Source organism: Kiloniella sp. (genome assembly GCF_048259265.1).
Lineage (GTDB): Bacteria > Pseudomonadota > Alphaproteobacteria > Kiloniellales > Kiloniellaceae > Kiloniella.
Genome location: NZ_JBLXHT010000004.1, coordinates 115,018 through 172,688 on the forward strand (window position 1 = coordinate 115,018; position 57,671 = coordinate 172,688).

Sequence of the window (57,671 nt, forward strand, 5' to 3'; positions counted from 1 at the left end):
AAGGCATGAGATAAGGCAGAATATTCTGAACAATCAAATCCACCCCTGCACGATTAGGATGGATGCCATCAGCTTGATTCAATGCAGGGTCAAGCGCCACGCCTTCCAGAAAGAAAGGATAAAAAGCAACATCATGTTGCTCTGCCAATTCTGGGTAAATCTTATCAAATTCAGTTACATATTCAGTACCCAGATTTCTGGGAGCCTGCATTCCTGTTAAAAGTACTTTTGCCCCTGAATCTTTAAACCCCGCAATAATCTGGCTGAGATTTTCACGGGTTTGCGACGGTTCCAAACCACGCAAACCGTCATTCGCGCCAAGCTCGACAATAACAACCTGCGCTTCATCCAGCAAAGCCCAGTCTAGACGGGATCGTCCCGAAGCCGAGGTGTCACCAGAATTCCCACCGTTAATAACAGTGATATTATACCCAGACTCTTTCAAAGCTACCTGTAACCGTTCAGGGAAAGTATCCCCAGCTTCCAGGCCATAACCATGGGTAAGACTATCCCCAAAAGCCAACAGCTTAACGGGCGTTTCTGCATAGGATAAATTTGCGGTAAGAAGAGTAAATAGAAAGTACGGAACGAGACGGAATACACGTCTGCAAAGAAATTTAATCATCATCTATAGGATCAATCATTTCCCAAAAAAGCAATAACCATTACGTAGTATACCCTGAAATATGTTCGATACCTTAAAGGAACAAGCCCTGTTCACGATCTCCTGACCATTCTTGTATGAATTTGTTTTTTAATTCTGCAGATACTTTTCAACATTACTGTTTTAGAACAAATATTTAATCGATATAACGAGAGTACACTTAATCTCAATGATTGAAATCCTCACATCCACCACCATATAGGTTTTTGATCAAAGCTTTATGACAGTGCAGAGAAAGTCTTTCTTACCATGACCACGGGCTCAAAAAATCTTGTTTGTCTTTCCGACGTCAACCTGACCTTGAGCTCATTGGCCGGAAAGGTTGATATCCTTAAAAATATCAACCTTCATATCGATAGGGGCGAAACTGTTTCTGTCGTCGGGCCATCCGGTGCCGGTAAATCATCCATGATGATGCTGATGGCAGGACTTGAAGCAGCAACGTCCGGAAGCGTTGAAATAGACGGACACGATCTGGGCAAAATGGACGAAGACGCCCTCGCCCGTTTTCGCAGAGACTCTGTCGGTATTGTTTTTCAGGATTTTCATCTCATACCCACCATGACAGCCCTTGAAAACGTTGCCGTTCCCCTAGAGTTTGCGCGCAAACCAGATGCATTAAAGCGGGCACAAGAAAGACTAGAATCTGTCGAATTAGGACACAGGCTTGATCACTTCCCCGGACAGCTTTCTGGTGGTGAACAGCAAAGGGTCGCTCTTGCCCGGGCCTTTGCCGCAGAGCCAAAAATCCTCTTGGCAGATGAACCGACCGGGAACCTTGACAGTACAACAGGGGAAATGGTTATCGAGCTTCTTTTCAGGTTGCAAAAAGATCACGATACGACGCTGATTCTCATCACCCACGACCCGCGCCTGGCAGCAATGTGTAACCGAACAATCACACTCCAGGACGGGCAATTAGAAGAAGAAACTTCTAACAAAGCAGCTAAAGATACGGCATCAGCAATGGCATCGCAGGGCTGATTGTCATGTCAAAGAGTTTACCATTCTCCCTTGCCGCCAGTTATGCCTTTCGCGAACTCCGAGGCGGCATAAAAGGCTTCCGCATATTTCTTGCCTGTTTATTTTTAGGTGTTGCGGCCATTGCTGCAGTCGGATCAATCTCAGCTGCGATTGAACAGGGATTGCGCAATGATGGTCGAAATCTTCTGGGCGGGGATATCGCGCTTAACCTAGTTCATCGGGAAGCCTCTGACGATCAACTAACTTGGCTTCAGGACAAAGGGGAAATCTCTCTTGTCCGCGAAATGCGGACGATGGGCAAACAAGCTGTTGAAGGCGGAAAACGCACCCTGATCGAATTGCGTGCCGTTGATGATATTTATCCGCTCTATGGTGATGTCATCCTTAAACCCGACATGGCCCTTTCGGACGCATTGGCTAAAACAGACAAAGGCTGGGGTACAGTCCTTGCGCCAAACCTTTTAAGAAAGCTCAATTTAGAAGTGGGCGATAAAATCGTTGTCGGCAATGGACACTATGAAATACGCGCGTCACTCATAAAAGAACCAGATCTTTCAACACGCGCCTTCACCTATGGCCCAACGGTCATGGTATCAGGGAATAGTCTCGACGGCACAGGCCTTATTCAACCCGGCAGTATGGTTCGGTACGATTATCGTTTGGCCTTGCCCATTGAAACAGATCTCAAAGCCTTTCAGGAAACGATTACCACAACTTTCCCAGAAGCAGGGTGGCGGATTAGAAGTTCAGAGAAAGCAGCGCCGCGTATCAGCCAGTTCATTGATGTCCTAGGCATGTATCTAACGCTTATAGGATTGGCGACATTGCTTGTTGGCGGTGTTGGTATCGCAAACGCAGTGAAAAGCTTTATGGACAGTAAAGTCGGTGTAGTCGCAACATTGAAATGTCTCGGTGCCCCGTCCCGATTAATTTTTCAGATCTATCTTATTCAAATACTTTTTCTCACGCTAATTGGTACGGTGACAGGTTTAATCGCTGGCGCGTCGGCACCCTTTGCCGCCAGTGCCTTTGCCAAAGATATGCTTGGCTGGGAAATCGCCGCACAGTTTTACGCTGAACCTCTTTTGCTGGCCGCAGCTTTTGGTTTTCTCACCGCCTTTACTTTTTCCATCTGGTCGCTATCCAAAGCCGGAAAAACCTCTCCCGCCCGCCTTTTCAGGGATTTAACATCCCCGATCACGGGACGGCCAACACCAAAGGCAATGATCGCCCTATCTCTCAGTGCTGTTCTGTTGGCATTAACGGCTGTTACCTTCGCAAGTAATCCCAAAATTGCCGGATTCTTTATTGTAGGTGCCATTGGCACTTTCGCCATTTATCACTGTGTAGGATGGCTCATAACCAAACTCACCAAATTCTTGCCCCGGGCAACGCATCCTGCCCTGCGAACCGCGATCGCAAACCTTCATCGACCTGGTGCACCGACAACAAGTGTCATTCTGTCAATGGGGCTTGGGCTTACCGTCCTTGTTATCGTTGCACTATTAGAAGGAAATGTTCGACAGGCTGTAACACAAAGCCTGCCCGAAGAAGCCCCCGGCTTTTATTTCATTGATATCCAGCCGCAACAGGTTGAAGAGTTTGAGCAACTTGTTCAAAGCACTAAAGGCGTCAACGAACTGCGACGTGTCCCCATGATGCGGGGCAGAATTACAGCCGTGAATGGTACCCCGCCTTCCGAGCTTGAGATTCCAAGCGAGATCAAATGGGTATTCCGCAGTGATCGCGGTCTGACATGGTCGGCTGAAATGCCACGAAATACCAAACTCATTGACGGGAATTGGTGGCCAGAAGATTATAACGGTAAACCACTGGTATCTCTTGATCAGGCCGTTGCAAAAGGATTAGGACTTACGATTGGTGACAACCTGACAATCAACCTTTTGGGGCGTCCAATTGATGTCGAGATAGCAAATTTACGAAAAATCGACTGGGGCGGATTGGAAATCAACTTCGTTATGGTTTTCTCCCCCGGTCTTATGTCCAAAGCACCACAGACACATATTGCCACGGTTAAAGCGCTGCCAGAAATAGAAGACGCGTTGGAAATCAAAGTCACTGATACATTTTCAAACGTCTCGTCCATTCGGGTCAAAGAAGCATTAGAAGCAGCAACTAAACTGCTTAGCCATGTTGCCCTTGCCCTTTCTGTCATTGCCGTGGTCGCCCTTTTGGCGGGAACCCTTGTGCTAGGTGGAGCCGTCGCCGCCGGGCATCGACGTCGGGTTTACGATTCCGTTGTCTTAAAGGTTCTGGGTGCCAGCCGACGATCCCTTGCCGCAACTTTCTTTCTGGAATTCGGTATGCTGGGGCTGATTTCAGCTGTCGTCGCCGTCGTCATTGGTGCCGCTGCATCTTGGGCAATTACGATCTATATCTTACGCCTTGAATTTACTTTATTAACCGAGGTTGTCCTCTTCACACCTTTACTGGCCTTGCTTGCAACACTGGTGTGTGGCTATGCCGGAACGTGGAGCGCATTGCGACAACGCCCCGCTGCATTGTTACGAAATGAATAAATTTTCGGTTGAGATAATAATATCCAACTAAAAAACCCGATTATTGTTGATTTTTAAACAACAAGACCCAATATTAGGATCAGCTTTTTAGTAAAAACGAAACGAGGTTTCTTATGATCGACCGTTCCACACAACGCAGTGTTGGATATGGCCAGGCAACAGCGGCCGACACAGATGCTGGTCTGCGCGCATACATGCTTGGCGTATACAACTATATGTCAATTGCACTTGTCATTACAGGACTTGCAGCCTTCGGAGTATCCCAGAGCCCAGAACTTCTACAACTCGTTTACGGCACACCACTAAAATGGGTTGTGATGCTTGCGCCATTGGGAATGGTGTTGTTCCTAAGCGCGCGTATCCACGCTCTCGCCGCCTCTACAGCCCAGCTCCTTTTTTGGGTCTTTTCGGTACTGATGGGGATCTCAATCTCCTATATCTTTATCGTTTACACAGGTGAGTCCATCGTTCGTGTTTTCTTTATCACAGCGGCGTCCTTTGCTGGCCTTAGCCTTGTTGGTTATACCACCAAGAAAAACCTCTCCGCTTTTGGCTCTTTCCTGACTATCGGTCTGATCGGTATTGTAATAGCCAGTATCGTGAACATCTTCTTGGCATCTTCAGGTCTAAGCTTTGTCATTTCCATTCTCGGGGTTCTGATTTTTGCTGGCCTGACAGCTTACGATACCCAGCGCATCAAACTGATGTATATGGAAAGTGATCATTCGGAAGTTGCCCAGAAAAAATCTATTATGGGTGCCCTTTCACTGTATCTGAACTTCCTGAACATGTTCCTGTTCCTGCTACAGCTTTTTGGGAACCGCGAATAAGCGTTGATGACATAGCGTCATAAAAAAAGCCCGGCGATTTGATCGCCGGGCTTTTTCGTACCCCCTAAATTCTAAAACAATCTAATCAACAATTTGCACAACCTTCTCTTTAAGAGAGTCAGCGACCTGTTGAAATATTTCAGGACCATCGCCCAAAATTTCATTCTCAATCACCGACTTCATCGCCTTGAGGTGTGCTTCGTAAAGTTGGGGTGTCGACAGATGAAGTGTATCCTGTGCCATTTGATGCTTTAAAAGCGTATAAAAACTGTCACCAATACGTGTCATCAAAGGAAAACCAAAACTGGTTCCCTGTCCCTTAATGTTGTGAACAATACACCGAGCCTGATCCATAGCTTTAAATGCTTTATTTGAATTGTTTTGAATTTCACCTAAAATTCTATCCAGAGTAGATAAATCCTCTTCTATACCTGATCGGTAAAGTTCGACAAGCTCTGCATCGACATAAGTATTCTGACCTGTTCTTGACACCTTAACATCCTTTGTTTGGGTATGCTTACAAGCAAAAAAATGTATTTATGAATAATAATGGCAACAACTTATGTCACATGAACATTCAACGATAGCGAGAATATTAAATAACACATACAGAATATAACATAATCTCTTAACAAACTCTTTTTGACCAACCACGGCGGACTTGGCTATAAGCCAAGCATGGATTCGATCACCCCTCAAATACCATCTGCACAGGATATTCTTAGCCGTATTTTTGGCTATGATAGTTTCCGAGGAGATCAAGAAACTGTCATTGACCATGTGATTGATGGTGGTGACGCACTTGTCCTGATGCCGACAGGCGGGGGAAAATCCCTTTGTTACCAAATTCCGGCACTTTGCCGCCCAGGCCTTGCCGTTGTTGTTTCTCCCCTGATTGCCCTTATGCAGGACCAGGTCACGGCGCTTCAACAACTTGGCGTCAGAGCATCAGCCTTGAACTCGACCCTCCCCTATAACGAGATCCTCGCCACGGAAAGAGGTATGCGATCCGGGGAACTTGATATGGTTTATGTGGCCCCGGAAAAGCTTCTCACCGATGGTTTCCTTGGTTTGTTGGAACAGTGTGACCTCTCGCTCTTTGCTATTGATGAAGCCCATTGTGTTTCACAGTGGGGGCATGATTTCAGACCGGAATACCTGCAACTGAGCCTTCTGAAGGAACGTTTCCCCTGGGTTCCCCGAATTGCCTTAACTGCAACCGCAGACGGCCCAACAAGACAAGATATCAAAGAGCGCCTTCATCTAGCAGAGGCCCGTGCTTTTGTAGCCGGATTTGACAGACCGAATATCCGCTACAAAATTGGACTAAAGGCAGCACCTAAAAAACAACTGACAGATTTGCTAGAACGTGAACATTCAGGGCAGTCCGGCATTGTTTATTGCATGTCCAGAAACAAGGTAGACGAGATCGCACAAGCCCTGTGCGAAAAAGGTTTCAATGCCCTGCCGTATCACGCAGGCCTTTCTAAAGACATCAGAGCAAACAACCAGGATCGCTTTCTCAAAGAGGATGCTGTCATCATGGTCGCGACAGTTGCCTTTGGCATGGGCATAGACAAACCCGATGTCCGCTTTGTTATCCACCTCGACCTGCCCAAAAGCTTGGAAGCTTATTATCAAGAGACAGGACGTGCAGGGCGTGATGGTCTTCCGGCTGAAGCCTGGATGATCTACAGCATGAATGATGTCGCCCGGCTCTATCACATGGCGTCACAGTCCGATGCACCAGAAGCACAAAAACGGATCGAAAACAGAAAACTAGAAGCCCTATTGGGCTTTTGTGAAACCACGCGCTGCCGCCGACAGGTATTGCTAGAATACTTTGATGACAATCCGATTGAACCCTGTGGAAATTGTGATACCTGCCTGACCCCTGTTGAAAGCTTTGACGGCACCCAAGCCGCGCAAAAAGCGCTGTCTACTGTCTATCGTACTGGCCAGATTTTCGGATCCGCCCATGTGATTGATGTGCTTCTTGGCGCAAAGACAGAACGCATCGAAAAACTTGGTCATGACCAACTCAGCACCTTTGGCATTGGCACAGAGTTCTTAAAACAGGAGTGGCGGTCTATTTTCCGCCAACTGGTCGCCCTTGGTTATTTAAAAGTGGATATGGAAGGCCATGGATCCTTTCAGCTCGGCGAAGATTGTCGCCCCGTGCTAAGGGGAGAAAAAATAGTACAATTCCGCCGGGATCCTACGAAAAAAACGCGTGCATCATTGCGCAGTCACTACAAAAAATCGTTTGGTCCAGCAGCAACAATTGATGATCCAAGAGACGAAGCACTCTTTCAAACGTTGAGAGCAAAGCGGCTTGAGCTCGCCAAAGATCAAGGCGTGCCTCCCTATGTGATCTTTAACGACAAGACGCTTCTGGAAATGGTTATGGCGCGCCCGGTTGATCTAGGTGATATGGTGAATGTACCCGGTGTCGGCAAGCGCAAGCTCGAACGCTATGCCGATATCTTCCTAGACGTCATCAACGAGAATCGATAATAATTTTCTATCGAGTAAACTGAAAATCACTCGTTCTTTGCCTTGATTTCAGCTTCGGATAATTCCCCATCAGCCGGGGCTTCTTCTTCCCAGAAAGCAGGACCGTCCTCAAGAACATCTGACTCTGTGTCTTCTTCTTCAGAAGAAGAATCAAGCGTTTCACTTTCAGCTTCTGCAATAACTTCCTCGTACCACTCCTCACCCTCAGGTGTCATGGCAACAACCATTGTCGATGATTCCGCAGGCACCCCGATATAATCACCCTGATCTTCAATCGGTACTGAACTTCGCTGTGTCATACGGAACACACCAAAAGTCGTGATCATCAACAATGTAACGGACATACTATAGACAAACGCATTTGGCCCAAACTGTCCCATCAAGAACGTACTGACCACAGGCCCAATGATAGATCCAATTCCACCGATCACAATCAACGCACTTGTCGCCCCAACAATTTCAGAGGCATCCAGATAATCGTTGGTATGTGCAATCGCCAAAGAATATAACGGCAAACACAGCGCACCGAATAGAAACGCACTACCAAGGAACAAAAAGTTTGCTTCTGAGGCAGAAAAAACCCTTATGAGTAACCCAACTAAACCAGCCAGCAGCGCCACAACGATTAGAACTTTACGGCGGTCAAAATGATCAGAGGCCTTCCCAATAGGCCATTGTAAAGTAACCCCACCTATCGACATCGCCACCATAAAAAAGGAAATGTCTTTTGTTGTCATTTCCAATTGTCCAGCGTAAATCGCCCCAGCACCAAAGATCTGCGCCTGAACAACACCGACCCCGAAAGCACAAACAAACCCCAAAGGCGAAATCTTAAAAAGACGCTTGAGTCCAACAGGTGTCGGAGATTCGAACGTAGGCACCTGGGCAACTGTCAGAGTTGTTGGGATGAGCGCAAGAGAAACCAATACCGACATCAAGATAAAGGGAAGAAAACTACCGGGATCTGAAATATTAATTAGCAGCTGCCCAAACCCCATAGCCCCGTAAAGAACAACCATATAAACGGATAAGAGTTGTCCACGCGTTTCATTTGTCGCGCTGTCATTCAGCCAGCTTTCAGCAACGATATATAATCCTGCAAAGCAAAATCCGGTAATAAGGCGCATCGCCCCCCAAGTATAGGGATCAATAAAAACGGCATGTAACAAAGCAGATGCTGAGGACAAAGAAGCCAGTGCTGCAAAAACGCGCACATGTCCAACATTGGCAAGAACCTTGGGCGTCACAAATGATCCAGCAAGATACCCGATAAAATAGCAGGTCATCACAGCACCGATTGATTCGGTTGAGAACCCTTCAATAGACCCCCGGACACTCAACACAGTACTCTGCAAGCCATTACCCAGCATCAGAAAGGCAATACCGAGCAAAAGTGCCCACGAATTAGTGATTGCTGATAACATTTATTATTTCCCTAGGCCTAAAGTGTGACCAAATTCCATTCCTACCACTTAGAGAATATTTATTAAGATAGTTCTACCTTAGTTGCGACTTTTCGCTTCTCTATTCACCGCTTTGACAGGCAAAAACAAATAATTATAAATCTTTAAGATCAACCAATTGAGCTTCTGGATATTAGAAAGGTGGCTAACATTTCATTGCCAGCCACCTTATATCACTTAAACTTTAGGCGCCCTTTTATGCAAAAGGTGCTTCCAGCTCTTCTTGCTCAAAAGTTCTCAATACAGCCGGGTGTTTGCTCATAAGAGAAACATTTTTACCCAGAAGCTTCATTTCACTCGGTTTTTTAGGAAGAAAACGCCCCCAACGGCAAAGCATCAGGAGATAAAAATCCAAAAATGAAATTGCCTTACCCATCATATACGGACCCTTTTTAGCAAGCTGGGCTTCGATTATCTCAAAATACTCCATCAAGCGTTGCTCAGCGGCATCTTTAATCGCCGCTGCATCAGACGCATCGCTGCTGTAACGTTCGGAATAATAATAAACCAGAAACTCTGTTTGGATCGTATTCGTTAAAAACATCAACCATTGATAAAACTTGGCGCGCTCCGGCGTTGCAACATCGGGCACCATGCGACCTTCGGGGTGTCGGTCTGCGAGATGCATGCAAATTGCAGCTGTCTCAGAGATAACCATGGCGCCATCTTCCAATACAGGAATACGGCCCGAAGGATTCAAAGCAAGATACTCTGGGCTTTTATGGGCTTGCTTATTCCGATCGACATAAACAAGTTCATAATCAACACCGAGTTCTTCCATCAACATATGCGGTGCAATGCTTGCGTTACCAGGGTAGTAGTGAAGTTTATACATTAGAAGCCATTCCTGTACTGAAAAACATCCATTAACAGTTTGTTATCTATGCTCAAAGCGTGGCAATAAAACGATAAAGCAAAAATAATAACAAAGCACAAAATTGATTTTAAGTTGCGATATAACACATCAGCTATCAACGCTTTTTGGTCAAGGCATAACTATGAATGAAAGGGCGACCTGTGCGCACAAAGATGTGAACTCATAGCGTAATACACGCATAAGATTCAATATTCACAAAAATCACACAAGTCCCAGAGTAAAACACGGCAATTAGAAAGGAATTGGTAAGGATTAGTACCTAGAATCATACACCGTAACAAGATTAGGTACAAATGTAGTAGATGATAGAAAACCGCCAATATAAAAGGTATGCCGCAGGGGATAATGCTTCCTTGGGCATTGATGGTTCTTGGCATCCTTGTTCGGTCCAAAACCTTTCTGGAAATGGTCTTTTTCTAGAAACCTTTTGTCGCCCACCTATTGGTACTGTCGTGGAACTCGATTTAAGCAGTTTGGGCAGGTATTCAGGTACTGTTGTGCGACACGCTTGGGATGGTGTTGGCGTACAATTCAGAGACGGGCACCCCCACACACCACACCTCCCCGATCATCGTCAGGGTGCACTTTTTACCAATATCTGATCGCCAATATTTGATTAATCACTCTATTTAACAAAGTGCCAGTAACAGAATTCCTGGTGATAAGCATATATTTCTTCAGAATTCAAAATTTGAATACTAAATAAGCCTGATTAATATTCTGTCGTTTTAGGCAGCCGGTTTTCTGTTCTTAAGTTTTAATGCTGTGATTTTATAAACATCCAGACCTGTAATGCTCGAAATTTCACGGATTGTGAGCTCTGTTTCTCTCAACAAAACAGCAGCGTGAATTTTGGGAGGCATACCACGTGGTTTTTTATTTCTAACTTTCACAGGACTCGCCAATGATTTTTGAGGCTTGTTATCCTTTGCCAATCCTCGTTCATAAGCAGCTTTTAGCGCAGCTTCATGACGTGCTTTTTCTTGCTCAAGATGGGAATCCATCAAATGGAGAGAATTTGCAAAAACCCGTTCCGTTGCAGACATACTATAAGAAGCGGGGCGTGCCTTTTGCTTTGGCTCGTCTCTTGGTCCACCTTCCGCGGCCTCTTCCAAAGACATGTTATGCTTTGCCGCCATACGCTTAGCAGCAGCCAGAGCATTCTCTCTCTCTCCGTCATAGGGGCTTAGGGCCGCAACCTGTAGAAGGTTGTGAAACCTGATACGCTCTGCTTCTGAAAATCCCTCACTAATGGTCTTAGTTCCTTTAATCTGTTTCCAAGCCACCCATTATACGCAAACTCTGGCTTATGGGCAGTAAACTTTATTTATTTTCTTCTGTTTTTTTCTTCTGGTGTTCTGTTTTTGGGTCTCTAAAAGGATCAGGCTCTTTCACTTGATACTTTGCTTTTCCCTCAATTACATTGAGCAACAGGATAAAGGGGATAAAAAATATCCACATTATATAGTAGAAAACCTTAGCCAATAGAATCGCTCTCCACTTTATTCCTTGAAAAACCCCTATCTAAACGCATCCTAGTTCTCTGCATCCTAGTTCTCTGCGCCGTTTGTTGAATCAGCTTCGGCTTCAATAGAATATTGGCCAGCAGTGGTTTCGTCTGCCAACCCAGCATGAAGGGTTAACATCACAATTTCCGCATCGATGCCATCTTCGAAAATTTTGACCATTTCTAACCGACGGAGCATTTCTTTTGAATCTTCCGGGCCATTAAAATCCTCGAAATCTTCCTGCCCCAGAATACAATAACTTAAAAAACCAGCCAGATCATGAAGGGTCGCTTCTGGGTTATCTTTCAAAAGGTCCCGATCTTTTGCCAACCGCCACAAAGTTAATTTCACTGCATCAGGAACAACAGCACTAAACGTACCCGCCCGCTTCAATCCATCATCGATCATATGGATTTCTTTTTTCCGGCCAAAAAATCCAAAAATCATAGGTTTGATCTCGCAACAAAATTCATAGTTAAAAATAATCTCAGTTCAAAAGCACCCCGATCTAAACCAAGGGTATAGATCAAGAATCATAAAAATGAAACTCCGGGATTAATCAGCAATAAAACTCAGCACGGAATCACAACGTAAGAGATGGTTTCCTCAAGCCCAGAAACTGGTAAGTTAAATATAAATTTTCAAGGATAACTATTTCTGAATCATGTGTGGACGTTTTGCCTTAACCACCCCTATCGCTGACTTAAGTGACCTTATGGGCTTCCCTGAGCGCCCCAACCTGGAAGAACGGTATAATATATGCCCCACTCAACCTGTTGCGGTCATTGTTCTTGGTTCGGACAAAAAAAAGCACTTTACACTGCATCGTTGGGGGCTAATCCCAAATTGGGTTAAAGAACCGAATCTCAACAACCCAATGCACAACGCCCGTAGCGAAACAGTCAACGAAAAACCATCCTTCAAAGGTCCCTTTCGGGGCAGGCGTTGCCTGATTCCCGCCGACGGCTTCTACGAGTGGCAAAGCGGGTATTCAGGGAAAACAGGTAACACAACAAAACAAGGCTATTACATCACACAAACCAACGATGCGCCCTTTGCTTTTGCGGGAATTTGGGATGATTGGCTGGGCGCAGATGGCAGCGAAATGCAATCTTGTGCGATTCTGACGGTCGAAGCTAATCACGACATTTGCCATATACACCATCGTATGCCCGTCATTTTGCCAAGGAAAGATTACAACACATGGCTTTTCAAAGGGGGGAATGACCTGTTGAAGCCACTCCCAATTAACAGCCTAAAATCAACCCCCGTAACCAGCTATGTGAATAATGCACGCCATGAAGGTCCCGCCTGTCAGGAACCACAAGCTCAACAAGCACAACTTTTCTAACGCTTAATAAGCAACAACGTTAAACCGTCACAAACAGACCTTAAATTTCGGTAATACAGAAAATCTGTCCCCGAAAAATATTTAAAAAATATTTCTAACATCTAGCCCTGTTCTCCTTTGAAACAGATCACTATCATCAACTTTCTTACCAATCAGCCCCTATAAAAGGCCTTATAATGTCTAAAATAGTTGTCAGTGATCTCCTGATTTATCCCGTTAAATCTGTTGCCGCTATCTCAATGCCCAAGGCTTCTGTGCTGACTGCGGGCCTGGCTGGGGATCGTCGATACCTGATCACAAAACCCGACGGGACCTTTGTTACTGGGCGAACACACCCAAAAATCACAGCGATTATCTGCACCTATCAGGGGGCTCTTTTAACTTTGTCTCATGAAGACAAAGAGCCCATCCTCCTAAATCCGGAAAGCTTCACTGATACATATCAAAACAGTAATGTTTGGGGTACGGATCTGATCGGACAGGAATGTGGTGCTCAAGCCGATAAATGGATAAGTGATCTTCTCGGAGAGCCAATGAAACTGCTCTATTTCGGCAACAGGTCTGAACGCTTTATCAAGCAACATCCAGAGAACGATGTCGGATTTGCTGACGGCTTTCCAATTCTCATCACCGCAAATAGCTCATTAAACGAGTTAAACAGGCGTTTACTTGCCCCTGTTTCAATGGCTAATTTCCGCCCGAACATTACAGTTAGTGGCACCTTGCCTTTCGAGGAAGATGGCTGGTCCTTAATCAGGATTGGCGATGTAAGATTCGAATTGCCTAAACCCTGCGCGCGCTGTGTTTTTACAACGGTTGATCCCTTTGCCCATGCCGCAGATAAAGTTCTTGAGCCTCTAAAAACGCTCACCGAATTTCGCCAAGTTCAGGGTGGAAAAGACGTCATTTTCGGGGAAAACATGATTCCCTTGAATACAGGAACCATTCAAGTTGGTGATCCTGTCGAAATACTAAAAACCAAGTCCAAACCACATTACATTGATAATTGGAAACCAAAATCAGCGCGCATTACCGCTCACCTGAAGCCTAGGCCAGCAGAAACTTTTGACCAAGCCCCCATATTGCTGAGGTGCGTACAGGTCATAGACGAAACCAAAGATGTGAAAACTTTTAAATTCACGTCTGATCCGGTAAGACGTTTTTCCCATCAACCCGGTCAGTTTCTGACTCTCCATATTCCAATTAACGGCGAAATCGTTAGCCGTTGCTATACCATTTCCTCCACACCATCACGCCCGGATACGATTACAATTACAGTCAAACGGGTTAATGGCGGACGTGTTTCCAATTGGCTGCACGATCACGTTGCTGTTGGATCCAGTCTGGAAGCAATCGGTCCGGCTGGCGTTTTCCACTTAAAAGAAACCCAGAAGAAAAAAATTCTGATGATTTCTGGCGGGTCAGGCATCACCCCCATGCTTTCCATGACCCGGTTCATCACGGATACAGGGCTGGATTATGACATCCATTTCCACCATTCCGGCCATACTATTGATGACTTGATTGCTTGGTCGGAGCTATCCTTGCTTTCAAAGCAGTTTCCCCAGCTAGAACTATCCTACAACACAACACAGGGTCTTCCTTCCTCTCATTTGGCAGAACACGGTATTAAGGGCCGAATCTCGCCAAAGATATTAAAGGAAGTTTGCCCCGACTATATTGAGCGCGATGTATTCGTCTGCGGCCCTGATCAGTTTATGGAAACTGTGCAAACGCACTTGATGAACAATGGCCTGCCAAAAGAACAATACAATCAAGAAAGCTTCACCATAGAACCAACTCTGCCACCAGAAGATGGATCAGCTGCAAGCTATTCAATCCACTTTTCTAAATCGGGTATGACTGCGGAAATAAAGGGGAATCAATCCGTTCTCGATGCGGCAGAAGCTGCGGGGATTGATATTCCCTACAGCTGTCGAGGTGGACTGTGTGGCACCTGTAAAAGCGAGTTAAAAACTGGCGAGATTACAGCACCCAATGCGATGGGGTTAAGTGAGGAAGACACAGAAAACAACCTCTTTCTCGCCTGCTGTAGCTTTGCCAAAAGCGATATCGAAGTCGATCTGTAAGCAAACAGGACCGGTACAAATAATCAGTTAAGATGGAAATAAATGCAGGCATCCATTGTACATAAGCACAATGGATGCCTGAGAATATATATCCCTTTAATCTTGCTGTAATACCGGAATATTACGGTAAAGATCCAAGGCCTCTGGATTAGCCAGCGCTTCCTTGTTGCCAACTTCCCGTCCATTAATAATATCACGTACAGCCAGCTCGGTGATTTTACCCGATCTTGTTCGCGGTATATCTGAAACTGCAACAACCTTTGCCGGAACGTGGCGCGGTGTACAACCGGTTCTGATTCTAGTTTTTATTTTCTTGATCAGCTCCTCACTAAGGCCTTCAACACCATCCTGCAAAATAACGCAGAGAACCACCCGCACATCGCCGTCCCAGTTTTGACCAACGACAATAGCTTCACGAATTTCTTCCAGTGTTTCGACCTGACGGTAGATCTCAGCAGTACCGATGCGCACGCCGCCGGGGTTAAGCGTCGCATCAGAACGACCATGGATAATCAAGCCGCCATTTTCCGTAACTTCCAGAAAGTCACCATGGGTCCAGATATTATCAAAGCGTTCAAAATAAGCTTTGTTATAGCGTGCCCCATCTTCATCCCCCCAAAAGCAAAGCGGCATGGATGGGAAAGGTTCCGTACAAACCAATTCACCCCGCTCATTGGAACCGTCATCTGACTTGGCATCAGACACAGGCTTGCCCTCATCGCTAAAGGCAGAAACCGCACAGCCTAACGCAGGTGTTTGGATTTCCCCGCGATACACAGGCCCAATAGGGTTTCCAAGCATAAAACAGCCCAGAATATCTGTTCCGCCAGCAATCGATGCCAGCTGAACATCTTTTTTCACATGCTCGTAAACAAAATCAAATCCTTCGGGTAACAGGGGGGACCCGGTAGAATAAATCGCCCGAAGTGCTGGTAATTTATAATTTTGGATTGGGCTTTCACCTGCTTTTTTCAAGGTATCCAGATACTTGGGTGACGTCCCAAAATGGGTCACCTTTTCCTGTTCCGCCAGATCGAATAGAATTGTTGGACTGCCCGCAAACGGCGATCCATCATAGCAGATCAATGTTGCGCCACAGCCCAATCCGGCGGCAAACCAGTTCCACATCATCCACCCACAGGTGGTGAAATAAAACAGGCGATCATTTTCTTTCAAATCACCGTGGAACTTGTGCTCAACCAACTGCTTCATCAACGCGCCACCTGCACGGTGAACAATACACTTGGGCACCCCCGTCGTCCCCGAAGAGAACATAATATACAGAGGATGATCAAACCCCTGTCTGGAGAAGGCTATTTCTGTGGGCTGGAAAGGACCGACAAAATCCCGCATATCGATCGCCTTTGGCAATCTGGATAGATCCAGATCCGCACCCGACCAAGAGATTACAACAATCTTTTCAATCGCTGGGATCTCTTTCACAACCTCTGTAACCTTGCCCAAAACATCGTGATTTTTCAGATTATAATCATAACTATCAGGAGCGATTAAAACTTTTGGTTCAATCTGGCCAAAGCGATCCAGAATACCCTGTGCACCAAAATCCGGTGAAGCCGAGGACCAAACACCACCGACGGCAGTTGTTGCAAGCATCGCGATAATGGCTTCCGGCATATTCGGCATCAATCCGGCAACACGATCACCAGGTCCAACACCCTGTGCTTTCAGCGCTTGAGCAAGGCGGGAAACTTCATTGTACAAATCATCTCTACTTAGTGATCTCTGACGTCCTTTTTCGCCCCAGAAAACGATAGCATCCTGATCACCGCGATGACGCAGCAAGTTTTCAGCAAAGTTGATTTTTGACTGAGAAAACCATGCGCTTGATTTAATATCCTGATCATTACGCGTATAAACATGACCGCCCTTTTCGCCAGAGAGATCAAAATAATCCCAGGCCGCGGACCAAAAATCGGCGATATTCTCTACTGACCATTTATGCAGATCAGCAAAATTATTCACCTTTGTTCTATTCTGTTGATTCAGCCAGGCCATAAAATCGGTGACAATCGCATTTTGCACACGATCTTCGCTTGGTACCCACTGTGGTTTGGTCACTGAAGTCATATCGCCTGTCGCTCCCTGATATTTTTTTATGTGTCGATTTAGACTAGCGATCATTTATGCTGCACCGCACACCAACCGTCAAGGGATGGGATATAGATGCGCGCGTTGAGCGGGCCACTAATCAAAGTTACGATAAAAAGTGAACAGATACTTTTGTGCTTATTCCTTATGAATCTCATCCATAGACGCCGTGATATAGTTGACCAACCGCAGCCCGGCTTCACTTAAGTTTCCCTGACGATAAAACAGACCGACTTCGACATCTACCAACCCCGGATAACCGTTCTCCACAGGCACGACTTCCAGACTGCCCGGCACTGTTTTTTCAGACAAAACAGTCAGACCCAAGCCTGCCTTTACCGCGGCTTCGATACCTGATTGACTAGGACTGGAATAAGATATGCGCCATTTCTTTCCGGCTCTGTTCAGCGCATCCACTGATCTCTGACGATAGATACAGCCCTGCGGATAGACAATCAGAGGCAAGGTATCTTGCGATAACAATGCTGCATCCCCGTTGCCGACCCATGCCAGACGATCAGACCATGTTTTGGCCAACGAAGGTGACGGTGTATCCGAACAAAGGGCAATGACCACATCGTACTCATTCTTGTCCACGGACTGAATAAGATCACGACTGATCCCGCAATCAACTTCCAGCGTGATTCCGTCGTGGGCACTGGTAAATCCGCCTAGGATTGTCGGCAACAGAGAAACCGCAAAATCATTTGGCAAACCGACCCTGACAACGCCCCCGACTTTCGGGGTTTTCAATCTGGAGATAACCTCATCATTCAGCGCAAGGATTTGTTTGGCATATCCGCGCAGAATTTCCCCCTCTTCAGTGAGTGTAATCTTTCGCCCGCTCCGGTTAAAAAGCGATATTTCCAACAAATCTTCCAGCCGTTGTAGTTGAAGACTTATCGCAGGTTGAGAACGTCCCAATGTCTCTGCTGCGCGAGTTATGCTTCCCAAATCGTTCACAGTAGAGAAGGTACGTAACAGATCAGTGGGGACATTAATCATGGCGCGAAAAACACATTATCTGGCAACCTAGGTTCGTTTTATGGACAAGATAAAGCTTATCAATATTTTAGACAGGAACAAAGCCTGTTCGCCGTCAACGAGTTTTTGCACCGGATGGAGAGCTAAAAAAGAATATCACTCCCAAGATATAGCTCCTGATTTTGACAGAATTCCTTTGGCTGAAATCATTTGTTTCAGCTTTCCCGGATGCCGCATGATGTATATTTGGCTTATCTGTCCCTTTGCGTCATATCCGAATGATAGTGCCGCATGCACTTTACCCTCCTCCACAATCACCAACCCCAAAGTACCATTCAGTACTTGAGTCATAATCGTCATGTCTCGCCATGCATGCGATAGAATATCTTCAATAAATCGGCAAATCGCGTTATGACCAACAATGACATCGCGCACAGCCTGCACTTTGCCACCACTATCCGCGCGCAAATCACTATCTGCCCGTAACATGGTTCCCAGATCGTCAACATCTCCAGTTCGGATCGCCTGCTGAAAAGCTTCTAACAATTTTTCTTGGTGTTGTTTTTCCGGCACATGCCGCACATTATTTTTTGCCACATAGTTTCGGGCCCGTGTTGCCAACTTACGGCAATTTGCCGGTTGCATATCTAGCACGCTTGCCACCTCGTCAAACGGCATCGAAAATACATCGTGTAGCAGGTATGCCGCCCTCTCCTTTGGCGTCAGTCTTTCCAACAACAAAAGAAAGGCTGTTGTCAAAGACGAAGCTATTTCTATCTTCTCTTCCGCACTGGCTTCAAATTCCGTTTGAATTTGATCCGGTATCCACGAGCCAACGTAATCCAGTCTTTGATGACGGGCCGACTTCAGTTGATCCAGACAACGGTTTGTACAAACGCGTGATAACCAACCGACAGGATTTTCGATCTCCGGGCCAGAATAAGAGACCCATTTCAAATAGGTGTCCTGCACAATATCCTGTGCATCACTTACAGACCCCAACAAGCGATACGCGAGCCCCATAAGCCTGGGACGCGATAGCTCAAATGCATCTGTTTTATTTTCAGGTGTTTTATTTTCAAGCATTATATGAACCTCATCATATCAATGCTTGGATATCTGTATGCGGTTCCACAAATTGATCATCCCGATATCTGTCGTAATTAACGTGATTTCCTTGTCAGAAAAATATCGCCGTAACTCAGAACGAAGTTTCGCATAATTTATTTTTAGGTCCAATGTTGTCAACGCTTCGGTCCACGCCAACGCGGCCCGCTCTGGTTCAGAAAATACGTCCACATGACGCCAGACAATCACTTTATCCAGCTTGTCCTGACTAACTCCGGCTTTTCGCGCGTCAGATATATGCATATTAACACAATAGGCACATTGATTTATTTGGGATGCCCGTAATTCAATGAGTGCAGACAAAGAATGTTCTAAACCACGCTCTGCCATCATCACATGAATCTGGCCTAGATACCCTATTAGTTTTGGGTCATTTTTTTCATGCATAACGGGTTTTTCAGATGCCAGAGACACAGAAGCCAGAGACTTAGAAGAAAGAGGCCCAGAAGACGTTGTCATCATCGTGTTTCCTTTGCTGTTCTTAGAGTAGCTTTCAGGAATATGACGCTTGATGAACACGTAATGTGACACGGATGTTCTATTTATTTCAAAAATCTGGTTATTTCAAAAATCTGGTTATTTCAAAAATATGATCAAAAGAAAACCCGGCACCAATATACCGGGTTTAAAGTTTGAGACATCAGAACCTCCAAAATGGAGTTTCCAAACAAGGAAAGGTATTTATTTACTGATAATGTTGTGCTCCGGACCGTAAGGGAATTTAGTAATGTTTTCAGCACCATTTTCACCCACAACCAGAATATCATGTTCACGGTAACCGCCAGCACTGGGATTACCTTCTTCGATCATGATCATTGGTTCCATAGAAACGACCATACCCGGTTCCAGGACAGTTTCGACATCTTCACGAAGTTCCAGTCCCGCTTCACGACCATAGTAATGGCTCAACGTTCCGAAAGAGTGGCCATACCCAAAAGTCCGATACTGCAACATATCGTGCTTTTTGAAGATTTCATTGAGCTCAAGCGCAATATCACAGCAACGAACACCGGGTTTAATCAAATTCAGACCTGCTTCGTGAACTTCAACGTTGACTTTCCAGTATTTCATATGCGCATCGGACGCATACTCGGCAAACAACGTTCTCTCTAGCGCAGTATAGTATCCGGCAATCATCGGAAAGCAGTTCAAGCTCAGGATATCACCCGATTCAATCTTCCTGCTGGTCACGGGATTATGGGCACCGTCTGTATTGATTCCTGACTGAAACCATGTCCAGGTATCCATAAGCTCTGCATCGGGGAAAATCTTAGCAATATGACGGATCATTGCCTGTGTTGAGTGAAGAGCAACCTCATGCTCAGGAACGCCCACAGCAATCGCTTCTGCACAGGCCGCCCCGCCAATATCAGCCGTCGCTGCACCATGTTTAATAATCTCGATTTCTTCGGCGGATTTTATCATCCGCATCCGCATTGTCGATGCACCGATATCAACAAACTCCGGACTACCAAGAGCCGCAGCCATTTTGTTTTTGTTATCGATGTTAATATGATCGAATTCCAGTCCTACACGGCTCAGGTTTCGTCCCGACAGCTCATCCTTAATCGCAAAGAAATAATTATCTTTTTGCCAATCCGTATAGATGACGTTGTCATCAAAGCTACGTCTCCACGGCTGCGCACCATCAATATTCGCCGTTACAGAGATATGTTTATCCTGTGTGACAATCAGACCGTAAGGACGCCCGAAGGCACAGTACACAAAGTCATTATAATAATTGATATTGTGATAAGAGGTTAAAACCACGGCATCGATATCATTATCAGCCATATGTCGACGTAGGTTACTGATACGGCGTTCCATTTCTGATCTGGAAAATGTGCCTCGTACTTTTTCTCCGTTACGGATGCGCAGTGTGCGTTCCATTGCTGACTCCAATAGTAGGGGAATTAATTTTCATCCTATTGGTATCAAAAAAAAATTTATAAAAATAATTTATAATATGAATTCAAACATTAATAATGAAAATGAATGAGGGCCACCTTCGGGGGAAGGCGACCCTCGATACGCAAGCCAGCAATCTTTTAAGGGAAAAGTTGCGGCTCAAGCGCAAACGGATTGTGAGAGGCGATATCTGCTCACAATCACTGTAACGCCCCTGCTTAGGCCAAAAAACAACCACTGCGCAACAAGAATTTATTAGGCTAATTTTGTGTAAAATTTTATATACTTTAAAGACTTAAGGCTATTACGTTTAATAGCAAATAAAAACAATAGCTTATAATTTAACCCATCTGTTCGATAAGCAAATATGAGCGCCTTATTCATACAAACAGGAAAGATAAAATTATCGAAAATTATTCTGTATTAACATCAGTCGAGTACGTGAATCTCTTTTAGATTCCAGATCCAATTTACAGTCGAAATTTTCCTATAATTCATTTCGCCTTCTATTTCCTTGATCATACAAGGCAATAGAAGGCGGATCGGTCCCTTCTTCTCAACTCTGATCTCACGAGACTGATATCGTGTCGCGACAAACAGACAACTCGCAGGCCACTTCGCAAGGATCAAATCAATTGCATAGCCACCTAAAGCAACCATTCTAACTTGTCTAGCATCTGATATTCCCGAGGCTCTTAGAATATCTGGCAATAATACTCCTTGATATGGTCCAGCCTCATTCTCCCAGATTGGCGGCAGTGAAACTTCATAGAGAGGTAATTTTTCAAGATCCACGGTTCTGAATTTTGAAATTTCCTCTCCCTTCTTAACCATAAGCACACGTTTATTGCTAATAGAGGTCTCTAAATTTTCTTTGAAAAAACTGACAGAGCTTACATCAGCATAGGCCTTTGAAACCGCAATAAAAAATATACTTACAAAAATCAAAACTGGTAGAAAAGGACGCTTATCCACTAGACTAACTCTCAAAGATTTTTTCTGATAAACATATGATAAATATCAATAATTAATAAAACACCTAACTTATGGTGTTTTATTTAAGTCATTTGATGAGAAAACATTATTTTACTGGACCTTCTCCGTCTATCGTTAAGGGTTTGAGTTACTTGTAAAAAGAACATAGCTCAACGTTGCAAGATACAGCCTGCTAAGCCGAGGTATCAGATTCAGAAAAATAGAATACCGAAAGATCGTGATTTTTCATCTTATTAGTGGGTAATAAACTTTGGCCACTTTGGAACCTTGTCTAAATATATGTAATGTTATATCATTACATATATTTAGAGTTACGCAATGACACACCCCCAAAGACTAAAACTCAAAACATTGATGAAAAGCTCGGTCTCTTGAGAGGCCTGAGCGGTAAGGCATAAAAATGCAGTTGACTAAATCCCTCACCCACACCGAAGCTGACGTTATGGTGCAAGGAAGCGACGCATCAACACTGTCACATATCCAACAGCGTGGTGTTGCAGCAGCTGTCTGGCAACGAGAACTAGCATTAGATTTTTCGGACTGGATCAGAGAACTCAACCCGGAAAACTTGCCACAATTTCGGAGCCTAGTAACCGTAGACGCACTTGAAAAAAGCATCCATGCAGCTTGCGACCTGTCGCATACACCACCCGGCAAGCATCGCGATATGTTGGCTGGGGATATCGCTGCACTAGGATTCATTATGAGCGAAATCATGGAGAGTTCTTTACTTCATGTTCGGATCGAACCTGTGAATACAAACGCTTGCCGTAAATTCCATGTCGACAATATGACCGCCCGCATGCTTTGTACATATCGCGGAAGGGGTACTCAGATCGCGCAACGAGGTGCTGAAGACACACCAATCACTGTGTCTGCAGGAGATGCTATTTTACTGCGTGGCGCTCGTTGGCTTGGAAAGGAAGAAACCACGCTGCAGCACCGTTCTCCACCAATCATAGGAACTGGAGAAACCCGTTTGTTGCTCGCGATAGACCCGGGTTCAGACTATAAACCTGAAATTGTTAATCATTAAGCTCTGTGGCCGTTTTACGTATTCAAATACCACTCCGGCTGAGAAACATCACATGCCCAAAGAAAGACAGTCTCAACAAAATCACAGCGTTGTGGTGACCACCCCCTCAGCTATCGACAAAGCACACACCGTGTTTCTACGCTGGGTAGAGGCTGTATCAACGCACGATATCGATACGGTTTTGGCACTATACGCAGAAGACGCCTTTCTCGTGCCAACCTTGCAAAATAAAATCTGCTCAACCACACAGGACCGTTGCCTCTATTTCGAAATGCTACTTGGAAACCCTGATCTAAACTGTCGTGTCGACGAGTGGTATGCACGATCCAATCACAATCAGAAAACTGTTGTCCTGAGCGGACACTATACGTTTACATTTGCTGTTGATAAAAGCAGACAAACCATTCCGGCACGTTTTATTTTCACGTTCGAATGCATCAACAGCACATGGCTAATTACTGGTCATCACTCATCACAGTTTATCTAGGAGTGCTGTTTGCTTGAGCGATAGTGGATCGACAAATGTTGTTTTATACTCTTTATATTAAAGTGGCGGGTTGCAAAGTTTTTAACCGGGATATCCGCGACTGATGATGAAGAAACAAAAAAAGAAGTCATCACGTTGAGTTTACACCCTCAGAAATAACTTCTTTTCTTAAAATAATAACCTTTCAAAACAAGATCTAAGCACCTGTCTCTCTTGCGGCCCCTTCAATTGCTGTTGGCTTAGCGATCACAATTTCATTGCTTTCAGTATTCTCTAACACCAAAGATGTACCTGCTTCTTTCCTAACACCTTTTGGCTCAGATCCCTTCGACACAAGAGCATTTTCCTCCGTTAATACTGTCGGACGTTTCCAGGCAAGGGAATCAAAAGAGCCACAATCACCACAATGAGCTTGCCAATTTTCAGCAATCGCTCCACAAGATTCACAAACCCAGTTATGCGCAATAAGCGCCGTTTCTGATTTTTCAAACCACTCTGCAGCAGCGCGACTGTCTCCATGTTCTTCCTGTTCCAATCTCCCCATCAAACGACAGACCAACCGGCTAGGACCACCTTGATCAGATGCCTGCTTCAGGTGACGGCGTGCTTCACCCCACAACTTCGCTGCTAAATTAGCTTCGGCCAAGGCAATATGACTTTCATAATGATCTTTATTCTGAGCAACCATCTGGCCCAAACGCTTGGCTCGCTCAACGTTACTTTCAGAAGGCCAAAGGGTTAGGAAGACACGGGCTAGATCACGGTGAGGCTGTTTGCCCCACGCTTTTTTCAATGTTTTTTCAGCATCCTTGATTCGCCCGGCACGATTATAAGCCTCAGCCAGGAATGCCACAGCTGGTACCAGATCAGGCGCGAGTTTGTAGGCCTCTTTAGCGAAAGCCAACGAAGCCAGGAGATCCCCCTGATCATTTACTTTCAAAGCTTGCTGTAACTTTACAACAGCCCGTTTTCGCGCCGCTTCAGCAGGAGCAAGATTTTTCGTCTTGGCCCCTTCTTTCAACGCCTGATCCGCAATTGCAAATTGCCCCGTTGCTTCCGAAAGCTCAAACAAACTTTCCTGAACCCAAGGCGTTTTGGGGCTCAAGGCATGTGCTTGTTTGGCAAGCTCCAGCGCCTCGGTAAAATCACCACGCCGTTGGGCTTGCATCAAAAGCCCACGTAACCCGAGAAAACGGGTCTCCTTGTCTTCCAACATAGCTTTGAAGTAATTGGTCGCAGCTTCCTCATTACCTTGCAACTGTGCAGCTTGAGCAGACAAAAGCATGGTCAAAGGCGGTTCATCTGATAACAAATTCTCCGCTTTTCGGGCCATCGCAAGGGCCGTATCGGCTTCGCCAGCGGCCACAGCAACCATGCCGTGGGTCAAAGCTTTATACCCACGTTTCTTGCGATTATCTTGCCGGGCCTGGCCAAACAGTGCTGGCGCGTTGATAAGACTACGCCAAAACCGATAAAGAAATGCGGCAGATATAGCCAACGCAGCAGCAGCAAGGAAAAGCACTCCAACTGTTGTTTCCAGACGGTACCCAATCCAATCTACAGAAACCAGACCAGGACGATTCGCAATCCATATGACAATCGTTAGAACAATTGCCAGCTTAAGAAAATAAATCAGTGTTTTTTTCATTATTCAATACCTCCGGCACCGCTACCCTGTGCCGTGACACCGATCAAAAGCAACGCCAGTTGTTGACTGATTTGTTCGCCTTCTCGACGTTGCTTGGCCAACAAAAGCCAATTTTCCATGCCAGAGGTCGCTGCAGAAGTGAGATTTTCGAGTTCCTGCAAAGCACCCGATAGATCACCATCTTTCAGATAATTTTCTGCACGAGCCAGAACACTGGAAGTCCCCTGTCCGTCAAGGATATCAATTGGACGTATGGAAACCACATCTGTTACCCGGCCGATGGCTTTATCAACCCAGGTTTGCCCGCCCGCAATCTTATCAGCCGAAAGCGCATCGCGTGCAGCTGATGGGAAACTCGCCCGCAGATCAGTCAAACTAGGCAAGCCGACAGCTGCAAACGAAGAAAGCGGAGACACCAGTTCACGAATAGTGCTGTTTTCCGGCGCAACAGCGCGGACAAGATCCAGTTCTTTCACGAAAGGGCCAGATCCGCGTAAAGCATCACGTAACTGCAGAACCCCAAGCGCAAGATAAACATCACCCGTTGCAGGACCTCCAACCAATGACTGAGAAGGAACTGCGTCCCCAGACTTAAGGCTTGCAACTTCTAAGATCAAAGCGTTCATTTGTGTTCGAATAGACGCCAATTGTTGAACAGAGGCCCCGTCAGAACTGTCCCCAACGGAAGATGAGGCAAATCCCGTACTCTCGATAGCATCCATGCGTTGGCGTGTTTGCTCCAGCTCGGTTCTCAGGGCCTCAACCAAATCCTTATCTGCATCACTGGATGTGACAACCACTCCACCGTCGGTCAGGTCATTGAGCTGCCGTTCCAGCTCTGATTGCTGAAGTTTTAGCGTCCGTACTGTTTCTGAAAGCGCTAGAAAACGATTTTGATCAATGATCTTGCTTTGCGCATTGAAAACATCTTGCTCCAAGTCGACGATTCGCTCTTCCAAAGAACTGACACTTGTTGTTTCCGCTTCGCCCCCAAATGTCGGAATTTTCTCAACAAGGGGTAACCACTCACTTCGAAAGAAAACGGCAGCTGCCATGGCCAGAGCACAGAAGCCAACCCCGTAGAAGAAGCTGTTCAGACTTCCGCCCTTTTTAACAACCGCAACGGTTTGCGTATCAGAGAGCAGTTCATCAGCTTTGTTTAGTCCCTGACCGATACCATTATCTTTTTCAACACCCGTGTTTGCCTGAGCGTCATCATTCTTATCGCCGACAGCTGCCTTTGACCCGGACACCGGTATAGCGCTCGACGCTTTAAGAGGCGACTTTATATCGGACTTACCACTGGAACTATTTGAGCCAAGATCACTCGAAGCGCCTTGTTCTGCTTCATCTGAAAGTAAAAGATCACTTTCGCGAACCCGAAGCACATCAAGTGTAATTTTCGCTTTTGCCGCGGCTCTTAGTATATCTTCATGGCGAGCAGAAGGAATTGAATCGCGCTCTTTCCAACCTTGGACGGTGCTAACAGCAATGCCAAGTTTGCTGGCCAAGGGCCTCAAACCACCAAAGGCATTAATAATTTCCTGTGTTGGACTTTCCGTAACCGCTTCTTTATCAAGCGATTTGTTTTCATCTTTTACAGAAGAACCTGTTGTCGGTTTGTTTGATTTGTCGCCCTGTTTGCTGGCCATAGCATCCTCTGTTATCCAGATTGTGTAGATCCAAACGATCGAAACACGTGATTAAGGAAACTATGCGCCAGAGTTAAGGTAAAATCTAGTACGTACGTACACTTATTTGTTTGAGGCGATTAACTTTATCATATCAGCCCTGTTTGGCTGTTCTGATACCAAAACCTTAACCCCGCGTATTTGCTCAAAGCAATCGGCAACCGCGTTGCTCAAACAATAGATGATTAAGCCCTCTAGACTGGACACTAAATTCTCTTGGGATACCAATGCCAAGAACACCTTGGAAGAACGTGGCGAAAAAAAGCTTATCTCGTTGATTTTATTTTCTTTTAATAATTTTTTTGTTTGCTTAAGCAACACTTTGGATGACATGGCTTCGTACAAAACTTCACGACGATAAAAATAACCAAACTGGTCAAGATCCACCTGAAGATCCCCTGCTATTTTTGACGCTGCAGGATGTAATAAAACACCCTTTTTTGTGCTCAGTTTTTCCTGAACCAGCTTCGCTAAATCACCCACATCACCCTTGGCAGAATAAACCGTTTCGAATCCACACTCACGCGCGGCTTCAGCAGAACTTTCCCCAACACAAAGCGCTGGAAATGAACGATCTTTACTATTCAGTTGATAAGCACGTACACCATTTGCAGAAGTAAAAAGAACAGCCTGTACGTCAGAAAGATCTAGTTCAGCAGAATTTTGAAACACAATGTCAAAAACGGCATCAAAACACACCTCGCGCCCCAACAGACGAAGTTCAGAAGCAAAAGGTTCCTGATCTGCTTGTGGACGCGTAACAAGGTGAGTGATCATAACGACCTCTATAACGAATCAAGGACAAATCAAGACTGCTGCACTTCCAATATTTTGAAAAATTCTTGACCAGCCTGCTCTTTTAGGTCTCGTCCTGCAGAGCGCCCCATTTCCTCAGCCGATGATATCGGGCCACGCCGCTCTGTTGTGAATATTTTACTACCATCTGTCGCTGCTAGCATCGTACGAAGATAAAGCTCATCGCCTTCTATTTCAGCAAGAGCAGCAATTGGTGTTCGACAAGATCCATCAAGTTCCGCGAGGCAAGCCCGTTCGGCGGTAATTCGTTGCATCGTCGGTTCATGATGGATGGCATCAACATAGGCACGAATACGATCATCACCCTTTCTTACCTCTAGCCCGACAGCACCTTGTGCCGGGGCTGGCAACATTTCTTCGGTTGAAAGTGCTGCCGTGATCAAGTCGGATTGTTTCAGTCTATTCAGGCCAGCAACAGCAAGCAGTGTAGCATCAACTTGCCCTTCTTCCAGTTTACGTAGTCTAGTCTGAACTGAGCCACGAAAGGTAATAACTTCAATGTCTGGGCGTTTTGCTTTGATCTGGGCCTGTCTGCGCAAAGAAGCAGAACCAACAATAGCACCTTTCGGAAGCTCTGCCAGTGAGTTGGCTTTCGAAGAGAAAAGTGCATCACGGGGATCTTCCCGCTCCAGAACTGTGGAAATTTCCAACCCATCAGGCAACCACGTCGGCACATCTTTCATAGAATGTACTGCAATATCAATGCTGCCATCCTGAAGACCGTCTTCAATCTCTTTGGTAAAAAGGCCCTTACCACCAATTGCAGACAACGCCCGATCTTGAATCTTATCGCCAGTGGTATTAATCACCACAACCTCGACCGACTCATCATCCTTTAAATCAGAATGGACCTCTTGCAACAGGCGTTTAACTTCAAAAGCTTGAGCTAAAGCAAGGGGGCTTCCCCGGGTACCAAGACGAAGAATAGGATTATCAGTCATAAATTATTGCCATACGTTTCTGTGAGTCTGAAAAAAAGAATTTATCCAAAGAAAATTCGATCACGCGCACCTTACTCTTTCAGTCCCGTTTCGACAATTCTTATGGTGAGAGTAAATCACGCGGCGAACCGACGCAGAGCCGATCTTCCCATAACGATACCTTCAGAATATAAAAGTGCCGTAGATACGAATGATTGAAATCATCTCACTGGTTTTCTTGGCCCGCTGTTATATTTTTCAAACCTTCAGCCCAATCCATTCCTTGAGCTAACCATTTCATTTTAATGTTATGCCCGCCTTTGTGGAGACATAACTCCATTTCTTTTCCCGTTGCACATCCCCGCCATATTTCGCAGGACATATCATCAAGGGAAACAACTTCGGGATCACCTTCACAACGATTTGTTTCTTGCCAGATACGCACGCCTGTTTTGACATCACCTTGGTGCCACCGCGCACCGATAGGTCGCCCTGTCATCGGCACAACACGATCTGATACCCCGTGAATATGACGTATGTTTACTGGGTTTTCACACGCAACGGGATGGGGACGCCAGAATGAGCCAGCAACCGGAAAGAAGGCAGAAAATTCTTCGCCCATATAACAAGCAACATCCCAAGCCATTGACCCACCTTGGGAAAAACCTGAAACCCATAAACGATCTTTATCAAGCTTATGCCGAGACTTCACATCACTTAGAATATCACTGGTAAAGGAAATTTCATCACGTCTTTCGCTCGGTGCTCCGACATTCGACCAACTACGATTGAGACCATCGGGAATAACGAGCATCACCCCTCGTGAAGCAGCCAATTTCAATAAAGCATTATTCTTCAGCACAAGATCTGCGCTCTGCCCATAGCCGTGATAATAAAACAGTGTCGGATACGGCGCTTCGGCTTCGTTTTCAGCTTCATTTTTAGCTTCTGGCATAACTGTGATATAGCGCCCTGACCCGAGAACTCTTTCCTCTACCTTTGAGCCTGCCTTTACTTGCGGGCTCGCAGCTTGAGATAGGGAAGCGAGAAATAATCCACCGAGCAACAGTCCAATAACAACAAGAGCTTCAATTCGTTTCATAAAATCTCCAACTGAAAACGCGGTATCGTCAAACCCCGCTTATTTATCAATTAGGCGAGCTTGACGACTTTTCCACCTCACAGGAAAACAACTTTTAGTTATGCCCGCTAAAAAGAGAGCTTTTTTATCGTGAAAAGCGGATTAACTAAGATTTAAACAGTCAAACCTTGCCGAAACGCTGCTAATGGTATTTTCTACAGAAAGATTTTGAACTAAAAAGCTGGACTGAAAATGAGAGATTGTCTCTCTTATTACTCAGTCGAATTGAAAAGCATGGTCCATTTAAAAAACATAAAAGTACTTGGTATTGAAACCAGCTGTGATGAAACAGCAGCGGCCATTGTTGATAGTAACCACAATATTCTCGCCAACAAGGTTCTTACCCAGCTAGAAGAACACAAGCCCTATGGCGGTGTCGTTCCTGAAATTGCCGCGCGCAGTCACATGAACCACCTTGATCGCCTCATCAGATCCGCGCTGGAAGAGGCCAACCTAGATTTTGATCAGTTAGATGGTATCGCGGCAACAGCAGGTCCTGGCCTGATCGGTGGTGTTTTTGTCGGTGTCATGACAGCCAAGGCAATCGCGGCTGCACGCAAACTGCCTTTCCTTGCGGTTAACCATCTCGAAGGGCATGCGTTAACCGCCCGCCTGACAGAAAAAGAAGCCGCCAGCTTTCCCTACCTTCTTCTTCTCGTCTCTGGTGGGCATTGCCAGCTCCTCGCCGTAGAAGATGTGGGACGTTACACCCGACTGGGCGGCACCATTGATGATGCCGTGGGCGAAGCTTTTGATAAAACAGCTAAGATGATGGGTCTTCCCTACCCGGGGGGCCCTATGATCGAGCAGATTGCCAAAAACGGTGATCCCAAACGTTTTGATCTGCCGCGCCCGATGAAAGGGCGTCCGGGGTGCGACTTTTCTTTTTCAGGTTTAAAAACTGCCATGCGCAAACAGATCCTTGAGTGCGCCAGTAACGAAAGAAGCGAAGAAGCAGATATTGCGAACCTAAGCACCCAAGACAAAGCCGATCTTGCGGCTTCGTTCCAACTGGCCGTCGGCGATGTACTTGTTGATCGTTGTAAAAAAGCCATGGATATCTTTCAGGATACCTATGGCCAACCAGGACCATTGGTCGTCGCGGGCGGGGTTGCGGCAAACTTGGCACTACGAGCCCGCCTTACAGAACTGACAGATACCTATAACACCAGCTTACTGGCTCCACCGGTTAAGCTCTGTACAGATAACGGTGTTATGATTGCGTGGGCCGGGTTAGAGCGTTTGCGTCTCGGCCTGACAGACTCGTTGGACTTCGCCCCTCGTCCGCGTTGGCCGCTTGATCAACTCACGGGGGTAGATACCGCAAAGTCATGACAGAACAGCCGGCGAAAAAAATTGGTGTTCTCGGGTCTGGGGCATGGGGTACTGCTCTGGCCGCTGTCGCGGCTGAGGCAGGAAATGATGTTATTCTCTGGTCCCGCAATGAGAACGTTGTTTCTGATATTAACAACGATCACGAAAACAAACTCTACCTGAAGGGCGCCGACCTTAACCCTAGAATCACAGCAACAACAGAAACATCCAACCTTCAGAACTGTGACGTTCTCTTACTGGTCGTGCCTTCTCAACACTTAGGCTCTGTACTAAAAGCCAGTAAGGATCAGATCAACCCAAACACACCACTTGTTCTTTGCACCAAAGGTGTTGAAATCAAAAGCGGCCTCCTCATGACCGAGATGATTGCAGAGATCCTCCCGAAAAATCCTCTTGCCGTGCTCTCGGGCCCAACCTTTGCCATTGAAGTTGCCAACAAGCTGCCAACCGCAGTTACACTTGCCTGTGCAGATGAAAATCTGGGTAAAAGTTTATCCCTAACACTCAATAATCGCTCCTTTAGAATTTACCAATCTCTTGATCCTATCGGGGCCGAGATTGGCGGTGCAGTAAAAAATGTGATCGCGATTGCCTGTGGCATCGTCGAGGGCAAAAAACTAGGTGACAATGCTCGTGCGGCCCTGATCACTCGCGGTTTATTTGAAATTGTGAAACTTGGCCTTGCAAAAGGCGGGCGACGGGAAACCCTTATGGGGCTATCGGGGATGGGTGATCTGACCCTGACCTGCACAGCCACACAATCCAGAAACTATGCACTTGGTAAAGCCTTGGGTGAAGGTATCTCGATAGAAAATTACCTAAAAGGTCGAATTACGGTCGCCGAGGGTTTAAGCTCCAGCAAGTCGGTAACAAAACTCGCCCAAAAACTATCTATAGACATGCCAATTTGTCATGCTGTTTGCGATATCCTTCATAATGATGCAAATATTGACGCAACAATCGCCCAACTTCTCGCCCGCCCTCAAAAGGCAGAGGCATAAAATATTCAACACTTTGATTCACTAATATTAGGGAAATATCCAATGAAATTTATCTTTTCATGTGTCGATAAAAAAGATCACGCCCACGTCCGCGCCGAAAACCGTCCAGCCCATCTGGAATACCTCAACAAATTCATCGACCATATTGTTGTGGCAGGTCCGACACTAGGCGCTGATTACGAAAGCATGACCGGTAGCCTGCTGATCCTCGAATTTGATGATGATACCGCAGCTCAAGAATTCGCCCTCAACGATCCCTACAATAAAGCAGGCCTGTTTGAGCAAGTGACCATCACCCCTTGGAAACAGGCACTGCCGAAGTAAGTTCACGAAGCTACAGGATTAAACAGCATTGCTTTAGAATATTTAGCTATGCTGTTTCTCCATTCTTAATTCTAAAGAATCCATCAATGATCAAAATTGCAGTATTTTGTTCTCTATTCATCTTCAGCTTTTCAATCAACGCTATTGCTTCTGAAAAAGAAGCTGATTTTAAGACTTATAAAGCATCCTGCGATAGCGGCGATAATTATAGTTGCACAATAGTTGGCGCAATGTACATGATTGGTAAAGGCGTTACACAAAGTGATGAAAAAGCTTTTTCCTACTACCTAAAATCTTGTGAAAATGAAGATTTAGCAGCCTGTATTGCCCTTATCGCAGCAATCCATGAAGAACGGGGTTTTAAAGAAAACCTGATCCCGATTTTAAGGCTTGGTTGCGATAGAGAAAATGCAGAAATGTGCTTTGTTTTGGGAAGTGCTTACTTAAATGGACAAGATGTAGAACCGGATGATAATATCGCTTTCAACCTGTTAAAAAAATCTTGTGATGGTAAGAACACATATGGATGTAATGGGCTTGCTACAATGTACATTCTTGGCAGAGGAGTCAAAAAGGATTTCAATAAGGCCTCATCTCTGTTTAAAAAAAGTTGTAAAGAAAAAAACGGTCAAGGGTGCTATGGCCTAGGGCAGCTTTATTATCATGGCATCGGTGTAACTAAAGATATTAAAAATGCCCAAATGCTAATAAAAAAAGCCTGTGATCTAGGTGATGAGCACGCCTGTGAAAGTACGCAATCAAAATAAACCTAATATTTTTTAAGCATAATCTCATGCAAAATTGCACTAGACTCAACGCAGCTTCACTTTACGACAAAATCATCTAGGAGCATGCTTTGGCATATTGGCTAATGAAGACAGAACCCGGTAGCTGGTCATGGGAGGATCAGGTTGCCAAAAATATTGAGCACTGGGATGGTGTTCGCAACTACCAAGCATCGAACAATATGAAGGCGATGAAGATAGGGGATCGCGTATTTTTCTATCACTCTGTCAAAGAGAAGAAGATCGTCGGGATCATAGAGGTTTGTAAAGAATACTATCCGGACTATACGGATAAATCAGGGCGCTTTGGAATGGTCGATGTCAAAACGCTTTACCCCATGACCACGCCTGTCAGTTTGGAAGAAATCAAAGCTCATCCCGAATTGCAGGACATGGCTCTTATCAAACAATCACGTCTTTCCGTCATGCCCGTAAAGGATAAAGAGTGGAACATCATATGTGGTATGGGAGATACAAAGCCTACTTAAACAAGCGAAAGATTCAAAGCTATGATACTAGATGAATCGCCCGATCTGGATTAGATAAACCGATCTAATCTTTCGCTAAAACCTTACCAACTGCTTCTTCCAAAGCCGTTATCAATCCCTGATCCTCTTCACGGCCATTGCCTTTGATTTTTTGTGAAATAATGACGCGCATCGTATTCACATGCACTTCTATCAAATCCAGACGCTCACCTGCTGCTGCATTTTCCTGGATAAAATGACACAGTGACTTTGCCGCCATCGTCAAAAGCGGATAGCTAAATGTTGCTGCCTGCCCCTTGATATTATGGCTCACGGTATGGATTTCTTTTATGCAATCAGCAGCTTTAGTGGTATCCTTTTTTGCGATCTGAAGAAACTTAGAAATACGTGCGACTTCTTCGCTAACCAAAATTTCATAGTCATCTTCCATATTTGAAAGTGCCCGTTCTGCTTTCTCAACGATATCCTCAAGTTCAGGACCACCCTCTGATGGTACCTTTGGCTTCAGATTGTTGGTTGGCATATGCAATTTCACTTCCACTTTTACGTCCTGTATATTTCTGAAACGACCACTATTCGACCCTAATATTCGATCCGGGTTTCAGGCATATTATCACCTAGTTTACAGGATGAAACCTTAATCAAGTACAAAGCAAATTATCTCCAACCCTAATTCAACCAACAGTCGTTTTATCTTTTAAAACCCCGAGTTAACTGACTTATCCTTCAAGCCGTCTGTGAAAATCGTCGCAAAGGTTGATCGGTAATTGGCCAGTGAACCATCGCAGCAAAAACACCGAGGAAGATCGAAGCCCACCATACCAAATCATAGGATTGGGTAGAATCATACAAAACTCCGCCCAACCAGACGCCGATGAAGCTGCCGACTTGATGGCTAAAGAAAACAAAGCCAAACAAAGTTCCCATATATTTTGGGCCAAAAATTTGAGCCACCAGACCTGAAGTCAAAGGTACAGTACTCAGCCACAAAAGTCCCATGACAAATCCAAAAACAAGAAAGGATACAGTGGAAGCCGGGATCAAAATAAAGGCAAGAATAGCAACAGAACGTGCCAAATAAATGCCTGAAAGCAAATATTTCTTCCGATAGGCACCGCCTAAAGCACCCGCTGTGTATGACCCAAAAATATTTGCGAGCCCAACCAGCGCCAAAGTCCAGGCCCCCACTTCCGGCGCCAGACCTTTATCGATCGCATAAGAGGGAAAATGAACAGTAATAAAGGCCAGATGAAACCCACAAACAAAGAAGCCTGCGATCAATAACCAGTATCCCCTATGTCGTGAAGCTTGTTTCAAAACATCAACCATGGACAAAGAATTTTCGGGCGAAGGGCTTTCAGATATAGCCAATTGATCAGAAACGGATGAACCGCCCCGAAGAAAATAGGCTGCAGGAATGATTAACATCAAAAGCCCTGCCAAAATTAGCAAGGCATCTTGCCAACCAAAACTTTGTAACAAACTACTGCCAAAGGGGATAATAAGGAACTGTCCCAAGGATGCCGATGCTGTCGCAATCCCTAGTGCCAGCGACCGCTTTTCTTCAGAAACAGAGCGTCCGATAACGGCGAGGACAACCCCAAAGGTGGTACCACTCAAGCCGATGCCAACAAAAAATCCAGGGCCTAAATGCGAGGCAATTGGCGAATAGTCCATAACACCAAGGACAATACCCCCAGCATAAATCAACGCACTCAACACCAAAACGCGTCCGGCACCATAGCGGTCAGCAACCATCCCGGCAAAAGGTTGTGCTGCTCCCCAAAGTAGATTTTGCAACGCCAACGAAAAAGCAAGGACCTCTCGTCCCCAGTTCAGTTCATCCGAGATCGGCTTTACAAAAAGGCCATAGCTTGACCGAACCCCAAAAGCCAAACAGAGGATGAGACACCCTGATAGTAGAACGACCCATACAGGCCTAGAGGACGAAATAGATTTGTCAGCACTTGTCATAGGAATCAGCTCACTCAGAGGGCGGGGATAAATAAAGACGAATTTTAGTTAAGAAAAACAGCCACCAATCCACAAAGCTGCATCCCAGAACTTGGTACCAAAAGCCTCAATAGATCCAGGAAACACGACTATAATCAAAAAACAAAAGATTATAATAGCGAACAATATCAATAGATGTCGTTTAACAGGGCTCATAGTAAACATTATACTCTCAGTTATTGAATTCACCAATTGAATCAAATTAATCTCTCGCCTTAGATTTTATAATACCTTCGCCCCGCTACGGTTTCTGCATAAATTACGATAAATACAAAAATCACAGTATAATTCTTTTCACCTTGCTTTAACTTCTTCGCATTACCCTAAATAATTATTTTGCGCTCTCAGGAATTAAGAGAGTCAACAAAACTTGGGGACCCGATGAGCAACGAAAGTTTAATAAGTTCCTTACGCCAGGAACGCGATCGTTTTCTCGCTTTTGCTTTTTGTCGAGCAGATCTTCTGCTTGAGCTATCAGAAAAACGTGAAATCGTCTTCATCAGCGGAGCAACACAAGCCATCTTCGGGCACTCAGTTAAAGAGCTGATCGGCATGTCGATTGATGATCTTGTTTTACCCCATGAAGAACCTGTTCTAAAGGGCCTGCTTTCTGGCATGGTTGGCGGTGTCAGGCCTAACCCGATGAATCTTGACTTTAAAAACAAATTGGGAAAAGCCCAACCACTTTCACTCACAGGCTATTATGTTGAAGATTTGGAAAAGCACTATTTCTTATCTTGCAAATTACCTGCCGCAGTAGCCGCAACATCCCCCAAAAGCGCCCGTGAAGCAGGCGGTACAGTTATCCATGACAGGGTAAGTTTTGGTAAAGTGGCAGCAGAGCATCTAAAAGCCAATACCGAAGATAAGCTCACATTTATTGAACTTGAGAACTACGACGAGTTTGCAAAAAAACTTAACAAAGACACGCGACAGGAACTGTCTGAAACAATCAACAGCTATCTTAGAGCCAGCTCATCAGAAGCCAACTCAGCAGCTTCTTTCGGGAATGGTAAATACGGCCTGATTAGCCGACCTGACCTGGACATCGAAAAATTAACTGATGAAATTTCAAAGCAAGTAAAAGCCGCAGACCCCAAAGGAGTTGGCCTCAAAGTCGAACAGGCAAGTATCGCTCTTGCAGACAGCGGTATCTCAGGCGGCAACGCCGCACAGGCATTAAGCTTCATGATCCAGCAGTTCGCTCATGACCAAAGCGAAAGTTTCAGCCTAGAAGATTTGGCTCATTCTTTGCCTGAAATTCTTGCGCGCATCAAAAAAACAGCCGAGCGCATCATCAGAGTCACCGAAGGCGAAGACTTTATGATTGTCTTCCAGCCTATTGTAGATTTGAAGACCCGAGCGATTCACCACTATGAAGTTCTGGCCCGCATAAATGACGAAACAGGGTCACCACAAGAATTTATAAGATCAGCCGAGGATTTAAACCTCATCAAAGGCTTTGACCTCGCCATTTGCCGAAAAGCAATCAAATGGATACAGAACAACCCAAGCAAACAGTTTAACCGATCAATTGCTATAAATCTTTCCGCAGCTTCGATAGGGGATGCTGATTTCATTACACAGCTCACCCCTTTATTGGACCCGTTGAAAGACACACCAGAAGCCTTGTTATTTGAAATTACCGAATCAACCAGAATACCAGACCCGGTTATTGCTAATGAAGCAATGCAAGTCCTTCGTAACCTCGGCCACAAAGTATGTCTGGATGATTTTGGAGTCGGCGAAGCTTCCCTTCAATATCTGCGCCAATTTCAGGTCGATGTTCTCAAAATCGATGGAAGCTACGTTCGGGATGCTCTGGAAGACGAAACTTCTGCTCATATTCTCAAAGCCATTGCTGATCTTTGTCGAAAGCTGAAAACAGCAACTGTTGCCGAAATGGTAGAGGATGAGGAAACAACTAAGCTGTTGATCGAGTGCAACGTTGATTTCGGACAAGGTTATTATTTTGGGCGTCCCTGTAACGACATCAGTATTTTTGAAGAACCCGACAAACCGCGTACCGTTGTTCGCCGCGGAGAAACCACAGAAAGTTGGTCCTAGAACTCATTTTAAAGCCCTTTCTCGCTAAATTTTTTCTGTAATTCCTCTTAAATTATTATTTTTTCGACCACTTAGGTTTAAACTTTACCCCACAACGAAAAGCGAATGTGAACAGCAATGAATGCTGCATCGCAATATAATTTTCATTAACATGACAATAGCTTATCGATTATTTCCAAATTACCCTTGAGAAATCAGGAAATTCCGTAAATAATCCCTCCGAACAAAAAACCGCTGATAAAAATAAAGCAGCGCAACAATAAATAAGAATATAGGGAGACCGAAAGATGTCGGACGCCACTGTTTTTCCCGTACCGGAAGACCTCGCCCAAAAAGCATGGGTAGATGAACCCCGTTACCTTGAGATGTACCAGCAATCCATCGAAGATCCCGAAGCTTTTTGGGCTGAACATGGTAAACGCATTCACTGGTTCAAGCCCTTTACCAAAGTCAAAGACGTAAATTATGGCCCCGGAGATGTTCATATTCGTTGGTACGAAGACGGCACAACAAACGTCTGCTACAACGCGATTGATCGCCACCTGCCGACGAAAAAAGATGACACGGCAATTATCTGGGAAGGCGATGATCCCAGCGAACATGAATACATTACTTACGGGCAGCTTCACGATAACGTAAGCCGCTTTGCCAATGCCATGAAGGCACGCGGCGTGAAAAAAGGTGACCGCGTCACCATTTACATGCCAATGATTCCCGAAGCCACCTATGCCATGCTGGCTTGCGCCAGAATTGGCGCGGTTCACTCCGTCGTTTTTGGGGGCTTCTCACCAGATGCCCTTGCAGGCCGAATTCAAGGCTGTGAATCCAACTGTGTGATCACGGCTGACGAAGGCTTACGCGGCGGGCGTAAAGTGCCTCTCAAAGCCAACACAGATAAAGCGCTGGAATCCTGCCCCGATGTGGATACCGTTTTTGTTGTCAAACGTACTGGCGGCGACATTAATTGGGATGACAAACGCGACATTTGGTGGGATGAAGCCTGCGCCGCAGCTGACAAAGAATGCCCCGCCGAAGAAATGAAAGCCGAAGATCCGCTTTTCATTCTTTTCACATCTGGTTCTACTGGCAACCCAAAAGGTGTTCTCCATACAACTGGTGGCTATCTTGTCTATGCGTCAATGACACACAAGTACGTCTTTGATTATCATGATGGAGATATTTACTGGTGTACGGCGGATGTTGGCTGGATTACGGGACATAGTTATATTGTTTACGGACCGCTTACCAATGGCGCAACGACACTTGTTTTTGAAGGTGTTCCAAACTATCCGACAGCATCCCGGTTTTGGGAAGTATGCGACAAACACAAGGTAAACATTTTCTACACCGCCCCAACCGCAATCCGCGCCTTGATGCGCGAAGGTCTTGATGCAGTCAAAAGAACATCTCGTTCTAGCATTCGTCTTCTTGGAACAGTGGGTGAGCCAATCAACCCTGAAGCGTGGATGTGGTATCATCAGGTTGTTGGTGAAGGTCGCTGTCAGATTGTTGATACATGGTGGCAAACTGAAACAGGCGGAATTCTAATTACCCCACTACCGGGTGCAACACCGCTTAAACCTGGCTCTGCGACAAGACCATTTTTTGGCGTAAAACCTTTGCTCGTCGATAATGATGGTAAAGTAATCGAAGAGGCTGGCGAGGGAAATCTTTGTATTTCTGACTCATGGCCCGGGCAGATGCGGACGCTTTATGGTGATCACGAGCGTTTTGTACAGACCTATTTCTCTACTTACGATGGTCTTTATTTCACAGGCGATGGTTGCCGCCGTGATGAAGATGGTTATTACTGGATTACGGGACGCGTTGATGATGTTATCAACGTTTCTGGTCACCGTATGGGAACTGCAGAAGTCGAATCCGCGCTTGTTGCTCATGCAAAGGTCGCCGAATCTGCTGTGGTCGGCTATCCGCACGACATTAAAGGACAAGGCATCTACGCTTACGTCACGTTAAATGCAGGTGAAGAGCCAAGCGAGGAACTTCGCAAAGAACTTGTCGTTTGGGTAAGGAAAGAAATCGGACCCATTGCAACACCCGACATGCTGCAATGGGCACCCGGATTACCAAAAACACGCTCAGGTAAAATCATGCGCCGTATCTTGCGCAAAATTGCAGAAAATGACTATGGCAGCTTGGGGGATACTTCCACGCTGGCTGACCCGTCTGTCGTTGATGATCTTATTGAAAACAGAATGAATAAATAAACTATTCTTCGTTTTATCAGAAAGGCAGCTTCTCAGGAGCTGCCTTTTTTGTTTTAGACTGTCTCAATCAAGCTGGTTCTTTCCACTGTTCCTTCAAGAAATCAAGCAACACACGCAGCTTCAACGGCACAAAATCAAGCTTTTGATAATAGAACCACATTTCAAAGGTTTTGCTTTTTAAATCTGGCAGGACCGGAACCAGATCACGTCTTTCAATCTCGTCTTGAATAATCAATGCAGGGATATAGACAATACCCTGCCCCTGACAAGCCGCCGCAATCAAAGCTTCTGTATTGTTACTGGAAAGCCGTCCAAAAACATCAGCTCTAATATCAACCTGATCCCCGCAGTCAAAGTGCCAGGTGGTAGCCTTTATGTTTTCACCGTACAGCAAACATGCGTGTGATTTCAGGTCAATACTTTTGCACAAGGGTTTACTCGCAGCCAGATAACCCGGGCTGGCAAAAAGCTGATTATAATAGCGACAAAGCCGCCGCCCCACATAAGCCATGGAATCAAAATCATCAATTTGCCGTGCCAGAGAAAGATCAACCCCAGCCAAAGGCAGGGTCTCATAGGCCGCAGATTTCAATTCAATATCAATGTCAGGGTTTCTTTTCAAAAAAGATCTCAGAACCGGCAACAAGACCCTATTCAACAGGGGCGAAGGTGCCGCAAGCGTAAGACGTCCGCGCGGATTTTGCCCCAGATCCTGCGTTTCATCTAACAAAGTCTGCCACTGACTATGCAAAGAAACCATTCGGTGATAAAAATTACTTCCTGCTTCGGTCAAGGTAATACGGCGAGTGGTTCGCCTTAATAGCTGCACCCCCATGGCAGCTTCTAATTCCGATATCCGTTTACTGATAACCGATGGACTGACGTTCATTATACGTGCCGCCGCGGCCATCGTATGATTTTCCACAACCGTTTTAAAAATCAAAGCGCGCTGAAATGAATCCATATTCGTTCCAAAATGAGAATAAACACTTATCAATTATGTTAATTGCTCTCATTTATTTAAGCAATATAATGCCTCGTCATTTATACGAACCCAAAGGACAAGACGATGTATGTTGTTGAGATTGTGAGCTGGAAAACGGCACCAAACGTAACCGATCAACAGATGACTGATGCCGTTCAGGCAATGGTTCCCGACCTCGAAAAACTACCCGGATTCAGGTATCAGTCCCTCTCAAAAGATGATGATGGTCTATGGATGGATATTTACTATTGGGACACCAAAGAAGATGCCCATCAATCAAACGACCTGATGGCGAACAAACAGTCTTTGCAAGACCTTATCCCTCTGATTGATATGAGCAGCCTGAAGATAGATGTTTTGACGCCCCATCAAGAATCAGGCCTGATAAGCTTTCCCCAATAACAAGCTGCAAACCACCATAAATACAAATTCTAGGGCGGTGCGCCTCATTAATGGTGCACTGTGCTGTTTCTCAGATCTTTCTACACCAAGCCTTCATATATCTTTTTATCCGGGTCGATTGCCGCGCGTTCTTTTTGACGCATCATTTTCCAAACCTGAAACAGAGCATCCGATAACTTGCTTTCTCCGGCAATCGGGGTTGCGTTTGGATCGCTTGTGATATTTCCCTGATTCATCTGCGCATAATAATCACGCCACAACACAGCAGCAGATTCGTCCAATCCCTGATCAATCATGATCTGAAGCCAGTCATCTTCGGGCAGCGATAGAGATGCGATATGTTTATTCAGAACATTACGTCCGGCTTCAACAATATCGTCCAGACTATAGGCTTCTGGCCCATGCAATTCTAACAGGCTATAGCCCGCAAGCGGATCAAGGGCCGCCGATACCAGAATGTTGACAAGATCGTTTCGCGCCACCATCGCATAGCTTTGCTTCTCAATAAAAAAGCTGGGAAGAACAGAATGATGCTTGGCCATCGCCATACCGGACGCCAGATTTTCCATAAGATAAGCAGTGCGGATAATCGTCAGGTCTTCACAAATGTCTTTGAGATCGCTTTCCAACTGCCCAAGCGTATCCGTCCAGCCAAGTTTTTTTTCTGCGCCCATCGCTGATAACAGCACAATTTTTATCTCTCGCGCTTGATCAGCCCGTAAATCAGAACCACCGGAAGACAGCGCATCCATCAAGGCTGATCGATAGTCATCCACAGCGCCCAACAAACCCTCTTCACTTAAAAAGGGCGGCAAGATAACAATGAGTGTCTGCACGCCAGAAAGGGCCTTTGTCCAACTGGCTGCATGTTTGGGGTCACCTTCATTTACCTCAACCCCACGACCCCGCCATAAGTCGCGACAAGCGGCATCCGCAGTTAAAACCCGAACCAATTGTCCTTGCCCAACCAACTGCTCTGTTACCGCGCGTCCAATGGGGCCACCTGAATCTGCCACAAGGTACATCTCAAACTCCCTTTAGATTAGGCTTTCCTTATCTCTCTCCTGATCCGGGCAATCAAGAAACAAAAAGACGCACGAAGGTTTTCTTTTGGAACTGTTGGCAAGGATATTGTTTTTATTTTGAACCCAATAAAATGATAGACTATTTATGAGATGGTTTTTCTCTCTACCAACACATAAAACCACGACCTACCCCTAATCAGAAAGTGACCAATGCGATCAACCTGTCCTATTTCCCAAACACTGGAAATTCTGGGTGATCGCTGGACCCTTCTCGTCATTCGTGACCTGATGTTTTTTGGTAAAAGCCAATACAAAGAATTTTTGAGTTCCCCAGAGAAAATATCGACAAACATTTTGGCTGATCGTCTCAAGCGCCTCGAGCAATCAGGTATTATTGAAAAAACATCCTATCAGGATAATCCACCGCGTTATGAATATCACCTCACTCAAAAGGGACAGGGCCTCCGCCCGCTCATACGCGAAGTGACAACCTGGGGGCTGGAACATATTGAGAATACCGAGATACCATTGGATGCACTGAACAAAGAGACTTCCGAGACCTAGCCTCCCGATTGATCGACTAGCTTTAACGAACTGCGATCATCAGAGCTTAAAACTTCACTTATCAGTCTTTTAAAACTACTACAGCGTCAAAAAAACGACCGATTAATTTACAAACAAAATAACACCAAAGGTTGTGCATCAATCAATTTTATATAATGTTTAAATTGTTACCGAACTTCTGCTTTCGACCCAAAGCGGACATACATGATACGGTGCAAAAATGGATAATATGACTACAATAGAAGGAGGCATTTCTCATGTAGAGTTTCCGTCTGTAAATTTCGACCAATTAGGTGCTTATCTGAAGCAGACATTGAGTTAATGAGGCTAGAGGGCGAGCTTTCCGCAATCAAAGAGGCCTCATCAAAACAAATAGAGTTGCAAAAAAATACAAGGATCAGCACACAACTTTCTGGTCTGTTAAGGAAATGGTGTATAGAATCCACATAGAAAAGCGGTTTTGCCAAAATATCATAAGGAGTTTTAGACTAAGGATGGCATCGGCAACGCAACTCATAGGGCTTGTAAAAAGCCATGCCGAAGGTGACGCCAGTCGTTTTTACGACCTAGCGATGCAGCTGTCTGCGACCGAAGCTCAGAAGGGACATAAACGTCTTGCTGAACAACTGCGCCAGTGGGCAGAAGCGGGACAGAATGCACAACCTCATTCTCCCAAAATGCCAATCCCAATTGCAGCGCCAAAAGGTGATCTCGCCGAGTTTATAGCTACAAGCTATCCTCCAACACGATTGAACGATGTTATTTTGCCCACTTCAATCGAGTCAGAACTCGCACATATCGTCGTCGAAACTCGAATGCGCGAGAAGCTTGAAGAAAAGGGCCTAAAGCCCAGACGCCGTGTCTTACTGTCAGGTCCTCCCGGCACAGGCAAAACCCTCAGTGCTTATGCATTGGCTGGAGAACTTCAATATCCGCTCTTCACAGTCATGCTACATGGATTGATCACCAAATTCATGGGCGAAACCGCGCAAAAGCTTAAACTGGTTTTTGACGCGATTAAGACCACGCGCGGTGTCTATTTGTTTGATGAAATTGATGCCTTGGCGGCGGCTCGCGGTGGCAACAATGATGTTGGTGAGGCACGTCGTATTCTCAACTCATTTCTGCAATTTTTAGATGAAGATACTGGTCCTTCCATCGTCATCGCGACCACCAATCTTCCGCAAATTCTTGATCGTGCAGTTTTGCGACGTTTTGACCTCGTTTTGCCGTATGACATGCCCGATGCAACTGCTATCAAACAAGCGTTGGAACGCCGATTGATTGGCTTCACCTTTGGTCGAGTCAGTTGGAAGCGAGTCACAGACTGCGCACTCGGATTGTCTACGGCTGATATTATTGTTGCGGCCGAGGATTCCGCTCGACGTGCCGTTCTCTCCGGTACAGATAAAATTACGACCCAGGAATTGATCGATGCCCTCTTACGCCGTCGCTCACTACAAAGAATAGGAACAGACGACGATGGCGAGAGATCTTCCACACTTTTATCTCAGGGATCTCGGAGTAACACACCCGTTTCAAGCAAAGGGCGGCGGGGGCGGCAACAGACCAAGTGATGTTCCCAGTCGGGCGGCTCATGCCCAAGCTCTCCTTCAAGCAATCGATGCCCTACCTGATATTAATCAGACACAACGATCGGGTATCTACCTTGAAGTCACCAGTCGGCCTGATGAACACCTAAAAATTAAAAGTCTTGATGCTAGCGGCTTGACGCTCTTGCGGTATAGCGACCGCACAAATACCGACGATAATCGCGAAAACGCAACAGTCTTTGCGACTGCCAAAGGTGTCGAAAAACTCCGTAAAAAGGTTGACGAATTTCGTACCGAAAATACCAAAGATCGCGTAAAAGATGGGGTGGTAATCCTAGGGCGTCCCAAAAACGCTGATCTCGTTCAAAGTGTCTCCGCAATTACTGAAGCCGGACTTCGCGCCTTATGGCGCAGCCCTTCCAATAGGTTTCCAGAAGAGCATGGCACTGCGAACTGGGAAATTTGGCTTGAGCCAACGGAGGCGGAAGCATTCATTGCAGGCGCCCAAGCCTATGACGTTGTAATAGCTGCTGATCGCCTAGAGTTTCCTGAAGATGTTGTTGTTATAGGCCACGCAACATGTGAAGCTCTAGCCTCGGCAGTTCGTAGGCTGGCAGGTGTCCGTGCCTTGGCAGCGCCGACGATTACTGCCGATTTCTTTGACGAACAACCTGTCGACGAACAAGCCCAATGGGTCAGCAACCTCCTTCAAAGAACAAGCTATCCCCTACATCCTGACCTAGGCTATATTGCTTTACTCGACACTGGGGTCAGTCGTGCCCATCCTCTGATCAATCCCGCGTTATCTGTCGATGATCGTCATGCTGCAGATCCTGCTTGGGCAATTGACGATATCAAAGGCCACGGTACTCAGATGGCGGGACTGGCCCTTTATGGAGACTTGACACCAAGGCTTCATGATCAATCTAACCTTGAGATCAACTACAAGCTGGAATCCGTCAAGTTACTCCCCGACGCGAGGGAGAACCCGCACTACCTTTTGGGCGCTGTCACAAGAAATGCAGTCAATGTCGTTGAACAAAATCATCCACGTCGACGTACTTATACAATGGCCAGCACCACGGGGGAAGATACACCTCATGACGGCGCACCAACATCTTGGTCAAGCGCAGTCGATCAGCTTGCATCTGGTGCGTCAGGTGAAGTCGATACTAAACGTCTCTTTATGATCTCGGCAGGTAATACCAACAACTTTACTTTTGGTGCGGGCGACTATCTAGAGACATGCGATCACGAAGACAACGAAATTGAGTCACCGGCACAATCCTGGAATGCTCTATGCGTTGGTGCCTACACCGAAAAAACACAGCTGCCGCTTACAGAACCTGGTAATGCACTTGCCTCATTCGGTGATCTCTCTCCTTCTTCCAGAACCGCATCATGGAGCTCGCACTGGCCGTTGAAACCTGACGTCGTGATGGAAGGGGGTAACTGGGTTATAGGGGCCGCGCCACCACCAATGCGGCATGGCTGGCTTTCGCTCCTAACAACCCACCATCAATATCCACTCCGTTCATTTACTTTCTGTCATGACACGAGTGCGGCGACGGCGCTAGCGGCTAAGGCTGTGACAGAACTTTGGTCTGATTACCCCACTTTATGGCCTGAGACTGTACGAGGATTGTTTGTTTCCTCCGCACGGTGGACACCTCAGATGAAAACTCATTTGCCCGCCAATCCTCAAAAGGGGCACTATACGCCACTTTTCCAGAGATATGGGTACGGTGTGCCAGAGTTAGCTCGGGCGCGGCGCAGTGCATCTAACGCGCTGACGCTCATTGTTGAAGACGAAATCACGCCTTATAGACTGTCAGAAAAAACGAAGAAGCCCATTCACAATGAAATGCGGCTCTTCACTTTGCCGTGGCCAGTTGAAGAACTACGCAGACTTCGTAATGCTGAGCTGACACTACGTGTCACGCTCAGTACATTCATTGAGCCCAACCCCTCTGAACCTTCCCGGGGATCTAAATATCGCTATGCCTCCCATAACTTGAGGTTCAAGCTCAACCGCGCTGATGAAAATGCGCAACGGTTCATGGCGAGGATCAGTAAACTAGCCGAAACCCCAGCTGGACCTAAAAGCAATGAAGAAGATTTGTGGGAATATGGTAGCAATCGTCGCGATGTTGGCTCCATCCATATTGATCAGTTAACATGTAAAGCGTCTGACTTAGCACGCCGCAATCTTCTTGCTGTCCATCCTGTAGAAGGCTGGTGGAAATCCAAATCTCGACTTCGTGATGAGCTTCCCAAATGTCGGTATGCACTTATTATCGAAATCGATGGCGAACACTTACAAACAGAACTATACGCCGAGGTTAATGCTGCAATCGAAGCATTGATAGCTACTCAGACTGTTATCAGTGTCTGATAATTTGGTGCTTTGTCTTGAATGGACTTAATTGTCCACAGTAAGAACACCCTGATAAGTGGTCCGACTGCTAGCAGCGTTTAGAAAAACTCGGTAAACCTATTTTTATAATCAGATACATTTTGATCCCCAGGCTTGGGAACTGTGTCGAGTTCTTAATTCCTGCTTACATCACCGTTGTATGGTCCGCCTCTGGCATTAAGCAGCTATAAATCATGGTCTGATTTATTAATCGCAATTTATTGTGGTATGAGATCGATGATTGCAGTTCGTTATACCTAAGCATTCTGATTGTACGTCTAAAAAGGAACGTCAACGGCCTTACACAGAAATCTCATCAGAGGGGCTGCTGTTTTAAACCCTTCAACAACTTCGTTTAAAAACTCAGGACGTTGAGCTGCTTTGGGTGTTGTCCGATGCATGAGGAAAAAGGTTTTTCGCTTAAGGTCTTTGATATGTGGCTCATCTGCTGAGAAACCCTTTGGTGGACGCTTGAGTCCATCGCCACCAATTTCACCGAAAACATCACGTATTTTTTGGTCAGATAAAACCTTCTCCCACTCTTTTGGGCGATCAGAGATTGCGCGTCTGATCATATAAAGTGCATCACTTGGCGGCATCCAGATTCCGCCACCATACAGCACTTCGTCCGTGGCCAGATGGACATAAAAGCCCGGCGCGTGTGCATCCCGCCCCAATGAATGGCGGAAATGACACGCTGCATGTTCTTTGTAGGGCCGCTTGTCTTTCGAGAATCTGACATCGCGGTGGATTCTGAACATCGACCCGCCATTGCGACGGGCATCAGCCACGAAATGAGGGGTAATTTCAGCAAGCGGTTCGACCATTGCCTGAATAAAATCCAGCAAATGATCCTGTAACGTTTCCCGGTATCGCGCTTTGTTTTCGGCGAACCAATCCCGGGTATTGTTTTCTTTTAGATCGTCGAGAAACTCAAACCCTGCTTTGGGAAAACCGGGAAAGTCAGTGCTCATTTTTATCCCCCTCGTTGAAACATACTGCCATCAAACTTTGGAATGTCACTGTCCATGATATCCCAAGATACAGCCTGTTTCACAAACATATCTGCATCAGCTGAATAAAGCTCGGGATTATCCAGACTCATTGCGACAATCAAAACCATCCCTTTGGCAATTTCCGGCGTCCCGTAGATTCGGCTGTTACATTTTGAACAGCAATAGCTTTTCATTGCACCACCACTTCCGCCCTGATGCTCAAAGCAATTCAAATCGCCGGTGACAGAAAAGCTGTCTTCCGGCACGCCCATCACGGCGACATAAGGGCTACCGCTTAATTTTTGGCAATCGCGACAATGACAATTCACTTTAAAAAACGGTTTTTGACAATTCGTCTGATAGCGAACCTGCCCACACAAACATCCGCCTTCGATAATTTCAGTCATTTTTATCTCCATTAATTATGTTTTTGATCGAATACCTCACTAACTTGCAAAATAAAAGTGACTTGATTATGGCAACCTATAAACGAAATGTCACTCCTTTGCCACTTTTCAAAAGAGATCATGACCACAACATCCAATAGCTGCCATATTTCAGACACTTACCTTTTTTCTGACACAGGAATGTTTGAAAGATGCACCCAACTTTGCCCTCTTCTTGTTCCTTCTCAAATGCCCGATGAGAACTTAACTTTTGCTCATCGACGCAATCAATTTGTCAACAAAGGAACAGACAATGAAAAAATTAATTTCTAGTGTTATCGCTCTTGGTCTTATCGCATCTGCATCAATCGCAAGTGCAGCTGAAATGACAGGCCGCGTTATGACAGCGGACCCGGCAACAAACACAATCGTTCTTGAAAACGGTACAGTTATGGAGCTCATCGACGGTCTGACTGTTGAAGGTCTGGAGCCAGGTACAGAAGTTGTCCTGACTTATGATGAAAAAGAAGGCAAAAATCTGGTTACCAACATTGCACCAGCTTCTTAATAAGGCTGGTTTATTAACCAAGCACACTTAGTTACCTGAATAGCCGGCAAGTCAGCGAGACCAAACCCCATTCGCCCTTGTCGGCTTATTCATTTCTGGGTACATGTTTTAGAAAGTTTAGTTTTCTAAATCAGGTTTCTTAAGTTTATCTCTAGATCCGGCGAGCCGTTTCTTTCGCGCTTCGGCGTAACGTGTGGCTAATTTAAAAGACAGCCAGTACCCCAAGGCACCAAGACCGACGCTATAAGGTACAAACCCAACCAGAATTGAAGTTCCGACCTGCTCCAGCATAAAGTGGGTAACCTCTACAACCGTTTCCCAAATGCCGCCCTCAAGCGTCAGATGTTCACTCATCATCCTTGAAAAATCTTTAAAATTCTTCTCGCCGTCAAAATCCAACAGTATTAACCGGCCCGTAATATAGTACAGATAATAAAGCGGGATCATGGTAACCGGATTAGAAAGCCAAGACCATGCCATGGCAATAATCAAACTGAATTGCCACTTAAAAACATACCGACAAAGCCACCAAGCTATAAAAACACTATAAAGCTGGATACCGACTGTCGGTGTCATCCCAAGGGCCAAGCCCATCATGACACCACGCGCGACGGTTTCAGGCTGGTCAACAGATCGTAAAACAGGAATTGCGAGACGGAAATAGAGAAGACGAAGCAAACTAGCAATAGTTTCCTTCTTATTTCGGGCGTGAATTTTCTTCTTAAACCAGAATCTCATTTAGTCTTTTACAAACGCCCTTTGTTTCCGTTTTTTTGGCGATCTTTTTTTATCGTCCTTGTGACCGCTCTTAGCGACTGTTATAAACCAAAATCACCTATAGTCCACGGACAAAAATCCGCCTTTCACGAGATAGCGGAAACCAAAGGACCTTGAAACTATCTCATGCAAAGGGCAGCAACAGCATGAATCTTCCCAATTGGCTTAGTGTGTTTAGAAGTGGCGCAGGTTTTATCGTCATTTATCTTCTCCTACAGGGAACACAATCATATTTACTTGCGGCTATCGTCGTTATGATGATTGCAGAGATTTCAGACATGGCAGACGGCCATATCGCCCGTCGCTATGGACAGGTCACCAAACTGGGCATGATCATCGACCCAATGAGTGATAGCCTCTATCGTGCCATGGTCTTTATCGGTTTCTTGGGGATCGGTTGGATTCCCGTCTGGTTCGTTGCCATCATCATCACCCGCGATATCGTTGTTTCTTACTTGCGAATCTTTGCCCAGCAACAGGGCTTTACCATGGCCGCAAGATCCAGCGGTAAAATCAAAGCCATCGTTCAGGCCTGTGCACAGGTTTGGACAGTTGGCCTCTACGCGCTTAGCGGATTTTTCAGCCAATATATGGATACGGTTCAGGTATCTTTCTGGCTATTGGCAATCGCAACGGCTGTGACAGCATGGTCCGGTATTGATTATGCCCTTGGCTATATTAAGTCCATGCGGGAAGCCAACTAAGAACTTTCTAGCTCACAGCAAAAACAGCCCGATCACTATTTGATGATTTTGGCCTTGTTAGTCTTCGCCGATTTCAATCTTATCCGTTACCCACGGGGCGAATGCCGCGATTTCCGGCATGCATCTTTGTGTAAGAGTATCGCGAGATATATCGCTTATCATCTTTTGCAGCGATTCAAGTTCATGACGGCGTGTCGCCAGCATCAAACTGCGGGAAAAAGCAGGGCCGGGAAGCGGTTCACAACGAATATTGCCCAGATGTGTCTTCGCCTGCAACAGGCACAGCGGCGTGGTGATCGCCCAACCTATGCTCACGGCAACCATTGCCAAAGTCGTATCTGCCGTGTCGAACTCAAACCGACGCCGTGCAATAATATCAAGCGAACGTAAATGGTTTTCGATATTAATTCCGGTTAAGGATCGAGAACTGTATCGCACCAGTGGCAGATCCTGATTCAACTGGCTCAAGCTTTCCACTGGCTTGCCATAAGTGGCAGGTAACGCCAGAACAAATGGTTCTTGCAACAAGCGATGCGAAATAATGCGTTCGTCGGCTGGAATACTGCCTTCGGTGATCACCACGTCAACTTCGCGGGTGAAGAGACGTTTGAAGTGTAACTTTGTCAAACCAGACCAAACGGACCACTCCACGGCTTCATCCATCAGGCCGCTGACCAGATGCGGGCCAACCGTCGTGCCAAAGGAATCAACCATTCCCACATTCAACCTCGGCAGAGATCTTTGCTGATAGGCCCTGACAAGAAAGGATGTTTCCCGAGCTGTATCCAGCAGCGACTTCGCACGCTCAAACAAGGTTCGACCTGCAGATGTCAAAGCCGGCGGACGCACCGAGCGATCCATCAATTGCACCGCCATTTTTTTCTCAAGCGCACCCACTGCCTGAGAAACCGCAGATTGAGAAATATCCTTGTGCTGGGCTGCCGCTGTCATGCCCCCCGTTTCAACAACGGTGACAAAAATATCCAGCGCGCGCAGATCAAGGTCAAAATCTGACATCAGCTCAACAGCATGCTCGCAAGCTCAACGAACCCCTTGCCACTCCGCTCTTTGGTGACCCACGTTGGTTCATGGGGAATCCTATCTGCGAAATCCTTCACATTTGCAACGCCGACGGAATGTGGAAAACGCGCGAACATCGGCGCGTCGTTCGGCGAATCACCGGAAAAAACGACCTGATCCAGAACCTGATCCAGCTCCTGACTATATGCTTCACGGAACAGAACCTCGGTCATGGATAGTTTGTCATAGTCGCCAAACCAGCCGTTCACATGAATTGAGCTTACCTTTGCCTTGGCTCCTGCTTCTTCAAACAGCGAGACAATCCTGTCGATTGATTCCTGACCAAGGGGAATGACGTCTTCACAAAAATCTACAGCAAGATCAGCAACCCGATAGTCTTGATCAGATGCGATTCCAGCCCCCGGAACTTCCAAGGGTATAGACTGGCGCAGCTGATTAATGCGCTTGCGGTCTTCCGCGCGCTCTTCTGCTTCTTTCCAAAAGCGGCAAGTCATCTTCTTGGCATGATGTTCATAGCGAAAGTAAAATGCGCCATTTTCACCAACAATGGCATCAACAGGCCACATACGGGCAAAATGATCACACCATCCCGCTGGACGCCCTGTAATCGGAATAACCTTGAACCCCGCCTTGCTCAAATTTTCCAAAGCAACATAACTCTCAGCACTAAGCAGACCATCGGTCGTTACCGTATCGTCTATATCTGTCAGGACATAACGAATCTGGTTTTTTGCAGCTTGCGGAAAATCACATAAGGGTTTCATTCTGTTCCACCATCAATAGGGCCAAAATAACAGTCTATTGGTCCTGAAATTAATCTGTACATATAATCGACACTCATATGTACAGCGGTAAATATAAAAAGAAAAGGAGAGGCCAAGGCTATTGATCCCCCTTATAATTCGGGTCTTATTAGTCCCATTTAATCCGTCATCTTTTTGAAAACAGCTGCAAGCCTTTTACAGCCGGATTCAATCTGATTCTGATGACATGCTCCATACCCCAATAGAAGACCCTGCCTGGCAGTGGTTTTATTATTATAAAAAAGAGATAAAGGTGATGCCGAAAGATTCATCTTGTCTGCTTCGGCAACAATTTCACGATCCGTCGTCTTCTCACTTACTGTATCTGTAAAATAAGCGGTGATATGTAACCCCGCGATGTTCGGATTTATTTCCAGATAATCAGATAAATATTTCTCTATTCCTTGAACGAGCATTTTCTGTCGTTGCGCATAAACTTTCCGCATACGCCTGATATGCGAAGAAAAATGTCCTTCCGCCATAAAATCGGCTAACGCGGGTTGAGCTAACAGAGAAGAGCGTTCATCCATCAACATTCGCGCAGATCGAACAGCATCGACAAGATGCTCAGGCACGACGAGGTATCCCAAACGTAAAACATGAAACAGAACTTTGGAAAAAGATCCCAGATAAACAACGCGGGACGCCCCTTGCGTATGCCCTCTTCTTTCCGCTTCTAACCCCTGCAAAGAAGAAATCGGTTTGCCTGAAAACCTGAACTCACTCTCGTAATCATCTTCCAATATCCATGCGTCGTTCTCTTCAGCCCAGTCAAGCAATTCAAGGCGTCGCCTTAAAGACATCACCACACCTAGTGGATACTGATGCGATGGCGAGACAACCGCCATTCGGGCATTTTCAGCCATTGATCGACCAGCTTGAACGGAAAGACCTTCGTCATCAACAGGAACAAAAGCCATCTCTATACCCGCAGAATGCAGTGGACCCTTTAGACCGGGATACCCCGGCTCTTCAAACCAGGCTGTATCCCCTGAATCCAAAAGAATACGCGCCATGAAATCAGTTGCCTGTCGAGCCCCAGACGTAATCATAATCTGCTGCCAGTCACACTTTATTCCCCGGGCAACACGTAAATAATCAGCGATCTCTTTACGAAGTGGAATATACCCACAAGGGTCTGGGTTCCTGAGCAGATCATCCTTTGGATAACGCCAAGTGCGGGAAAGAGATCGTGCCCAAAGTGGAAAAGGAAAGGATTCAACGTCCGTCATGCCCGGTGAAAATGCTGGATGGTTTTTATGCGCTCGCTTCTCTTTTTGCATAATCGCCAGTTGCTCTCCGCGTTTGGAAAGCCCTCGCTGGCTGGCATCCGATGCCGCCTGCCGATAAGAAGACGACTTTGCAGATGCCAGACCGATGTCATCCGGTAGTTCATTCGAAATATAGGTACCAGAGCCACTCAACCCTTCCAGATACCCTTCGGCAAGCAACTGGTCAAAAGCGCCCAAAACCGTGTTGCGAGAACAAGCCAATTCCTTTGCCAAAGACCGGGTTGAAGGCAATCTTTCTCCTGGTTGCAAACGACCAATCAACACCATTTCTCTCAATTGAAAAAACAGCTGATGCTGAAGAGATTCGTTACTGGTTTTATCCAAAACCACGTCTAACAAAGGAGTATTTGTTGGTTTCCCAACCATCATAACCTCAACATTGGCCCTTAAAAATGATAACATTATTTTTAAATTATTAGAGCCATTTATCAAGGTTTCAGGAAAAAATCATGGCTTGCACCCCGACAAATTGAACCCTGACAATATCAATACTGCAGAACACAGTGATCTTTGCTATGAAAGTTTATCTATCCGATACAAAGTCGAGCCCTATGACCAAAACACCGCAAGAAAATTCGAACCTCCTCGCTATACTTGCGCCCTGTACCTTTGTTTTGATTTGGTCAACAGGCTTTGTTTTCGCCAAAATGGCCCTCCCCTACGCAGAAACAATGACGCTTTTAACCACGCGGTTCTTAATCGCAGTGGGCTTGCTTCTGCTTATTTCATTGATCTGGAAAGCAAAATGGCCAAAGAGTCTGATGCAAGCTGCCCATATTGCGGTGGCTGGCGTACTGTTACATGCAATCTATCTAGGGGGTGTTTTTGCATCTATTGAATTGGGCCTGCAGGCTGGTGTTGCGGCATTAATCGTAGGAATTCAACCGCTTTTAGTAGCTTTTGCAGCTGGTGTTTTCTTGAAAGAAAAAATTACACTCAGACAATGGATTGGTCTTTTCCTAGGGGTCAGCGGAGTAATTCTGGTCGTCTGGGCAAAGCTTGAAAATGGCCTCGGCACACCATTGGGGGTCAGCATCGCCGTTCTTGCCCTGTTTGGTATATCAATTGGGACCGTTTATCAAAAACGCTTTTGTGACGAGATGGACTTACGGACCGGGGCGGTTATTCAATATACAGCGGCCTCAATTCCCACGGGCATAATCGCTTATACGACTGAAAGCATGACCATAAACTGGACCGGAGAAATGGTCTTTGCCATGTTCTGGTTGGTTGTGGTGCTATCTGTCGGGGCGATAAGCCTGCTCTATATTTTAATCCGCAAAGGGGCGGCCTCAAAGGTATCAAGCATGTTCTTTCTTGTGCCTCCTACCGCGGCCCTCATGGCATGGGTTCTTTATGATGAAACCTTTAGATCTACAGCCTTGATTGGCATGACCATGACGGTGGTTGGCGTTGCTTTGGTAAATTTACGCCCACTTAAAAGATTTGGCTTAAGAACCAGACCAAGCTGAGAGATAACTACTTTTTATTGCCCATCAAACGATCTTCCAGATCGCACGATTCATCAATAATCAACGTATAGAGCTTGCGCACAAAGTCCGCATCCAAGCCTTTTCCCACACCTGTATCGGCATTTCTTTCGCGGACTTCATCAACCCTGTCTTGCAATATAGCTGGGATATTGTGTTTGTTTTTTAATTCCGCCACTTCACGAATAATCTCGAAACGCTGAGAAAAAAGCTCCATGATCTGATCATCAAGATCATCAATGCGCCGACGGTAAGGGCTAAGAAGCTCCATAGCTATTTGGTACTCCGACTTTTAAAGTATTAGAAACGATACAGATGAAAATGATTTAAAAATCAACACAGATACCTTTACGCTCCCAATCACCATAGCGCGTTGGCTCTGGCCCACTTGGCCCTCCAATTTCAGGCTTTTTATCCAAGCCTTCCATCAGCTGTTTTTCACGCTGAAGACGCGCCTCCATGGCCTTATCAAGGTCATCAGGCGTAACCTTCCTTCGTTTCGCACCAGAAGTGACATCACCCGGTGCCGGGAAATGATTCTTCCGAGTTTTTTGATTAGGCGTATGTGTCGTAAAAGATCTTGTCATAACTACTCATATGGCATGTCACGATGATAATGCCAAGCCTTCGAGCCAAAAGATATAACGCAACTTGTCGCGCCTTTTCCAAACAACAACTTACCTGTATTGTTACCAATATTTCATCAAGAACATAGCACCTGCGCAAAAATAGCTCTTTCTTCCCACTATTTTCATGGTAAACCCTAGCCCATGACTGAAAAACACAACAAACACGACAAAGCTGCTGGATCAAAAAACAAAACAAGTAACAGGCCCAAAAGTGGTCGACCTGTTAACCCCAGGAAGCTCGTTCTTAATCTTTTGAAAGACATCATGCGGGAACAGAAAACCCTTGATGAAGCCTTGAACAATAACAAGGCTGATTTTGAAAGCATGGAACGACGCGATAGAGCTTTTGCTCGTTTGTTGATTTCGACCCTTATGCGTCGCCTAGGACAAATTGATAAAGCTATAAACGCCTGCATGAAGCGACGCTTACCTGCCAAAATGGCTGACGTCCGTGATATTATACGTTTAGGCGCCGTCCAGTTGCTGTATCTCGACACACCACCCCATGCAGCCGTCAGCACCAGTCTTGACCTTGCCAGAGGACCAAAACTCAGTGGCAATAAACCCGTCATGAACGCTGTTTTGCGCCGCCTTGCCCGCGAAGGCAAAGATATGTTGGCCAAGATGGATGAGAGTCAGGACAATTTGCCGAACTGGCTTTGGAAAAAATGGGCCGCAACCTATGGCGAAGAAACAGCCAAGGCAATTTCACTCAGTCACCTTGCCGAAGCACCACTGGATTTGACCGTAAAAGACTCTCCGAATGAATGGGCTGAAAAGCTCGGTGGCGTTGTTACATCCGGTAATTCTATACGTTTACCCCCTGGTACGGGCGATCCTGTCTTCCTTGAGGGTTACGCAGAAGGGCATTGGTGGGTTCAGGATTTTGCTGCAAGCCTTCCTGTTTTGTTACTCGGATCAGTAAAAGGCAAAAAGGTCGGCGATATTTGTGCCGCACCTGGTGGGAAAACAGCCGAACTCATCACTGCTGGCGCAGAGGTAACGGCTATCGATTCTTCAGCAAAGCGTCTAACTCGGGTTCACGAAAACCTCGAACGTCTTCAACTGGACGCAGAAGTAATTCAAGCCGATGCAACAACCTGGCTACCAAATGAAGAGTTTAACGCTCTCCTTCTTGATGCTCCTTGTTCTGCAACAGGCACTTTGCGAAAACATCCTGAATTAGGTCGAATTAAGCGACCGGAAGACATCGAAACATTAGCTGAATTGCAAAGTGAGTTGCTTGAAAATTGTGCCAAAATGATTAAGACGGGCGGTACGCTTGTTTATGCCACCTGTTCGCTTGAGCCTGAAGAAGGGCAATACCAGATAGAGCGTTTTCTCAAGAAAAACGGCACTAGCTTCGAGCGTGTTCCCGTCAAGCCCGAAGAGCTTGGTAGTGCTGATTGGTTGCAAACTTTACTGACTAAAGAGGGTGACCTTAGATGCTTGCCATGTCATAGACATGACGAAGGCGGCATGGACGGGTTTTACGCCTGCCGCCTTCGAAGAATTTCCTAAGAATTTTCCTCAGGCAGCTCGAATTCCTTGGATAAACTCTTCAACACTTTTACGCATGTCATTAGCTTGTCGCGCCAGACCTTCGGACGCTTCCAATACTTGCTGAGAAGAATTTCCGGTCTGTGTTGAAGCTTCGCTTACGCCCTGCATATTCGACGTAACCTCGGCTGTACCTGCCGAAGCTTCTTGAACATTACGTGATATCTCCTGTGTCGCGGTACCTTGTTCATCAATAGCCGTAGAAATAGAGACTGAGATTTCATTCATTGATTCAATTGTTTTACCAATAGCTTCAATTGCAACAACGGCCGTTTTCGTAACGCTTTGCATTTCATCAACCTGACCACTGATTTCTTCCGTGGCTTTGGCCGTTTGATTAGCAAGGTTCTTCACTTCGCTCGCAACAACGGCAAAGCCTTTCCCAGCCTCACCTGCCCTAGCAGCTTCAATCGTAGCATTCAACGCCAAGAGGTTGGTTTGCTCTGCAATATCAGAAATGAGGCCAACGACTTCACCAATACGGTTCGAAGCTTCTTCCAAACCCTTAATCGTTGCAATATTTGCATCTGCTTTGGAAACAGCATCACTGGC

General features: G+C 45.9%; 55 protein-coding genes (2 of these 55 only partly in view). 24 read left to right on the forward strand and 31 right to left on the reverse strand.

The features are described 5' to 3' along the window. A protein-coding gene (locus ACN0QW_RS08750) for an arylesterase (RefSeq protein WP_417430623.1) crosses the window boundary here: on the reverse strand, positions 1 to 628 show its 5' portion. 35 nt of this gene lie to the left of the window's left edge; the window shows 628 of its 663 coding nt (coding positions 1–628); the start codon lies at positions 626 to 628; its stop codon lies off the left edge, out of view. Positions 629 to 913: 285 nt separating this feature from the next. Here ACN0QW_RS08750 and ACN0QW_RS08755 point away from each other — a divergent pair, with 285 nt between their 5' ends. The 3 genes from ACN0QW_RS08755 (at position 914) to ACN0QW_RS08765 (ending at position 5,018) form a co-directional block, all read left to right on the forward strand. Then, positions 914 to 1,648, forward strand: coding sequence for an ABC transporter ATP-binding protein (locus ACN0QW_RS08755; protein ID WP_417430625.1), 735 nt, complete (start codon positions 914 to 916; stop codon positions 1,646 to 1,648). 5 nt (positions 1,649 to 1,653) lie between these two features. Continuing rightward, complete coding sequence (locus tag ACN0QW_RS08760; RefSeq protein ID WP_417430627.1) at positions 1,654 to 4,188, forward strand: ABC transporter permease; 2,535 nt, start codon at positions 1,654 to 1,656, stop codon at positions 4,186 to 4,188. 113 nt (positions 4,189 to 4,301) lie between these two features. After that, the gene (locus ACN0QW_RS08765; RefSeq protein WP_417430629.1) at positions 4,302 to 5,018 is read left to right on the forward strand and encodes a Bax inhibitor-1 family protein; all 717 of its coding nucleotides are present in this window, start codon (positions 4,302 to 4,304) and stop codon (positions 5,016 to 5,018) included. A gap of 81 nt (positions 5,019 to 5,099) precedes the next feature. Here ACN0QW_RS08765 and ACN0QW_RS08770 read toward each other — a convergent pair whose 3' ends face one another. Beyond that, positions 5,100 to 5,510 carry a hypothetical protein gene (locus ACN0QW_RS08770; protein WP_417430631.1) on the reverse strand — a complete coding sequence of 137 codons (411 nt, stop codon included), beginning with the start codon at positions 5,508 to 5,510 and terminating at the stop codon, positions 5,100 to 5,102. A gap of 186 nt (positions 5,511 to 5,696) precedes the next feature. Here ACN0QW_RS08770 and recQ point away from each other — a divergent pair, with 186 nt between their 5' ends. Next, entirely contained in the window at positions 5,697 to 7,535 is a 1,839-nt protein-coding gene (recQ, locus tag ACN0QW_RS08775) for a DNA helicase RecQ (protein WP_417430633.1), read from the forward strand. 26 nt (positions 7,536 to 7,561) lie between these two features. Here recQ and ACN0QW_RS08780 read toward each other — a convergent pair whose 3' ends face one another. Further along, entirely contained in the window at positions 7,562 to 8,959 is a 1,398-nt protein-coding gene (locus ACN0QW_RS08780) for an MFS transporter (protein WP_417430635.1), read from the reverse strand. Positions 8,960 to 9,194: 235 nt separating this feature from the next. After that, positions 9,195 to 9,833 (reverse strand): glutathione S-transferase family protein, encoded by a 639-nt coding sequence (locus ACN0QW_RS08785; RefSeq protein ID WP_417430637.1) that lies wholly within the window; start codon positions 9,831 to 9,833, stop codon positions 9,195 to 9,197. A gap of 344 nt (positions 9,834 to 10,177) precedes the next feature. Between ACN0QW_RS08785 and ACN0QW_RS08790 the strand changes: the two genes are divergently transcribed. Further along, positions 10,178 to 10,477 (forward strand): PilZ domain-containing protein, encoded by a 300-nt coding sequence (locus ACN0QW_RS08790; RefSeq protein ID WP_417430639.1) that lies wholly within the window; start codon positions 10,178 to 10,180, stop codon positions 10,475 to 10,477. Positions 10,478 to 10,603: 126 nt separating this feature from the next. On the opposite strand, the gene ACN0QW_RS08795 is transcribed toward ACN0QW_RS08790, so the two are convergent. The 3 genes from ACN0QW_RS08795 to ACN0QW_RS08805 all read right to left on the reverse strand — a co-directional run bounded on the left by ACN0QW_RS08795 (position 10,604) and on the right by ACN0QW_RS08805 (position 11,830). Then, positions 10,604 to 11,161, reverse strand: a complete 558-nt coding sequence (locus tag ACN0QW_RS08795; RefSeq protein WP_299377150.1) for a hypothetical protein — start codon at positions 11,159 to 11,161, stop codon at positions 10,604 to 10,606. 37 nt (positions 11,162 to 11,198) lie between these two features. Then, positions 11,199 to 11,360 (reverse strand): hypothetical protein, encoded by a 162-nt coding sequence (locus ACN0QW_RS08800; protein ID WP_417430641.1) that lies wholly within the window; start codon positions 11,358 to 11,360, stop codon positions 11,199 to 11,201. 65 nt (positions 11,361 to 11,425) lie between these two features. Then, positions 11,426 to 11,830, reverse strand: a complete 405-nt coding sequence (locus ACN0QW_RS08805; protein WP_417430643.1) for a hypothetical protein — start codon at positions 11,828 to 11,830, stop codon at positions 11,426 to 11,428. A 217-nt stretch (positions 11,831 to 12,047) separates the two neighbouring features. Here ACN0QW_RS08805 and ACN0QW_RS08810 point away from each other — a divergent pair, with 217 nt between their 5' ends. Together ACN0QW_RS08810 and ACN0QW_RS08815 are read left to right on the forward strand one after the other, a co-directional pair. Next, positions 12,048 to 12,734 carry an SOS response-associated peptidase gene (locus ACN0QW_RS08810; protein WP_417430645.1) on the forward strand — a complete coding sequence of 229 codons (687 nt, stop codon included), beginning with the start codon at positions 12,048 to 12,050 and terminating at the stop codon, positions 12,732 to 12,734. 176 nt (positions 12,735 to 12,910) lie between these two features. Then, positions 12,911 to 14,824, forward strand: a complete 1,914-nt coding sequence (locus ACN0QW_RS08815) for an MOSC N-terminal beta barrel domain-containing protein (RefSeq protein ID WP_417430647.1) — start codon at positions 12,911 to 12,913, stop codon at positions 14,822 to 14,824. A gap of 96 nt (positions 14,825 to 14,920) precedes the next feature. Here ACN0QW_RS08815 and ACN0QW_RS08820 read toward each other — a convergent pair whose 3' ends face one another. The 6 genes from ACN0QW_RS08820 to ACN0QW_RS08845 form a co-directional block, all read right to left on the reverse strand. Next, positions 14,921 to 16,912 (reverse strand): acetoacetate--CoA ligase, encoded by a 1,992-nt coding sequence (locus tag ACN0QW_RS08820; RefSeq protein ID WP_417430649.1) that lies wholly within the window; start codon positions 16,910 to 16,912, stop codon positions 14,921 to 14,923. 159 nt (positions 16,913 to 17,071) lie between these two features. Further along, the gene (locus ACN0QW_RS08825) at positions 17,072 to 17,938 is read right to left on the reverse strand and encodes a LysR substrate-binding domain-containing protein (RefSeq protein WP_417430651.1); all 867 of its coding nucleotides are present in this window, start codon (positions 17,936 to 17,938) and stop codon (positions 17,072 to 17,074) included. 135 nt (positions 17,939 to 18,073) lie between these two features. Further along, positions 18,074 to 19,003 carry an RNA polymerase sigma factor SigJ gene (sigJ, locus tag ACN0QW_RS08830; RefSeq protein ID WP_417430653.1) on the reverse strand — a complete coding sequence of 310 codons (930 nt, stop codon included), beginning with the start codon at positions 19,001 to 19,003 and terminating at the stop codon, positions 18,074 to 18,076. An 18-nt stretch (positions 19,004 to 19,021) separates the two neighbouring features. Further along, on the reverse strand, positions 19,022 to 19,507 hold the full coding sequence (locus ACN0QW_RS08835; protein ID WP_417430655.1) for a carboxymuconolactone decarboxylase family protein: 486 nt from the start codon (positions 19,505 to 19,507) through the stop codon (positions 19,022 to 19,024). A 219-nt stretch (positions 19,508 to 19,726) separates the two neighbouring features. Then, positions 19,727 to 20,935 (reverse strand): M24 family metallopeptidase, encoded by a 1,209-nt coding sequence (locus tag ACN0QW_RS08840; RefSeq protein WP_417430657.1) that lies wholly within the window; start codon positions 20,933 to 20,935, stop codon positions 19,727 to 19,729. 447 nt (positions 20,936 to 21,382) lie between these two features. Beyond that, positions 21,383 to 21,928 (reverse strand): hypothetical protein, encoded by a 546-nt coding sequence (locus tag ACN0QW_RS08845; RefSeq protein WP_417430659.1) that lies wholly within the window; start codon positions 21,926 to 21,928, stop codon positions 21,383 to 21,385. 421 nt (positions 21,929 to 22,349) lie between these two features. On the opposite strand from ACN0QW_RS08845, the gene ACN0QW_RS08850 reads away from it, so the two are divergent. Continuing rightward, positions 22,350 to 22,985, forward strand: coding sequence for a DUF1826 domain-containing protein (locus ACN0QW_RS08850; protein WP_417430661.1), 636 nt, complete (start codon positions 22,350 to 22,352; stop codon positions 22,983 to 22,985). A gap of 52 nt (positions 22,986 to 23,037) precedes the next feature. Then, positions 23,038 to 23,472 (forward strand): nuclear transport factor 2 family protein, encoded by a 435-nt coding sequence (locus tag ACN0QW_RS08855; RefSeq protein ID WP_417430663.1) that lies wholly within the window; start codon positions 23,038 to 23,040, stop codon positions 23,470 to 23,472. A 196-nt stretch (positions 23,473 to 23,668) separates the two neighbouring features. Here ACN0QW_RS08855 and ACN0QW_RS08860 read toward each other — a convergent pair whose 3' ends face one another. From ACN0QW_RS08860 to ACN0QW_RS08880, 5 genes are all read right to left on the reverse strand, one after another. Next, the gene (locus ACN0QW_RS08860; RefSeq protein WP_417430665.1) at positions 23,669 to 25,120 is read right to left on the reverse strand and encodes a heme biosynthesis protein HemY; all 1,452 of its coding nucleotides are present in this window, start codon (positions 25,118 to 25,120) and stop codon (positions 23,669 to 23,671) included. Beyond that, positions 25,120 to 26,772, reverse strand: a complete 1,653-nt coding sequence (locus ACN0QW_RS08865; protein WP_417430667.1) for a COG4223 family protein — start codon at positions 26,770 to 26,772, stop codon at positions 25,120 to 25,122. The genes ACN0QW_RS08860 and ACN0QW_RS08865 overlap by 1 nt, the downstream gene beginning before the upstream one ends. Positions 26,773 to 26,874: 102 nt before the next feature. Further along, entirely contained in the window at positions 26,875 to 27,588 is a 714-nt protein-coding gene (locus ACN0QW_RS08870; RefSeq protein WP_417430669.1) for a uroporphyrinogen-III synthase, read from the reverse strand. A gap of 29 nt (positions 27,589 to 27,617) precedes the next feature. Further along, positions 27,618 to 28,568: a hydroxymethylbilane synthase gene (gene hemC, locus ACN0QW_RS08875; RefSeq protein ID WP_417430671.1), complete on the reverse strand. Its 951-nt coding sequence runs from the start codon at positions 28,566 to 28,568 to the stop codon at positions 27,618 to 27,620. 205 nt (positions 28,569 to 28,773) lie between these two features. After that, on the reverse strand, positions 28,774 to 29,649 hold the full coding sequence (locus ACN0QW_RS08880) for an alpha/beta hydrolase family esterase (RefSeq protein WP_417430673.1): 876 nt from the start codon (positions 29,647 to 29,649) through the stop codon (positions 28,774 to 28,776). 291 nt (positions 29,650 to 29,940) lie between these two features. On the opposite strand from ACN0QW_RS08880, the gene tsaD reads away from it, so the two are divergent. The 5 genes from tsaD to ACN0QW_RS08905 all read left to right on the forward strand — a co-directional run bounded on the left by tsaD (position 29,941) and on the right by ACN0QW_RS08905 (position 33,621). Further along, positions 29,941 to 31,023 carry a tRNA (adenosine(37)-N6)-threonylcarbamoyltransferase complex transferase subunit TsaD gene (tsaD, locus tag ACN0QW_RS08885; protein ID WP_417430945.1) on the forward strand — a complete coding sequence of 361 codons (1,083 nt, stop codon included), beginning with the start codon at positions 29,941 to 29,943 and terminating at the stop codon, positions 31,021 to 31,023. Next, the gene (locus ACN0QW_RS08890) at positions 31,020 to 32,024 is read left to right on the forward strand and encodes an NAD(P)H-dependent glycerol-3-phosphate dehydrogenase (RefSeq protein ID WP_417430675.1); all 1,005 of its coding nucleotides are present in this window, start codon (positions 31,020 to 31,022) and stop codon (positions 32,022 to 32,024) included. Before tsaD ends, ACN0QW_RS08890 begins: the two co-directional genes overlap by 4 nt. A 42-nt stretch (positions 32,025 to 32,066) precedes the next feature. Continuing rightward, complete coding sequence (locus ACN0QW_RS08895) at positions 32,067 to 32,348, forward strand: YciI family protein (protein ID WP_417430677.1); 282 nt, start codon at positions 32,067 to 32,069, stop codon at positions 32,346 to 32,348. Between the two features lie 86 nt (positions 32,349 to 32,434). Further along, positions 32,435 to 33,115 (forward strand): tetratricopeptide repeat protein, encoded by a 681-nt coding sequence (locus ACN0QW_RS08900; RefSeq protein ID WP_417430679.1) that lies wholly within the window; start codon positions 32,435 to 32,437, stop codon positions 33,113 to 33,115. Between the two features lie 89 nt (positions 33,116 to 33,204). Then, complete coding sequence (locus tag ACN0QW_RS08905; protein ID WP_417430681.1) at positions 33,205 to 33,621, forward strand: EVE domain-containing protein; 417 nt, start codon at positions 33,205 to 33,207, stop codon at positions 33,619 to 33,621. Positions 33,622 to 33,685: 64 nt separating this feature from the next. Here the strand turns inward: ACN0QW_RS08905 and ACN0QW_RS08910 are convergent, their stop codons facing one another. Then, positions 33,686 to 34,162 (reverse strand): hypothetical protein, encoded by a 477-nt coding sequence (locus tag ACN0QW_RS08910; protein ID WP_417430683.1) that lies wholly within the window; start codon positions 34,160 to 34,162, stop codon positions 33,686 to 33,688. A 185-nt stretch (positions 34,163 to 34,347) separates the two neighbouring features. Then, positions 34,348 to 35,595, reverse strand: coding sequence for an MFS transporter (locus ACN0QW_RS08915; RefSeq protein WP_417430685.1), 1,248 nt, complete (start codon positions 35,593 to 35,595; stop codon positions 34,348 to 34,350). A gap of 420 nt (positions 35,596 to 36,015) precedes the next feature. Between ACN0QW_RS08915 and ACN0QW_RS08920 the strand changes: the two genes are divergently transcribed. Both ACN0QW_RS08920 and acs read left to right on the forward strand, forming a co-directional pair. Beyond that, on the forward strand, positions 36,016 to 37,701 hold the full coding sequence (locus ACN0QW_RS08920; protein WP_417430687.1) for an EAL domain-containing protein: 1,686 nt from the start codon (positions 36,016 to 36,018) through the stop codon (positions 37,699 to 37,701). A 287-nt stretch (positions 37,702 to 37,988) separates the two neighbouring features. Continuing rightward, positions 37,989 to 39,929, forward strand: a complete 1,941-nt coding sequence (acs, locus tag ACN0QW_RS08925; RefSeq protein WP_417430689.1) for an acetate--CoA ligase — start codon at positions 37,989 to 37,991, stop codon at positions 39,927 to 39,929. Between the two features lie 67 nt (positions 39,930 to 39,996). On the opposite strand, the gene ACN0QW_RS08930 is transcribed toward acs, so the two are convergent. Continuing rightward, the gene (locus ACN0QW_RS08930; protein WP_417430691.1) at positions 39,997 to 40,893 is read right to left on the reverse strand and encodes a LysR substrate-binding domain-containing protein; all 897 of its coding nucleotides are present in this window, start codon (positions 40,891 to 40,893) and stop codon (positions 39,997 to 39,999) included. Between the two features lie 105 nt (positions 40,894 to 40,998). On the opposite strand from ACN0QW_RS08930, the gene ACN0QW_RS08935 reads away from it, so the two are divergent. After that, positions 40,999 to 41,316: an antibiotic biosynthesis monooxygenase family protein gene (locus ACN0QW_RS08935; protein WP_417430693.1), complete on the forward strand. Its 318-nt coding sequence runs from the start codon at positions 40,999 to 41,001 to the stop codon at positions 41,314 to 41,316. Between the two features lie 80 nt (positions 41,317 to 41,396). On the opposite strand, the gene ACN0QW_RS08940 is transcribed toward ACN0QW_RS08935, so the two are convergent. Then, positions 41,397 to 42,341, reverse strand: a complete 945-nt coding sequence (locus tag ACN0QW_RS08940) for a hypothetical protein (protein ID WP_417430695.1) — start codon at positions 42,339 to 42,341, stop codon at positions 41,397 to 41,399. Between the two features lie 210 nt (positions 42,342 to 42,551). On the opposite strand from ACN0QW_RS08940, the gene ACN0QW_RS08945 reads away from it, so the two are divergent. The 3 genes from ACN0QW_RS08945 to ACN0QW_RS08955 all read left to right on the forward strand — a co-directional run bounded on the left by ACN0QW_RS08945 (position 42,552) and on the right by ACN0QW_RS08955 (position 46,853). After that, positions 42,552 to 42,905: a winged helix-turn-helix transcriptional regulator gene (locus ACN0QW_RS08945; RefSeq protein ID WP_417430696.1), complete on the forward strand. Its 354-nt coding sequence runs from the start codon at positions 42,552 to 42,554 to the stop codon at positions 42,903 to 42,905. A 494-nt stretch (positions 42,906 to 43,399) separates the two neighbouring features. After that, positions 43,400 to 44,482: an AAA family ATPase gene (locus ACN0QW_RS08950; protein ID WP_417430698.1), complete on the forward strand. Its 1,083-nt coding sequence runs from the start codon at positions 43,400 to 43,402 to the stop codon at positions 44,480 to 44,482. Further along, positions 44,388 to 46,853: a S8 family peptidase gene (locus ACN0QW_RS08955; RefSeq protein ID WP_417430700.1), complete on the forward strand. Its 2,466-nt coding sequence runs from the start codon at positions 44,388 to 44,390 to the stop codon at positions 46,851 to 46,853. The genes ACN0QW_RS08950 and ACN0QW_RS08955 overlap by 95 nt, the downstream gene beginning before the upstream one ends. A 299-nt stretch (positions 46,854 to 47,152) precedes the next feature. Here the strand turns inward: ACN0QW_RS08955 and ACN0QW_RS08960 are convergent, their stop codons facing one another. Both ACN0QW_RS08960 and ACN0QW_RS08965 read right to left on the reverse strand, forming a co-directional pair. After that, the gene (locus tag ACN0QW_RS08960) at positions 47,153 to 47,848 is read right to left on the reverse strand and encodes a DUF2461 domain-containing protein (RefSeq protein ID WP_417430702.1); all 696 of its coding nucleotides are present in this window, start codon (positions 47,846 to 47,848) and stop codon (positions 47,153 to 47,155) included. Between the two features lie 2 nt (positions 47,849 to 47,850). Beyond that, positions 47,851 to 48,276, reverse strand: coding sequence for a GFA family protein (locus ACN0QW_RS08965; RefSeq protein WP_417430704.1), 426 nt, complete (start codon positions 48,274 to 48,276; stop codon positions 47,851 to 47,853). Positions 48,277 to 48,568: 292 nt separating this feature from the next. Between ACN0QW_RS08965 and ACN0QW_RS08970 the strand changes: the two genes are divergently transcribed. After that, positions 48,569 to 48,823 (forward strand): DUF1344 domain-containing protein, encoded by a 255-nt coding sequence (locus ACN0QW_RS08970; RefSeq protein WP_299380656.1) that lies wholly within the window; start codon positions 48,569 to 48,571, stop codon positions 48,821 to 48,823. Positions 48,824 to 48,940: 117 nt separating this feature from the next. Here ACN0QW_RS08970 and ACN0QW_RS08975 read toward each other — a convergent pair whose 3' ends face one another. Next, positions 48,941 to 49,561: a DUF2062 domain-containing protein gene (locus tag ACN0QW_RS08975; protein WP_417430707.1), complete on the reverse strand. Its 621-nt coding sequence runs from the start codon at positions 49,559 to 49,561 to the stop codon at positions 48,941 to 48,943. 185 nt (positions 49,562 to 49,746) lie between these two features. Here ACN0QW_RS08975 and pgsA point away from each other — a divergent pair, with 185 nt between their 5' ends. Then, the gene (pgsA, locus tag ACN0QW_RS08980) at positions 49,747 to 50,304 is read left to right on the forward strand and encodes a CDP-diacylglycerol--glycerol-3-phosphate 3-phosphatidyltransferase (RefSeq protein WP_417430709.1); all 558 of its coding nucleotides are present in this window, start codon (positions 49,747 to 49,749) and stop codon (positions 50,302 to 50,304) included. A gap of 57 nt (positions 50,305 to 50,361) precedes the next feature. On the opposite strand, the gene ACN0QW_RS08985 is transcribed toward pgsA, so the two are convergent. The 3 genes from ACN0QW_RS08985 to ACN0QW_RS08995 form a co-directional block, all read right to left on the reverse strand. Next, a complete protein-coding gene (locus ACN0QW_RS08985) occupies positions 50,362 to 51,321 on the reverse strand; it encodes a LysR family transcriptional regulator (RefSeq protein WP_417430711.1) in 960 nt (319 codons plus the stop codon). Further along, entirely contained in the window at positions 51,321 to 52,109 is a 789-nt protein-coding gene (locus ACN0QW_RS08990) for an HAD-IIB family hydrolase (RefSeq protein ID WP_417430713.1), read from the reverse strand. The genes ACN0QW_RS08985 and ACN0QW_RS08990 overlap by 1 nt, the downstream gene beginning before the upstream one ends. A gap of 158 nt (positions 52,110 to 52,267) precedes the next feature. Further along, positions 52,268 to 53,842 (reverse strand): PLP-dependent aminotransferase family protein, encoded by a 1,575-nt coding sequence (locus tag ACN0QW_RS08995; RefSeq protein WP_417430715.1) that lies wholly within the window; start codon positions 53,840 to 53,842, stop codon positions 52,268 to 52,270. A gap of 149 nt (positions 53,843 to 53,991) precedes the next feature. Here ACN0QW_RS08995 and ACN0QW_RS09000 point away from each other — a divergent pair, with 149 nt between their 5' ends. Beyond that, a complete protein-coding gene (locus ACN0QW_RS09000; RefSeq protein ID WP_417430717.1) occupies positions 53,992 to 54,912 on the forward strand; it encodes a DMT family transporter in 921 nt (306 codons plus the stop codon). 7 nt (positions 54,913 to 54,919) lie between these two features. Here ACN0QW_RS09000 and ACN0QW_RS09005 read toward each other — a convergent pair whose 3' ends face one another. Together ACN0QW_RS09005 and ACN0QW_RS09010 are read right to left on the reverse strand one after the other, a co-directional pair. After that, a complete protein-coding gene (locus tag ACN0QW_RS09005; protein ID WP_417430719.1) occupies positions 54,920 to 55,201 on the reverse strand; it encodes a chorismate mutase in 282 nt (93 codons plus the stop codon). 55 nt (positions 55,202 to 55,256) lie between these two features. Beyond that, a complete protein-coding gene (locus ACN0QW_RS09010; protein WP_417430721.1) occupies positions 55,257 to 55,517 on the reverse strand; it encodes a DUF1674 domain-containing protein in 261 nt (86 codons plus the stop codon). Positions 55,518 to 55,700: 183 nt separating this feature from the next. On the opposite strand from ACN0QW_RS09010, the gene ACN0QW_RS09015 reads away from it, so the two are divergent. After that, entirely contained in the window at positions 55,701 to 57,080 is a 1,380-nt protein-coding gene (locus tag ACN0QW_RS09015) for an RsmB/NOP family class I SAM-dependent RNA methyltransferase (RefSeq protein WP_417430723.1), read from the forward strand. A 9-nt stretch (positions 57,081 to 57,089) separates the two neighbouring features. Here the strand turns inward: ACN0QW_RS09015 and ACN0QW_RS09020 are convergent, their stop codons facing one another. Beyond that, positions 57,090 to 57,671, reverse strand: the 3' end of a protein-coding gene (locus tag ACN0QW_RS09020; RefSeq protein ID WP_417430725.1) for a methyl-accepting chemotaxis protein. Its footprint extends 1,611 nt past the window's final position; only the last 582 of its 2,193 coding nucleotides appear in the window; its start codon lies off the right edge, out of view; its stop codon occupies positions 57,090 to 57,092.

Bases quoted from the DNA above. Each gene is read 5' to 3' on its own strand.
- ACN0QW_RS08915 (WP_417430685.1), bottom strand. From the start codon at position 35,595: ATGACAAGTGCTGACAAATCTATTTCGTCCTCTAGGCCTGTATGGGTC.
- recQ (WP_417430633.1), top strand. From the start codon at position 5,697: ATGGATTCGATCACCCCTCAAATACCATCTGCACAGGATATTCTTAGC.
- ACN0QW_RS08965 (WP_417430704.1), bottom strand. From the start codon at position 48,276: ATGACTGAAATTATCGAAGGCGGATGTTTGTGTGGGCAGGTTCGCTAT.
- ACN0QW_RS08990 (WP_417430713.1), bottom strand. From the start codon at position 52,109: ATGAAACCCTTATGTGATTTTCCGCAAGCTGCAAAAAACCAGATTCGT.
- ACN0QW_RS08790 (WP_417430639.1), top strand. From the start codon at position 10,178: ATGATAGAAAACCGCCAATATAAAAGGTATGCCGCAGGGGATAATGCT.
- sigJ (WP_417430653.1), bottom strand. From the start codon at position 19,003: ATGCTTGAAAATAAAACACCTGAAAATAAAACAGATGCATTTGAGCTA.
- ACN0QW_RS08945 (WP_417430696.1), top strand. From the start codon at position 42,552: ATGCGATCAACCTGTCCTATTTCCCAAACACTGGAAATTCTGGGTGAT.
- ACN0QW_RS08995 (WP_417430715.1), bottom strand. From the start codon at position 53,842: ATGTTATCATTTTTAAGGGCCAATGTTGAGGTTATGATGGTTGGGAAA.
- ACN0QW_RS08815 (WP_417430647.1), top strand. From the start codon at position 12,911: ATGTCTAAAATAGTTGTCAGTGATCTCCTGATTTATCCCGTTAAATCT.
- ACN0QW_RS08870 (WP_417430669.1), bottom strand. From the start codon at position 27,588: ATGATCACTCACCTTGTTACGCGTCCACAAGCAGATCAGGAACCTTTT.
- ACN0QW_RS08890 (WP_417430675.1), top strand. From the start codon at position 31,020: ATGACAGAACAGCCGGCGAAAAAAATTGGTGTTCTCGGGTCTGGGGCA.
- ACN0QW_RS08860 (WP_417430665.1), bottom strand. From the start codon at position 25,120: ATGAAAAAAACACTGATTTATTTTCTTAAGCTGGCAATTGTTCTAACG.
- ACN0QW_RS08940 (WP_417430695.1), bottom strand. From the start codon at position 42,341: ATGTACCTTGTGGCAGATTCAGGTGGCCCCATTGGACGCGCGGTAACA.
- ACN0QW_RS08755 (WP_417430625.1), top strand. From the start codon at position 914: ATGACCACGGGCTCAAAAAATCTTGTTTGTCTTTCCGACGTCAACCTG.
- ACN0QW_RS09005 (WP_417430719.1), bottom strand. From the start codon at position 55,201: ATGGAGCTTCTTAGCCCTTACCGTCGGCGCATTGATGATCTTGATGAT.
- ACN0QW_RS08805 (WP_417430643.1), bottom strand. From the start codon at position 11,830: ATGATTTTTGGATTTTTTGGCCGGAAAAAAGAAATCCATATGATCGAT.
- ACN0QW_RS08765 (WP_417430629.1), top strand. From the start codon at position 4,302: ATGATCGACCGTTCCACACAACGCAGTGTTGGATATGGCCAGGCAACA.
- ACN0QW_RS08935 (WP_417430693.1), top strand. From the start codon at position 40,999: ATGTATGTTGTTGAGATTGTGAGCTGGAAAACGGCACCAAACGTAACC.
- ACN0QW_RS08895 (WP_417430677.1), top strand. From the start codon at position 32,067: ATGAAATTTATCTTTTCATGTGTCGATAAAAAAGATCACGCCCACGTC.
- acs (WP_417430689.1), top strand. From the start codon at position 37,989: ATGTCGGACGCCACTGTTTTTCCCGTACCGGAAGACCTCGCCCAAAAA.
- ACN0QW_RS08930 (WP_417430691.1), bottom strand. From the start codon at position 40,893: ATGGATTCATTTCAGCGCGCTTTGATTTTTAAAACGGTTGTGGAAAAT.
- ACN0QW_RS08760 (WP_417430627.1), top strand. From the start codon at position 1,654: ATGTCAAAGAGTTTACCATTCTCCCTTGCCGCCAGTTATGCCTTTCGC.
- ACN0QW_RS08955 (WP_417430700.1), top strand. From the start codon at position 44,388: ATGGCGAGAGATCTTCCACACTTTTATCTCAGGGATCTCGGAGTAACA.
- ACN0QW_RS08855 (WP_417430663.1), top strand. From the start codon at position 23,038: ATGCCCAAAGAAAGACAGTCTCAACAAAATCACAGCGTTGTGGTGACC.
- ACN0QW_RS09010 (WP_417430721.1), bottom strand. From the start codon at position 55,517: ATGACAAGATCTTTTACGACACATACGCCTAATCAAAAAACTCGGAAG.
- ACN0QW_RS08810 (WP_417430645.1), top strand. From the start codon at position 12,048: ATGTGTGGACGTTTTGCCTTAACCACCCCTATCGCTGACTTAAGTGAC.
- ACN0QW_RS08850 (WP_417430661.1), top strand. From the start codon at position 22,350: ATGCAGTTGACTAAATCCCTCACCCACACCGAAGCTGACGTTATGGTG.
- ACN0QW_RS08950 (WP_417430698.1), top strand. From the start codon at position 43,400: ATGGCATCGGCAACGCAACTCATAGGGCTTGTAAAAAGCCATGCCGAA.
- hemC (WP_417430671.1), bottom strand. From the start codon at position 28,568: ATGACTGATAATCCTATTCTTCGTCTTGGTACCCGGGGAAGCCCCCTT.
- ACN0QW_RS08835 (WP_417430655.1), bottom strand. From the start codon at position 19,507: ATGATGACAACGTCTTCTGGGCCTCTTTCTTCTAAGTCTCTGGCTTCT.
- ACN0QW_RS08880 (WP_417430673.1), bottom strand. From the start codon at position 29,649: ATGAAACGAATTGAAGCTCTTGTTGTTATTGGACTGTTGCTCGGTGGA.
- ACN0QW_RS08960 (WP_417430702.1), bottom strand. From the start codon at position 47,848: ATGAGCACTGACTTTCCCGGTTTTCCCAAAGCAGGGTTTGAGTTTCTC.
- ACN0QW_RS08985 (WP_417430711.1), bottom strand. From the start codon at position 51,321: ATGTCAGATTTTGACCTTGATCTGCGCGCGCTGGATATTTTTGTCACC.
- ACN0QW_RS08780 (WP_417430635.1), bottom strand. From the start codon at position 8,959: ATGTTATCAGCAATCACTAATTCGTGGGCACTTTTGCTCGGTATTGCC.
- ACN0QW_RS08820 (WP_417430649.1), bottom strand. From the start codon at position 16,912: ATGACTTCAGTGACCAAACCACAGTGGGTACCAAGCGAAGATCGTGTG.
- ACN0QW_RS08970 (WP_299380656.1), top strand. From the start codon at position 48,569: ATGAAAAAATTAATTTCTAGTGTTATCGCTCTTGGTCTTATCGCATCT.
- ACN0QW_RS08825 (WP_417430651.1), bottom strand. From the start codon at position 17,938: ATGATTAATGTCCCCACTGATCTGTTACGTACCTTCTCTACTGTGAAC.
- pgsA (WP_417430709.1), top strand. From the start codon at position 49,747: ATGAATCTTCCCAATTGGCTTAGTGTGTTTAGAAGTGGCGCAGGTTTT.
- ACN0QW_RS08785 (WP_417430637.1), bottom strand. From the start codon at position 9,833: ATGTATAAACTTCACTACTACCCTGGTAACGCAAGCATTGCACCGCAT.
- ACN0QW_RS09015 (WP_417430723.1), top strand. From the start codon at position 55,701: ATGACTGAAAAACACAACAAACACGACAAAGCTGCTGGATCAAAAAAC.
- ACN0QW_RS08920 (WP_417430687.1), top strand. From the start codon at position 36,016: ATGAGCAACGAAAGTTTAATAAGTTCCTTACGCCAGGAACGCGATCGT.
- ACN0QW_RS08975 (WP_417430707.1), bottom strand. From the start codon at position 49,561: ATGAGATTCTGGTTTAAGAAGAAAATTCACGCCCGAAATAAGAAGGAA.
- ACN0QW_RS08865 (WP_417430667.1), bottom strand. From the start codon at position 26,772: ATGGCCAGCAAACAGGGCGACAAATCAAACAAACCGACAACAGGTTCT.
- ACN0QW_RS08840 (WP_417430657.1), bottom strand. From the start codon at position 20,935: ATGGAACGCACACTGCGCATCCGTAACGGAGAAAAAGTACGAGGCACA.
- ACN0QW_RS09000 (WP_417430717.1), top strand. From the start codon at position 53,992: ATGACCAAAACACCGCAAGAAAATTCGAACCTCCTCGCTATACTTGCG.
- ACN0QW_RS08900 (WP_417430679.1), top strand. From the start codon at position 32,435: ATGATCAAAATTGCAGTATTTTGTTCTCTATTCATCTTCAGCTTTTCA.